This window comes from Blautia sp. aa_0143 (assembly GCF_004167315.1).
GTDB lineage: Bacteria > Bacillota > Clostridia > Lachnospirales > Lachnospiraceae > Blautia_A > Blautia_A fusiformis.
This window is the reverse complement of the sequence record NZ_RCXU01000002.1, coordinates 113,900-171,544: the sequence shown is the minus strand read 5'-3', so window position 1 is coordinate 171,544 and position 57,645 is coordinate 113,900. Positions and strand designations below refer to the sequence as shown.

Below are 57,645 nucleotides of genomic sequence, written 5' to 3'. Positions count from 1 at the left end.
CGGTACTTCGTACCGTTAAAAATGGAATAGCAGTTCCGCAGTAGCGGAACTGGCATTCCGTTTAAGCATAATTTGCAGAAACTGTATCTGAAAAAAGAAACGGCAGCAGACAATAAAGCGGTGATCGTGATTGTCCACGGACTCTGTGAGCACCAGGGCAGGTACGATTATTTTGCGGAAAAACTTCATGAGGCGGGAATAGGAACCTATCGTTTTGATCACAGAGGACATGGACGGTCTGAGGGTGAAGAGACTTTTTATTCAGATTTCAATGAGCTTCTGGACGACACCAACGTAGTTGTGGATATGGCAATTGAGGAAAATCCGGATGTCCCGGTATTTCTTCTGGGACACAGCATGGGCGGATTTACGGTTTCTCTGTACGGAGCCAAATATCCGGACAAAAAGCTCCGGGGGATCATTACCAGTGGTGCGCTGACCGCAGATAACGGCAATCTGATACGTGGTGTGCCGGGAGAAATGGATGTACATACGCGCCTTACCAATCAGCTGGGTTCAGGTGTATGCTCTGTACAGGAAGTGGTAGACTGGTACGGAAAAGATCCATACAATAAACAGTCCTTTACAGCGGGGTTATGCTATGCGATCTGCGACGGACTTGACTGGTTCAAAGAGAAAAAAGCAGAGTTCCATTATCCGGTCCTTATGACACACGGCGAGAAAGACGGTCTGGTAAGTGTACAGGATACCTATGATTTCTTTAAAGAAGCAGGATCAAAAGACAAGCAGATGAAGATCTACGGCGGACTTTTTCATGAGATCCTGAATGAGTATTGTAAAGATGAAGTGATCGGGGATATGATCCGGTGGATGGAAGTGAGGATCTGAATATAAACAAATTGTTTTACAAGTAGCAGCAAAGCCAGGTGGAAACATATAACACCTGGCTTTCTTTTGCAAAGAGATTCTGTTACAATAGCAGGATGAAAACAAGAAGACAGAACGGGAGAAAAATAACCATGTCAAATATCATAGAAATCACAGATTTCAACGCTTCGGAGCTGGATGTATATGCCAGGATCTCGGAGATACAGCTTTTGAACCGGGCAGAACCGGAGAAGGGGATCTTTATTGCGGAGAGCCCGAAGGTTATTGAGAGAGCTTTGGATTCCGGGTGCCAGCCGATTTCTTTTCTGGTGGAACATAAACATGTTGAGGGTGAGGCAAAAGAACTGATCCGTCGTTGTGGAGACATCCCGGTTTATACGGCAGAATTTGATGTGTTGACGCAACTGACCGGATTCAAGCTGACAAGAGGAATGCTCTGTGCAATGCGCCGGCCGGCGCTTCCTGATATAGTCGATGTATGCAAAAATGCCCGCAGGATCGCAGTTCTGGAAAATGTGGTAAATCCTACTAATATAGGCGCGATCTTTCGTTCTGCGGCGGCTCTTGGAATGGATGCGGTACTGCTGACACCGGGATGCAGCAATCCACTGTACCGCCGTGCGATCCGTGTCAGCATGGGAACTGTATTTCAGATACCATGGACTTTTTTTGATGAAAAAACAGAGTGGAAAACGGAAGGAATCCGGTCTCTGAAAGCGATGGGATTTAAGACGGCAGCCATGGCTCTTAGGGAGGATTCCTTTGATATTGATGATCCTCATCTGATGGCAGAAGAAAAACTGGCAGTAGTTCTTGGAACAGAGGGGGATGGCCTTGCTTCGGAGACCATTGCGGATTGTGATTATACAGTATGTATTCCAATGGCACACGGTGTGGATTCACTGAATGTGGCGGCAGCCAGTGCAGTTGCATTTTGGCAGCTGGGAAAACGCTAAATATTTAAGAGAGTTCCCGTTTTTTATGATCTTGCATTCCGGTTTTCTTCTTCCATATCCATCAGATGAAAAGAAAGCAACAGATACAGGATCTCGTTTCTGTCTGTAAGATCTGAATCCAGAAAAGCTTTGATCTTATCCAGACGATAAAGAAGAGTACTTCTGTGGATAAATAAAGCGCTGGCAGTATGAGAAATGTTCTGGTTGTGCTCCAGAAAACAACGCAGTGTTTCATAGAGATGAGATTGCTTTGCCTCATCCTTATATTTCATTGACAGAAGCTTTTCGTGACAGACCATGTAAGCAGGAAGCTTTCTGGTTGCCTGTTCCAGAATATAGGGCAGAGCGATGGAGTCAAAATAGTGGATACTTTCTGCGGGATTTTTGCGTTTTCCAACCTGCAGGGTAACAGAAGCCTGCGTGTATTGCCGGTGGAAATTGAAATGTCCAAGCATCTTCCGGCTGTATCCGGCGCTTAACATGCTGCTTTTGATAAAGCCCTCGATCTTATCGGAAATCTCATGGATAGTCAGAGTGCAGAGATCCAGATTGATAAAAAGCACAGCATTGCCCTTATGTTCCGTGGCACAGCTGGCGGGAATTGTGTTTTCCAGATAGTTGCAGATGGCATTAAGGGTCAGATTTTTCTGGTCGATCAGTCCGGTCTGGATCAGGATGCATTGATACATATGGGAAGAAAGCCATCCCACATTTGTCAGCTGCTGACTGATTTTTACATAATCAGCTCCGGGATCAGTCAGAATGGACATAAAAATCTGATGCAGAGGAAAAGCTTTATCCCGGCTGTGCATGATTCCTGTAGAAAGTGCATGGGATACCATCTGGGAAAGGTACTCCAGAACAAAACCAAACGTATCATCCAGGGGAACCTCACCTTCGGAAAACATCAGCCTGTATACTGCTTTATCATTATTGGAGATATTTACGCAAAGAGAAGGAGCAGTAAGGCCATTTCCCGGATAATAAAAATATCCGGTTTTATAAAAAGCCTCTTCGTAATGAGGATCCTGCTTCAGGCTGTCCACAATAGCCCAGGAATTTTCAGTGGAACCCAAAACAGAATTGGAAAGATCACTTAGATTCCAGTCTCTGGAGGCAATGATAGTAAAATCCATACCGATCAGCATCATTGGATTGGGAATAATGGAAGCTGTAAGATCCAGAAGCTCCTGGATAGATGCGTTCCGGAGACGGGAATCCATCAGGGACTGATTCCACTGATCATAGAGGATAAAAATATCCTGAATCCTGTTAAAGACAATATTGACTGGAATATCTTCAGGGATGATACACATGTTTGGCTGAGTTAATTCGTAGTTCTGATAGATTTTTCCAATCATCAGGAACAGAATATTTTTGGGATGATGAAAAGTGAGCTGAAAATCCGGATCTGTGATAAGGTAAACACGTCCATCCTGAAGAACGGTGTTCTTTTCAAAGCAGGAAGGGCAGGAAAGGGTGGGGGATGTATCCAGCCTGGATGTATGCATGGAAAATGATTTCTGCAGGTGATAGCATATGAGTTTTGCACTGAGTTTCAAGGAAAATCCTCCTTCCTATATTTTGTAGGAAAAAACAGGAATAATAGCCATATTATGTGGAATTGTGATTCTTTTGATTTACAGTATAATAGAATCATAAGGAAAAAACAAGTGCAGAAACAAGCCTTTTATGTTGGGGTGTGGCAAAACAAGTGCGGAAAAAAGGCTTTCCTGCATAATAACGTAGAGGAGGTGCGTTTATGTTAACAAAAAGACAAAATATGCTGGAAGTGATCCGCGGAGGAAATCCGGATCGTTTTGTAAAACAGTATGAGGGACTGACATTTGTTCTGAATACTCCATATCAGACGAAGTATCCTATGATGCCGGAAGGACCTGGTGCACCAACAGTAAAATGCGGATGGGGATATTATAATTCCTGGCCTGCAGGAACACCGGGAGCGTTTCCGCTCCATGATCCGGAGCATCTGGTATGTCCGGACGTCGCAGAGTGGAAAAAATATGTAAAGGCACCGGACATCAACTACACGGCAGAGGACTGGAAAGAATGCCAGGAGACAGTTGCCGGAATTGACCGGAATGAAACCATGGTTACTGCAATGGTTGCACCTGGAGTTTTTGAGATGTGCCATTATCTCTGTGAGATCCAGAATACCATGATCAATTTCTACGAAGAGCCGGAAGCCATGCATGAACTGATCGAATATATTACAGAGTGGGAACTGAAATGGGCAGAGCAGGTCTGCACCTATATGAAACCGGATGTTGTCTTCCATCATGATGACTGGGGAACACAGAAGTCTACATTTATCAGTGTGGATATGTTCCGTGAGTTCTTTATGGATTCTTACAAACGTATTTACGGATATTACCATGATCATGGTGTTGAACTGATCATCCACCATAATGACAGCTACAGTGCAACACTGGTTCCGACAATGATCGAGATGGGAATTGATGTATGGCAGGGCTGTATGTCTGTTAATGATCTTCCGAAGCTGATCAAAGAATATGGAAAAGATATCACATTTATGGGTGGTATCGATAACGGTAAAGTAGATCGCTTTGATTGGAATCAGGAAATGATCGAAGAGTCAACAGATCAGCTTTGCAGAGACTGTGGTAAGCTTTATTTTATTCCGTGCACCACTCATGGCCTGAATTTCTCATGTATCCCAGGTGTATATGAGGCAGTGGATAAGGAAATCGATAAAATGACAAAGGAAATGTTTTGATCGAAGCATAAGACTTATTAATAAGAATTAAATAGAATAACAAAGGTCGGAAAAGCCTGCAAAACCCAGCAGAAAAGTGCTTTTCCGGCCTTTTTTTGTGAAATTCAGGAAAAAATAAAATTGTAAAGCAAAAACCCTTGACAGGTGTGCCGGAATCGTGTATGATAGCCAAGGTGATTACAGATGGAGAAATTTGTAGAGCAGACATTTTTATTTGATTTTTATGGAGAGCTTCTGACAGAGAGGCAGCGGCAGGTGTACACCAGTGTGGTATTTGAGGATTATTCCTTAAGTGAGGTTGCTGAGGAACTTGGCATCAGCAGACAGGGTGTGCATGATATGATCAGACGGTGCAATCGGACGTTGGAAGAATATGAAGAGAAGCTTCATCTGGTCGAGAAATTCCTGAACATCCGCAGTCAGGTCATAAAGATCCATGAACTGGCTGACAAGTACCACGCCGAAGATATTGCGGCGATTTCCAATGTGATATTAGAGGAGTTATGATCAATGGCATTTGAGAGTTTAACAGATAAACTGCAGAATGTATTTAAGAAGCTGAAGGGCAAGGGCCGTCTCACAGAGGCTGATGTCAAGGTAGCACTGAAGGAAGTTAAGATGGCGCTTCTGGAAGCGGATGTTAACTTTAAGGTCGTTAAGCAGTTTACGAAATCCGTTCAGGAAAAGGCTATCGGACAGGATGTTATGAATGGTCTGAATCCGGGACAGATGGTGATCAAGATCGTAAATGATGAGCTGGTCAACCTGATGGGAAGTGAGACAACAGAGCTTCCGATCAAACCGGGAATGGATCTTACCGTTCTTATGATGGTCGGTCTTCAGGGTGCAGGTAAGACAACGACGGTTGCCAAGCTGGCAGGCAAACTGAAATCCAAGGGAAAGAAACCACTGCTTGTGGCCTGTGATGTTTACCGTCCGGCAGCGATCACACAGTTGCAGGTAAACGGTGAGAAACAGGGCGTCGAGGTCTTTTCCATGGGAGATAAGCAGAATCCCGTGGATATTGCAAAAGCAGCTATCGAGCATGCGAAATCCAATCAGCAGAATGTTGTGCTCATCGATACAGCAGGACGTCTTCACATTGATGAGGATATGATGCAGGAGCTTGAGGATATCAAAGCGAATGTGAATGTAGATGCTACAGTGCTTGTAGTTGATGCCATGACAGGACAGGATGCAGTAAATGTGGCGCAGAACTTTTCTGATAAAGTCGGCATTGATGGTGTGATCCTGACTAAGATGGACGGTGATACACGAGGCGGCGCTGCGCTTTCCATTAAAGCCGTGACCGGCAAACCGATCTTCTATGTTGGTATGGGAGAGAAGCTTTCAGATCTGGAACAGTTTTATCCAGAACGTATGGCTTCCAGGATCCTTGGAATGGGCGATGTAATGAGTCTGATCGAGAAGGTGGAAGCATCTGTGGATCAGGAACAGGCTCAGGAGATGCAAAAAAAGCTGAAGAAAATGGACTTCGACTTCAATGATTATCTTACCAGCATGGAGCAGATGAACAAGATGGGTGGTATTTCCAGTATCCTGAACATGCTTCCCGGAATGGGCGGTAAGATGAAGGATATCGAGGGTATGATCGATGAGAAGGCTATGGACCGTACCAAGTCCATCATTCTTTCCATGACACCTCAGGAGAGAAGTAACCCCAACATTTTGAACATCTCACGCAAGAACCGTATCGCCAGAGGCGCCGGAGTGGATATTACAGAAGTAAATCGTCTTGTGAAGCAGTTTGAGCAGAGCAAGAAGATGATGAAACAGATGCCGGGATTAACAGGCGGCAAGATGAACATGGGAAAAAGAGGCGGCTTTAAGCTTCCCTTTTAATAAATAACAATAAATTTTCAGAAAGATAATTGGAGGAAAACAAAAATGGCAGTTAAGATCAGATTAAGAAGAATGGGACAGAAGAAAGCACCTTTCTATAGAATCGTAGTAGCAGATTCTCGCTGCAAACGTGACGGAAGATGCATCGCAGAGATCGGAACATATGATCCGAACCTTGACCCAAGCGTATACAAAATTGATGAAGAGGCAGCAAAAAAATGGCTTGCAGCTGGTGCTCAGCCTACAGAGGTAGTTGCTAAGCTTCTTAAACTTGCCGGAATCGAGAAATAATACCTGACAGATTTGGATCTGTGGCCTCAATGAGGCAGGAGCAAGGAGGTATGTAATGAAACAACTTGTAGAAGTAATTGCAAAATCTCTTGTTGAAAATCCGGATGAAGTAGTCGTTACTGAGACTGAAAAAGACGACGCGATTGTTGTTGAACTGAAGGTCGGACCGGCCGATATGGGTAAGGTTATCGGAAGACAGGGCAGAATTGCCAAGGCAATCCGTACTGTTGTGAAAGCGGCTTCTTCAAAAAGCAGCAAAAAAGTGATTGTAGATATTCTGCAATGAAAAAGAGACAGGAGCTGTGGATTCCATGGCTCCTGTTTTTACTCTGAAAGGGAGCAAAAATGGAAGATTTATTAAAGGTAGGAGTTATTACAACGACCCATGGCGTCCGTGGTGAAGTAAAAGTTTTTCCGACAACGGATGACGCAGAGCGTTTTCTTGATATTGAATATGTGCTTCTGGATACAGGAAAAGAGCTTCGCAGACTGAATATTCAGAATGTAAAGTTTTTTAAAAATCTTGCGATCCTGAAGTTTGAAGGCATTGACAACATCAATGATATTGAAATGTATAAGGGCCGTGAGCTTTGGATCCCACGTGAAGAGGCACAGGAGCTTGGCGAGGACGAATATTATGTGGCGGATCTCATCGGAATGGAGGTACTTCTGGAGAATGGGGAGAAATTCGGAGTGCTCCGTGATGTGATGGAGACCGGCGCCAATGATGTTTATATTGTAGATCGTGTGGATGGCGAGGAAATCCTGCTTCCTGCGATCCATGACTGTGTTCTTGATGTGGATGTGGAAAAAAATACCATGACTGTACATTTGATGAAAGGGCTTGTTTAAATGAATTATCATGTACTTACATTATTTCCGGAAATGATCGAGAACGGAATGAACACAAGTATTACAGGCCGTGCCATTACAAAGGGACTGTTATCACTGGAAGCGATCAATATACGGGATTTTGCATTCAATAAGCACCAGAAGGTAGATGATTATCCTTATGGCGGCGGAGCCGGAATGCTGATGCAGGCGGAGCCGGTATATCTGTCTTATGAATCCATTGCAGAACGTATTGGAAGGAAACCCCGCGTGATCTTTCTGACTCCTCAGGGAAAAACCTTCAATCAGGATATGGCAAAAGAGTTTGCCCTGGAAGAAGACCTGGTTTTCCTCTGTGGTCATTATGAGGGAATTGATGAGCGTGTTCTGGAAGAAATCGTAACAGACTATGTTTCCATTGGTGATTATGTACTTACCGGTGGAGAACTTCCGGCTATGGTCATGATGGATTCTATTTCCAGAATGGTACCAGGTGTTCTGAATAATCAGGAATCCGGTGAGACGGAATCCTTTTCCGGGAATCTTCTGGAGTATCCCCAGTACAGCCGCCCGGAGGAATGGCATGGCAAAAAGGTTCCGGAGGTGCTGCTTTCCGGACACCATGCCAATGTGGATAAATGGAGAAGAGAGCAGTCTATCATCCGTACAGCCAAATGGAGGCCGGATCTTTTACCAAAAGCTGATCTGACCAACAAAGAGTGGAACGAGGTCCGCAGGCTTCGCAAACAGTGGAAAGAGGAAGTGGAAAAATAATTATGAAAACATCAGATTTTTATTATGATCTACCGCAGGAACTGATCGCTCAGGATCCGCTGGAGGACAGAAGTTCTTCCAGACTGATGCATCTGTCCCTGAAAGATGGAAGTATCGAACATCGTCATTTTACCGATATACTGGATTACCTGCATAAGGGAGACTGTCTTGTGATCAATGATACCAAGGTTATCCCGGCACGTCTTTATGGTCACAAGGAAGAAACAGGAGCGCTGATCGAGATCCTGCTTCTGAAACGCCGCGAAAATGATATCTGGGAGTGTCTTGTAAAGCCGGGAAAAAAAGCACGTCCCGGTGCAAAGATCACTTTTGGTGACGGTATCCTGAAGGGTGAGATCATTGATATTGTAGATGAGGGAAACCGTCTGATCCAGTTCCATTATGAGGGGATTTTCGAAGAGATCCTGGATCAGCTGGGAGAAATGCCGCTGCCGCCGTATATTACCCACAAGCTGAAGGATAAGAACCGTTATCAGACTGTATATGCAAAGAATGAGGGATCTGCTGCCGCACCTACCGCAGGACTTCACTTCACGCCGGAGCTTCTTGAGAAAGTAAAGGAGAAGGGTGTGAATATTGCACATGTAACTTTACATGTAGGTCTCGGAACCTTCCGCCCGGTAAAGGTGGATGATGTAGAAAAGCATCATATGCACTCGGAGTTTTATATTGTGGAAGAAGATCAGGCAAAATTGATCAATGATACAAAGAAAAATGGCGGAAGAGTGATTTCTGTGGGAACTACCAGTTGCCGTACCCTGGAGTCCGCAACTGGAGAGGACGGAATCGTGAAGGCCGGAAGCGGATGGACAGAGATCTTTATCTATCCTGGATATAAATTCAAAGCTATCGATGGACTGATCACCAATTTCCATTTGCCGGAGTCCACGCTTCTGATGTTAGTTTCAGCCCTTGCTGGAAAAGAACATATTATGGCTGCTTATGAAGAAGCTGTGAAGGAAAGATATCGTTTCTTCAGTTTCGGGGATGCCATGATGATCGAATAAGATTTAAAATTACTTTTTATATAAATAATATCCCAACGGATCGTAGCATGGAAACATGCAGCACAGGATCTGTTGGGATATTATTTTTTGTTATGCTATTTATTCTTCACTGTCAGAGCCTTCCGATGTAGCGGATGAAGAATCTGCGGCAGGAATCGCAGCACTGCATTCCTCTATCTTGGATTTGATCCTGGATGCCTCATCTCCGGATGCAGGAGTTGGCTGATAATTGTTGTAGCCATCTGCGGAAGAAATAGAACAGGGAATGATATTGGTCACGTTATCAGCCTGTACGCCTTCTGAGGTGACAGTGAAGGTCTGCTGGAAGATCATGGTGTCCATATCACTTGGAGAACTGTTTCCTCCAAAACAGAAATTGCCAAGACTGTAGACGATGTTTTTTCCTTTATAGGTTTCGATTCCCTGGAGTACATGCGGATGATGGCCACATACCAGATCTGCACCTTCATCGATAGCAAGACGGCCAAGGGTCATCTGATTGGTATCAGGAACTGTTTCGGTCTCATTGCCCCAGTGGAAGATCACAACTATAAGCTCTGCTCCATCTGCTTTGACCTTTGCGATATTATCTTTCAGCTGCTGTTCGCGTCCAAGATGATCCTTCAGTTCATAAATTCCGACAAGACCAACTTTGATTCCCTTGATGTCCATAACTGCAGTATCATCATAACCGAAGTGTGTAATGCCTGCATTATCCAGAGCAGTCAGAGTATCCGTGTAGCTCTGCTCTCCGTAATCATGGCTGTGATTGTTTGCAGTGTTTACGGCTTCAACGGAACCGCTGGTGAGTATCTGAGCATATTCGGCAGGTGCTTTAAATGCAAAGGTTTTATCTTCTCTGGCATCGGAATCGGTGAGGGTTCCTTCAAAATTGGCAATTGTCAGGTCATCTGCCTCAAAGATGCTTTTTACATTCTTAAAGAAATAATCTTTGCCGTTGTTATCGTAGCATGCGTTCAGACTTGTGTCATAATCAAAGGTCTCATCGGTACCCAACGTGCAGTCCCCGACTACGCTGAGCGTCAGTGAAACGGGATCTTTCACAGCAGCAGCTTCTTCTTTTGCCTTTTTTGCGGCCTCCTCTTCCTGGGCCTTCTGCAAAGCGGCGGCTTCTGCAGCTTTCCGGGAAGAAATGCATGCACGTGCGGAAAAAATGATCACAAGAACAAGTATGATCAGGATCCCGCCAGCTGCAAGAAACATTTTCTGACGGCGTACCTGGTAATATCTGGATTTTTTGCTGATGTCATTCCTGCGAGTCCCAGTGGAATGTGAACGGGAATTACGGGATGCAGAACCAGAATGCTTCCGCCGTGCTTCCTGTGCTCTGGCGGCTTCTCTGCGTGCCTGCTCCGGATCATGGCCATGAGGCGGCCGCCTTTGATTGTCGTTTGCCATTCTTTTTCTCCTTCATATGTAAAGATATCTTTATTATAGAAAGAATGGTAAGTATTGTAAAGAAAGAATCGCGGACTTTTCAGAAAAAGAAGTTTTTGATATAATAATTAGGCCAAAAGGCAGAAATATAAACTACAGGGAGATGTTGCTGATATGGTATTATATATCGGAAATCATACAAGTTCGTCCAAAGGCTATGCTGCCATGGGGCGTCAGATGCTGAAAAACGGCGGAAATACGTTCGCTTTTTTTACCCGCAACCCCAGAGGCGGCAAGGCAAAAGAGATCGATCCCGCAGATGTGGAAAGATTTCTGGAGCTTTCCGGGGAAAATCATTTTGGAAAGCTGGTGGCCCATGCACCGTATACTATGAATGCCTGTGCCGCAAAAGAAAATCTGCGAGATTTTGCAAGAGAGATTATGGCAGATGATCTGAAACGTATGGAATATACACCGGGAAATTATTATAATTTTCACCCGGGCAGTCATGTAGGACAGGGAACTGAGACGGGAATTGCCAAAATCGCGGAAATCCTCAATGATGTCCTTACAGAAGAACAGAGTACGACCGTCCTTCTGGAAACTATGTCTGGCAAGGGTTCAGAAGTAGGAGCAACGTTTCAGGAGCTTCGTGATATCATTGACAGGGTGGAAAAAAATAATAAACTGGGTGTCTGCCTGGATACCTGTCATGTATGGGATGGCGGTTATGATATTGTCCATGATCTGGATGGTGTTCTTGATGAGTTTGACCGGGTGATCGGCCTTTCCAGATTGAAGGCTGTTCATCTTAACGACAGTATAAACGGACTGGGCAGTCATAAGGATCGTCATGCAAAGATCGGCGAAGGTCAGATCGGCCTGGATGCACTTGTGAATGTGGTGTGCCATCCGGCTCTTGAGGGAATTCCCTTTATTCTGGAGACACCAAATGATGATGAAGGATGGAAAAGAGAAATTGCACTTTTACGAGAACGATATTCCATGAAAGGAGATTGATCCATGAAAAAGTTCAGATATTTTATCCTGGTGCTTGCCGGGGTGGCAGCGATGATGCTGGGAGGATGCAAAGATAAGGAAAAATACGACGAATCTGCTTTTCAGGATGACCTGGAACCTCTGAGTGAGGATGAAGTGGAGGCCATGGACCAGAATGGTGACGATGAGATGGCAGTAGCTGATGAAAGTGACCTGGAGCAGCTGCAGGATTCTGAAAATGCTGCAGGATCAGGAGACACAGATGGGTCCGCTTCATCGGATGCAGCAGACTCACAGAGCGAAAAGAAACTGGATGAAAATGGCACCTATACAGATAAAGATGAAGTGGCCCAGTACATTTATGAGTATGGCCATGTACCTTCCAATCTGACTGCTGCAGACTATGATAATGCAGACAGTATGCTTCCGGTAGAGGATGGCGTCACCTATCAGCAGTGCAGCCTTGATGATGCAGGGAAACAGAAGCTGATCTTCACTCAGGATGCAAAGCGCATTTATTACACAGACGATGACGGACAGTCTTTTGACGAGATCTATTAAAATCAAAAGAACAAAATAAGACCCCCGGATACAGATAAACGATCAGTATCCGGGGGATTTTGCATGTCAGGTCTGAGACTGATCAGTGGACCAGATTTTTCATTTCAGCTCCATCCATAAAAGTTTTTGCGTTTTCCAGGGTTGTCTCCGCAATATTGGTCAGTGCTTCTACCGTAAAGAATCCCTGATGTGAGGTCATGGTCACATTTGGGAAGGACAGAAGACGCTGGATCGTGGAAGTAGGAAGAATGCTGCTTGACATGTCTTCATATACATATGCGGATTCTTCTTCGTAAACATCCAGACCAACGGCGAAGAATTTGTGATCACGGATACCTGCGATCAAATCATCGGTTTTGATCAGTCCACCTCTGGAGGTATTTACAAGGATCACACCATCTTTCATTTTTGCAATCGTTTCGGAGTTGATCAGATGCTCTGTTTCCGGAGTCATCGGACAGTGCAGACTGATCAGATCACTGGTGGAAAGAAGTTCATCCAGTGAAACATACTCCAGAAAGTCAAGATTTTTATTAGGGAAAAGATCATAAGCAATTACCTTCATGCCAAAGCCGCGACAGATTTTTGCCATTGCCTGACCGATTTTTCCGGTGCCGATGATGCCGGCAGTTTTCTGATAAAAGTTAACGCCCATGAGACCGTTCAGTGCAAAGTTATTTTCACGGCATTTGATATATGCCTTGTGGGTGTGCCGGTTGGCGGTAAGTGCCAGTGCCATGGCGTGTTCGGCAACTGCTTCCGGAGAATAACCGGGAACACGTGCCACCTGGATCCCGCATTTTGCTGTAGTTTCCAGATCAACATTATTGTATCCGGCACAGCGCATCAGGATCAGTTTTACACCCTGGCGGTGAAGCTCTTCAATGACCGGTGCGCCAAGGTCTGCATTTACAAATGCACAGATGGCATCGTAGCCGTGGGCAAGAGCTGCGGTTTCTTCATGGATATTTGCTTCAATGAATTTAACTTCAATACCAGGATAGGACGGAAGCAGCTTCTCAAAAAATTCTCTATCGTAGCTCTTGGTGTCATAAAACAAAATTTTCATAATTGTTGCTCCTCTCTGGAAATAATTATTTTCCGAAAAAATAATACCATAATAGTAGGAATTTGGAAAGTGGGGAAAGCGATAAAATTTATCAAAAAAATGGTTTTGTTTTGGAATTATGATATCCATAATAAATAAAAATTATACGAAATACAAAAAAAAGAGAGCATTTTATGCACTGTCATCTGATGGAACAGATGTTGTGATACATGAAAATGCTCTCTGTCTGGATATGAGATAATTATTCAGCCAGACTATAAAGATCAGAATAGAATTCCGGATAGGAGATGTTGACACATTCTCCATTTTTGATGGAAAGTGTTCTTTCACAAAGCAGTCCTGCTACTGCAAAAGACATGGCTACACGGTGATCCAGATGAGAATCGATCTCTGCGCCATGAAGGGCTTTTCCACCATGAATGATCATGCCATCTTCGGTTTCCTGGATCTCTGCGCCCATTTTCCGAAGATTTTCCGTCATAACCTGGATGCGGTCGGACTCTTTGACACGAAGCTCCTGTGCATCCCGGATAACAGTGGTTCCTTCTGCAAAAGCTGCCATAACGGCGATCATCGGAAGTTCATCGATCAGAGTAGGAATGATCGCGCCTTCTATTGTGGTCCCGTGAAGCGCAGAGGAGCGGATCAGAAGATCGGCAGTAGGTTCGCCCTCTGTGGTTTCATTGAGAAGAGTGATATCTGCTCCCATGGCCCTGCATACACGGAGGATGCCGTCACGGGTCGGGTTGATCCCCACATTTTTCAGAAGGATCTCACTGTTGGGAACAAGAAGACCTGCTGCGATAAAATAAGCTGCAGAAGAGATATCTCCCGGAACCAGGATCTCACGTCCGTAAAGAGATGGGTCCGGTTTGATAGATGCTGTTGTTCCCTCTGCGGTTACATTGGCACCAAAGTAATTCAGCATGATCTCCGTGTGATTTCTGGAAAGGACCGGTTCTGTTACACGGGTAATGCCGTCAGAGTACATTCCGGCAAGAAGTACGCAGGATTTTACCTGGGCAGATGCTACCGGAGAATTGTAGTGGATGGCATGGAGCTTTTTTCCGGAGATCTTAAGCGGTGCACATCCGTTTCCGTTGAGACTTATGATATCGGCACCCATTTGGGAAAGCGGAGTCATGATCCGTTTCATAGGGCGTTTCTGGATGGAAGCATCGCCGGTAAGCTCTGATACAAAGTCCTGTCCTGCAAGGATCCCGGAGATGAGGCGGGTGGTGGTACCGCTGTTACCGACGTCAAGAGTCTCTGACGGAGCACTGAGACCATGGAGACCTTTTCCGTGGACCAGGATCTCTCCTTCTGTATTTTCAATGTTAATACCCATTTTCCGGAAACAGGAAATAGTGGAGAGACAGTCTGCACCCTCCAGAAAATTTGTGATTTTGGTAGTGCCTTCTGCAAGAGAGCCGAACATGACAGCTCTGTGAGAAATGGATTTATCTCCGGGAATGGCAAGAGAGCCGGATAATTTTTTTGCTTTTTTGATTTCCATATTAGTACCTGCCTGTATTGTTATTTTTGAAATACATGGCAGCAGATCGGATATCTGCTGCCGTTTATATATCAGCGTTCGCAGATCTTGTAATTACGTTTTGTAAGAAGCACTTTAGCCTGCTCCAGAGCTGCGTCTGTATAAAATTCGATCTTCAGAACGCCATCTTCAAATTCTCGGTTGTGGATAATACCGATATTTTTGATGCTGACCTTTTCTGTTGCAAGGATGGTTGCGATGGTTGCAATGGCACCGGCCTCATCTGCCACATCGATATAAAGGACATAGGAGCGGGGGATCAGGCTGTTGTCTACAATGTCAATGGAGTCACGGTAATCCTTGGAGCTTGCAAACATGTCAAAGATGTTGTCAGCTTCTTTGTTGTCAATGGAACAGCGGATCTGGATCAGCATACGGATAAATTCATCCAGAACCGTGGAAATGTTTTTCTGATTTTCCAGACAGATCTGTTCCCACATAACCGGTGAAGAAGAGGCAATACGTGTGATATCACGGAAACCGCCGGCTGCGATCATTTTCATATACTGGGCGTCGTTATCCAGAAGATTTACAAGATTTACAAGAGCGGAGGCTACGATATGAGGAAGGTGGCTGACTCCTGCCGTGATGAAATCATGTTCTTCTGCAGTGATAACAAGGGGGATCGCACCAAGAGAGGAGATCAGTTCTGTGAAATCAGAAATCTTTTCCAAAGCAACTTCTCCTCCCGGAGTGATGATATAATAAGCATTTTCCAGAAGATGATCACTGGAATTGGAAAAACCGCTGCGTTCGGAGCCTGCCATAGGATGACCGCCGATGAAGCGTCCTTCAAGTCCGAGCTCGGTTACTTTTTCGTGGATAACACTTTTTACACTGCCTACATCTGTGAGGATACAGTTCTTTCCAAGAGAATCTTTGATCTTTTCCATGTATTCCACATTAAATTCTACAGGTGCACAGAGAAAAAGATAATCACAGTTATATAACTGCTCATCGTCAATATCACAGATCCCGTTGATCACGTTTAAACTGACTGCCTCTGCCAGAGCACTTCTGTCTTTGTCAAAGGCAAGCAGGCGATAATCCGGGTGAAATTTTCGGATGGTTCTGGCAATGGAGCCGCCGATCAGTCCAAGGCCGATAAAACCTATGGTTTTCATAGTACTTCAGAGTCCTTTCAGGTTACTTTTTACTTTTATTCTTTAATAGTGTAAATCACGACTATATTGTAAAAGAAAGTGTGAAAAATGTCAACAAATGTTAGCGGAAACAGGAAGGCCATTTTTGTAGCTGTTTACCGGTAATGTTTTGCGAACAGGGAAGAGTAATAGAAAGTTACTGTTCATTGGTAATATTCCGCGAGGTGTTTTTTGTGAGCGAAGGTCACGGAAAACCCGAGACATACCGCGCGAATTTATGTGATCAGCATAAATTCTGTGCATCGCGAAGCGTGTTGCTGAGAACGGAGTGAACAGTAACAATAGAAAAAGGCTTGAGAAATCGGAGATTTCGGACGTATAATATAATAAGAAAAAAACAATATAAGATACAGAGGAGAATTTATCATGAAATATCAGTCAGTTATGGATCTTCACACACATACCGTAGCCAGCGGACATGCATACTGCACACTTCGCGAGATGGCCAGGGCTGCTTCCGATAAAGGTCTTGAACTCCTGGGAATCACAGAGCATGCACCGAAAATGCCCGGAACCTGTCATAAGTTTTATTTCCAGAATATAAAGGTAGTACCCCGTGAAATGTACGGGATCCAGCTGCTTCTGGGTTCGGAGGTAAATATCCTGGATGCGGCGGGAACGGTAGATCTTGAGCAGAAAACCCTGGAGAAGCTGGACGTGGTCATTGCAAGTCTTCATGTTCCATGCATCAGACCAGGCAGCAGACAGGAGAATACGGAGGCCTATCTTAATGCTATGAAGAATCCGTGTGTCAATATCATCGGACATCCGGATGACGGAAGATACGAGGTTGACTATGAGGCGCTTGTACAGGGCGCCAGAGAATACGGTAAAGTCCTGGAGCTGAACAATCACTCCATGGACCCTGACTGTAACCGTGAGAATGCAGTAGAGAATGATACCATCATGCTGGAATACTGCAAAAAATATCGGGTACCTGTGGTTATGGACAGTGATGCCCATTTTGATCTTCTGATCGGGGAATTTGATCTTGCCAGAGACCTTCTGACTAAACTGGATTTTCCGGAAGAGCTGGTACTGAACCGTTCTGTGGATGCCGTGAAAAAGTATGTAAACCGGAAATTCTGAAAGATAGACGACTGTTCTGTATTAATTGACGGTAATACGAAAAACTTTCTGAAAAAAAGTTGTCAAAATTGAATAAAATACTTGAAATTTGCATGGAAATTTAGTAAAATGTGAACATATTAAGTAAGACAAACAGGGAGGTATTACATATGGACGTTTTCAGAACAGACCGAATCAGAAATGTAGTCCTATTAGGTCATGGTGGCGCAGGCAAAACAACGCTGGCTGAGGCAATGGCTTATCTGGCAGGTATGACAAGCAGACTCGGACGTGTTGAGGATGGCAATACTGTCAGCGATTATGACAAGGAAGAAATAAAGAGACATTTTTCCATCACAACTTCTCTGATCCCGGTACCATGGGATAAGATGAAGGTAAATGTACTGGATACTCCCGGATACTTCGATTTTGTGGGAGAAGTTGAGGAGGCAGTCAGTGCCGCAGATGCAGCGATCATCGTTGTTTCCGGTAAGGCCGGTGTTCAGGTTGGAACACAGAAGGCATGGAATCTCTGCGAGAAATATAAACTTCCGCGAATGATCTTTGTTACAGATATGGACGTGGATGATGTCAGCTATCGTGAGGTCGTGGAAGAGCTGACAGAGCTGTACGGCAAGAGGATCGCTCCCCTTCATTTCCCGATCCGTGAGGATGGTAAGTTTGTAGGTTATGTCAATGTTGTGAAGCAGGCAGGAAGAAGATATATTGATAAGGCCGGCAAGGAAGAATGCCCGGTTCCGGATTATCTGACAGAATATCTTGAGAAATATCATGAAACTCTGATGGAGTCTGTTGCAGAGACAAGCGAAGAATTTATGGACCGTTATTTCGAGGGAGATACCTTCTCCGTAGCGGAGGTTTCCGCCGCTATTGCAACCAATGTACAGGATGGAAGTATTGTTCCGGTATGCATGGGATCACCGGTGAACCTTCGCGGTGTATCTAACCTTCTGGATGATATCTGCGGTTACTTCCCAAGCCCAAGCGGACGTTCCTGCAATGGTATCGCACAGAAGACTAACGAGATCTTTGAGGCCAATTATGACTTTGCCAAGGCAAAATCCGCCTATGTATTTAAGACTATCGCGGATCCGTTCCTTGGTAAATATTCTCTGATCAAGGTATGCTCCGGTGTGCTGAAATCCGATGATACACTTCTTAATGTAGAGAAAGGAACAGAGGAGCGTGTAAACAAGCTTTATGTCATGGAAGGTTCCAAACCGATCGAAGTTCCGGAGCTTTTTGCAGGGGATATCGGTGCCATTGCCAAGCTTGGCAGTGTACAGACCGGTGACAGCCTTGCAACCAAGGCGAATCCAATCCTTTATCCAAAGGCTATACTTTCCACACCATATACATATAAGAGATTTAAGGCAGTGAAAAAGGGCGACGAGGATAAGATCGCACAGTCCCTTGCCAAGATGATGACAGAGGACAGAACACTGAAGGTTGTCAATGACAGTGCAAACCGTCAGAGCCTGATCTACGGTATGGGTGATCAGCATCTTGATATCGTTGTCAGCAAGCTGAAGGAGCGCTATAAAGTGGATGTGGAGCTTTCCAAACCGAAGGTTCCGTTCCGTGAAACACTCCGTAAGAATTCAGATGTAGAAGGCAAACATAAGAAACAGTCCGGCGGACACGGACAGTATGGCCACGTTAAGATGCGCTTTGAGCCATCTGGCGATCTGGAGACACCTTATGTATTTGAGCAGGTAGTTGTAGGTGGTGCAGTTCCGAAGAACTACTTCCCGGCTGTTGAGAAGGGACTTCAGGAATGTGTTCTCAAGGGACCTCTGGCTGCATATCCGGTTGTTGGTGTGAAGGCAACCCTTTACGATGGATCTTATCATCCGGTAGATTCTTCTGAGATGGCATTTAAGATGGCAACTATCCTTGCCTTCAAGAAGGGCTTTATGGAAGCGTCTCCTGTACTTCTTGAGCCGATCATCTCCATGAAGGTTACAGTTCCGGATAAATATACCGGTGATGTTATGGGAGATCTGAACAAGAGACGTGGTCGTGTTCTCGGAATGAATCCGGACCACGAAGGAAATACCATCATTGAGGCAGATGTTCCGCTTCTTGAAATCTATGGTTATTCCACTGTCCTTCGTTCCATGACCGGTGGAAGCGGAGATTTCTCCTATGAATTTGCACGCTATGAGCAGGCTCCTAATGATATCCAGGAGAAAGAGATCGCGGCACGCGCAAGCAAGGTTGACAGTGCTGACGAATAAACAGAGATATTTTTTGAGGGCAGAATAAAGAGTTGACAGGCTGCAGCATTTGCTGTAGCCTGTTTTTAGATGCGTTCGTGAATAAGCAGTCAGAAAAACGAATTGCGCTCATACAGGTTATTGAAGTATGAGCAAAAAAGAAAAGAGAGAGGACAAAAAATGTTAGTATGTGATTATATCGTGGAACAGATTGACGGAGATTATGCACATTTGAAGCGTGTGGATCAGCCGGAGGAGGAACTGAAAGTAGTTGCCAGAGCATTACTTCCGGCAGAAATCTATGAGGGCTGTGAGCTTCATTATGAGCTGATGCAGTATTCAATGAAATGATAAGGCTGCAGGATATCGCGGATATGGCAGGTGTCAGTCGTACAACCGTATCCAATGTGATCAATGGAAATACAAAACGGGTTTCACAGAGCACCATTGACCGGATCACGGCGATTCTGAAGGAGCAGAATTATGTTCCCCACATGGGATCTGTGATGCTATCCGGACACGGCTCAAGGATCATTGGAGTGGTTCTTGGTTTTTCCTTCATTCATGGTATGCAGTCTCTGCAGGATTCTTTTGTGGGAGAGATCACCGGAACGCTGCAGGTCGAAGCAGAAAACAGAGGCTATTATATTATGCTCATTGGCGGTGAACGGATCGATAATGTGGTAGATATGGCATCCCGTTGGAATGTAGAGGGTCTTATCATTATAGGGTATAATGAAGAACAGTATCATCAGCTTTCCAGAAAGCTGAATAAAAAAATGGTATTGATCGATGCCTATCCGAAGGGTGGATATAGCTTTCAGAATGTAGGAGTGGATGATTATTCCGGCGGATATCAGATTGGGGAATATCTGCATTCCTGTGGATACCACCGGGCACTTTTTGTTGCGGAAACAGAGCAGGACAGTGATTATGCCAGATGGCTTGGATTCAAACAGGCTATGGAAAAAAATGGCGGCTTCTGCAGCCGCTCCCGCTATGTGGTGGTTCCCCAGGAACCCCGGCGCAGACTGAAAAAATATGAAGAGCTGCTGCCTCATTTTCTGGAGACAAAGGCTCTGGCATTTTCTTCGGATTACACAGCTGTGGAGGCCATCAATTTTTTTACAGACAGGGGAATTCGGATTCCGGATCAGATTTCCATTACCGGCTTTGATGATAATTTTTATGCGCAGATCGTCAGGCCAAAGCTGACCACCATTCATCAGGATGTTCATCAGAAAGCAGTTCTGGCCTTGCGGAAGCTGCTTCTTATGGCAGAGGGAAAGGAACCTGCCGAAAAAAATGTAAAAAGCCCTGTCTGGCTTGTAAAGAGAGATTCTGTAAAAGAGTAGCAGGATCTCTTTTTTTATGTTGTGATGACTTTTCCTGGCACATCATCGAAATACGGTTGGAAATTATTTTTAGAGGCCAGTAGTGCTTTATTGTTAAAACTGCATAAAAAAAACAGAAAAGTTTGGCAGTAATTTAAGTTTCACGAGAAACTTATTGATTTTAAAGGTGGGATAGGATATGCTGATTTCAGAATCAACAGAAAAAGGAGGCAATTTACCATGAAAAAAAACTGGTGGAAAGAAAGCGTGGTATATCAGATCTACCCGAGAAGTTTTAAGGACAGCAACGGAGACGGAATTGGTGATATTCCCGGGATCATAGAAAAACTGGACTATCTGAAAGAACTGGGAGTAAATGTTCTCTGGATCTCACCCATGCTGGAATCTCCGCAGGATGACAATGGCTATGATATTTCCGATTACCGCAGGATCTATAAAGAATATGGAACCATGGAGGATTATGAAAAGCTTCTTGAAGAAGCGCATAAACGGGGCATTAAGATCCTCATGGATCTGGTCGTAAACCATACTTCCGATGAACACAACTGGTTTATTGAAAGCAGGAAATCCAAAGATAATCCTTACAGGGATTACTATATCTGGAGAGAGCCGGTGAATGGAAAAGAACCGAATAACTGGGGAAGTGCGTTCGGAGGACCTGCATGGGAGTATGATCCTCAGACAGAGATGTATTATCTTCACCTGTTTTCAAGAAAACAGCCGGATCTGAACTGGGAAAATGAAAAGGTTCGTCAGGAAGTTTACGATATGATGAATTTCTGGTGTGAAAAAGGAATCGACGGTTTCCGAATGGACGTGATCAGCATGATCTCCAAGGATCAGTCATATCCGGATGGAGAAATGAATGGAGGATTATACGGTGATTTTGGTCCTTACTGCGTCCATGGCCCGAGGATCCATGAGTTTCTTCAGGAAATGAACAGAGAGGTTTTATCCCGATACGATGTGATGACAGTTGGAGAAACCTCCGGTGTGACTATCGAAGAGGCACAGAAATATGCAGGTGAGGACAGAAATGAGCTGAACATGGTGTTTCAGTTTGAGCATGTAGAGGGCCAGGGATCAGACCATGGTAAATGGACTACCGAGAAATACGATTTCCAGGAATTTAAAAAGGTTATGATCAAATGGCAGGAAGAGCTTGCGGGAAAAGCATGGAACAGTCTGTTTCTTGGAAATCATGACCAGCCAAGAAGTGTTTCCAGATTTGGAAATGATAATCCGGCATACAGGGAAACTTCAGCCAAGATGCTGGCAACCTGTCTTCATATGATGCAGGGAACTCCTTATGTTTATCAGGGAGAAGAGCTTGGAATGACCAATGCTTATTTTACAGAGCTTAAGGATTATCGTGATATCGAGAGTATTCAGTATTTCCATGAATATACAGAAGCAGGTATTTATACACCGGAATATATGATGAAGTGCCTGATGCTGAGAGGACGTGACAATGCCAGAACACCAATGCAGTGGGAGGATTCTCATCAGGCCGGCTTTACGGAGGGAACGCCATGGATCAGGGTAAACTCTAATTATAAGGAGATCAATGCGAAGCAGCAGCTTTCAGATCCGAATTCTATTTTCCATTATTATCAGAAGCTGATCCGTTTAAGAAAAGAAAAACCAGTGATCGTTTACGGTGTTTTTGAGGCACTTTACAGAGATCATGATCAGATTTTTGCATATACCAGAACTCTTGAGGGAGAGAAGCTTCTCACAGTCTGCAATTTCAGTGAGCATGTGGCAGAAATGGAAATTCCGGAAGAATTTCAGAAAAATGCAGAATGTCTGATCACAAATCTTGGAAGAAAGGATTTTGGAAAGAAAGTGGTCCTGAAACCTTATGAGGCATTTGTTCTTTACAGAAATCTGTAACAGGAGAGGGAAAAATGATAAAAAAATATGTATATGGAGAGCCCTTTGAGACTGAGGCACTGACAGAAAACATTGAGACAGCAGAAGGAAAGCCAGGATATGGAGAAATCTGTGCAGAAGATGGATTTTCTTTTACTTATATCATGGATGAAGAGGATATCGTCTACGGATTGGGAGAATCCAACCGCGGTATCAACAAGAGAGGATTCATTTACACCAGTAACTGTACCGATGATCCGGAGCATACAGAGGATAAACATTCCCTGTACGGTGCACATAATCTTATCATTGTGTCCGGAAAAGAAACCTTTGGAATGTTTTTTGACTATCCGGCAGCGATCACCTTTGACATTGGCTATGCCAGAATGGATACCATGAAGGTAACCTGCGAAAATGCAGACCTGAAGCTTTATGTGATTGAAGGGGAGAGTCCCTATGATATTGTAAAGCAGTTCCGTCATGTGATCGGAAGAAGCTATATCCCGCCGAAATTTGCCTTTGGATTTGGCCAGAGCAGATGGGGCTATACTACAAAAGAGGATTTCCGGAAGGTTGCAGCTGGATATCGTGAAAATCATATTCCTATTGATATGATCTATATGGATATTGATTATATGCAGTCTTATAAGGACTTTACATTAAGTGAAGAGAATTTTCAGGATTTTCCGGAATTTGTAAAGGAACTGAAGGATCAGGATATCCGTCTGATCCCGATCATCGATGCCGGCGTCAAGGTAGAGCCGGGATACGATGTTTATGAGGAGGGTGTTAAAAACCGCTACTTCTGCCAGAGAGAGGACGGCAGTGATTTTGTAGCTGCTGTATGGCCGGGGGATACTCATTTTCCGGATGTATTGAACAAAGATGCCAGAAAATGGTTCGGTGACAAATACCGTTTCCTGATCGAGAAGGGAATCGACGGTTTCTGGAACGATATGAATGAGCCAGCGATCTTCTATTCCACAGAGGGAATGAAAGAGGTCAAAGAGCTTGCAGGAGAATTTGCAAAAGATACGGAAGGAAAGATCCATATCTGGAAGATGCAGAGTGCACTTCGCAATGTTGCAAACAATCCGGAAGATTATCGGAGATTTTACCATAATGTGGATGGCAGAAAGATCCGCCATGACAAAGTCCATAACCTGTTTGGCTACAATATGACCAGAGCAGCAGGGGAGGCTTTTGAACGGATCGATCCGGAAAAACGTTTTCTGATGTTCTCCAGATCATCCTATATTGGTATGCATCGTTATGGTGGGATCTGGACCGGCGATAATAAATCCTGGTGGGCTCATATCCTTTTGAACCTGAAGATGATGCCATCTCTGAATATGTGTGGTTTCCTGTATGCAGGAGCAGATCTGGGTGGATTTGGCGCTGATACAACAAGAGAACTGCTGCTTCGTTTCCTGGCACTTGGAGTATTCACACCGCTGATGCGTGATCATACAGCGATCGGTACCAGAGAGCAGGAATGCTACCAGTTTGAAAATGTGGAAGATTTCCGTCATGTGATCGGTGTAAGATATCGTCTTATTCCATATCTTTACAGTGAATATATGAAGGCGGCTCTGAACGATGATATGTATTTCCGGCCGTTGGGCTTTGTTTATCCGGAGGATAAGATTGCTGTACATGTGGAAGACCAGCTGCTTCTTGGAAATGAGATCATGATCGCTCCGGTTTATGAACAGAACGCAAGAGGCCGTTATGTATATCTTCCGGAGGAGATGAAGTTTGTGAAATTCCTTCCGGATGGAACCATTGCAGAGGAGATCCTTGAAAAGGGTGTTCATTATGTAGAGGTGGCACTGAATGAGATTCCGTTGTTTATCCGGAAGGGAAAATGTATTCCGGTTGCAGAAGCAGCGGAATGTGTGGCAGCTCTGGATACAAAAAATATGCAGCTTCTCGGATATGAAGGTGCGGAGTATACCTTATATGAGGACGATGGGGTCCATAAGGATTACGACAGAGAAGAAAATTACCGTGTTCTGAAAAAATAAAGTCAGCAAAATGAAATATAAATTTCTGTGTTACATCATTTACGTTAAACAGTATAAAGAATACAGGATGTGAACAGTTGATAAACAGAAAAGCCGTAAGTATATGTGAAAGTTTCTTAAACATATATCTTACGGCTTTTGCTATTGCTGCTTTACATAAAATATTTTATGTAAAGTAATTCGCATTCTGTTTAAATAACACTTTAGAAAGATTTGTTTATGCTTCTTCCTCAATCTGGATAACATTTTTCAGTACAGAGCAGCATGCCATGTCACCGATAACATTGACACAGGTGGCGCCCATATCACAGAGGGTATTGATACTGATATAAACACCAAGAACTCCGGCAGGAAGTCCGGCCATAGTTGCCAGTGCTGCGAAAGATGCGATAGCACCACCGGGAACACCTGGAGTACCAACGGAAAGCAGTACGTTTGCAAGAAGGATAATGATCATAAGAGGAATACTTACATGGATCCCGCAGGCGTTTGCAAAGAACATGATCATAAAGGACATCAGGATAGATACAGCATCCATATTAACGGTAGCACCAAGAGGAATGGCGATGCTGGTGATCTGGTTGGATACGCCCATTTCTTCCTCCATACACTGCTTGCTTAATGGAATGGTTGCGGAGCTTGAGCAGGTTCCGAAGGCATTCAGTGCTGCTGGCAGGATCGCTTTCAGGAATTTCAGCGGACTCTGTTTGCCGATCAGCTTTACAGAGAGACCGTACACTACAATAGCGAAGCCAAAGAATGCCACATACAGAATGACAAGCTGTGTTGCAAGGGAAATGATCGTTTCAGTTCCGTTGGCTTCCACAACCGGTACGATGGTACAGAAAACACCGATGGGTGTAAAGTACATGATGGTTGTGATGATCTTCAGGCATACTTCATTGATGGAATCAATCAGATTCAGGAATGGAGTTCCTTTTTCACCGACTGCGATCAGTGTGAAACCGATGATCAGGGCAAACACCAGAACCTGGAGCATGTTTCCGTCAGCAAATGCGGCGATTGGGTTGGAAGGGATCAGGTTTTTCAGGGTGTCAAGGATACTGCTCATTTCTGTAGCCTGGATATCGGCTGTTGCCATCTCAAATTTGACTCCCTTTCCGAGATGGATCAGTCTCGGGATATCAGTCCGCACAGGCTGGCAAGTGCCGTTGTGCAGAGAAAATAGATCATGGATGCTGCAGTGATCTTGCCGGTAGTACGTGCGTTTCCGATGGAACAGATTCCAATGACAATGGAACAGAAGACCATGGGAAAGATCATCATGTTCAGGGCGTTCATGTAGATACTTCCGATCAGACTGGTCACAGTGAGGACAGGTTCAAACCGTCCGGCCAGGAAAAGTCCTGTGAGGATACCCAGGATCAGTCCTGTAAAGATCGCACCGGTAATATGCTTCCGGTACCAGGAATAAAAAGATTTCATTTATGTGTTCCCTCCTAAGATAAATATGTATGGTATGTATAATATAGGAAAATACATGCAGGAAATTATATCATGTGAAAAAAGAAGCGTCAACTAAACCAGGCTAGGATTGCAGGTTCATGTATATTTTGATGGAAAAGGGCTGTTTTTGGATTTTTGTTTGACAAATACATCATAAGTAGTTAAAATTAATAGCAGTGTGTGAAAGCATTAAAGTATTAATACTGAGTAATTTGTCAGGAGGAATAAAAAAATGGCTGCACCTTATAACCATAGAGCCATCGAAGCGAAATGGCGCACAAACTGGGAGAAAAAGCCGGTAAATGTCAATGATGGCAAGAAACCGAAATACTACTGTCTGGATATGTTCCCGTATCCGTCCGGAAACGGTCTTCATGTAGGACACTGGAGAGGCTATGTGATCTCTGATGTATGGAGCCGCTATAAAATGCTTCAGGGTTATTACCTGATTCATCCGATGGGATGGGACGCTTTTGGTCTCCCGGCTGAGAACTATGCCATCAAGATGGGTGTTCATCCGGCAGTATCTACAGCAGCAAACATCAAAAATATCAAACGTCAGATCAACGATATCGCAGCGATCTATGACTGGGATATGGAGGTTAACACAACAGATCCGGAATTCTATAAATGGACACAGTGGATCTTTGTAAAAATGTTCAAAGAGGGGCTTGCATATGAGAAGGAGTTCCCGATCAACTGGTGCCCTTCCTGTAAGACAGGTCTTGCAAATGAAGAGGTTGTAAACGGATGCTGCGAGCGTTGTGGCACTCCGGTTACCAAAAAGAACCTCCGTCAGTGGATGCTCCGCATCACAAAATATGCAGACAGACTTTTAAGTGATCTGGATAAACTGGACTGGCCGGAGAAGGTTAAAAAGATGCAGACAGACTGGATCGGCAAATCCTACGGCGCAGAGGTCGATTTCCCGGTTGAGGGAAGAGAAGAGAAGATCACGGTCTATACAACAAGACCGGATACTCTTCATGGAGCAACATTCATGGTACTTGCACCGGAGCATGCTCTTGCAAAATCTCTTGCAACAGACGAGACAAGAGAGGCTGTAGAGAAATATATCTTTGACGCTTCCATGAAATCCAATGTAGACCGTCTTCAGGATAAAGAGAAGACCGGTGTGTTCACAGGTACTTATGCGATCAATCCGCTGAACGGTGAGAAGCTTCCAATCTGGCTTTCTGACTATGTACTTGCTGATTATGGTACAGGTGCTATCATGTGTGTACCTGCTCATGATGACCGTGACTTTGAGTTCGCAAAGAAATTCGATATTCCGATCATCCAGGTTATCGCAAAAGATGGTAAAGAAATTCAGAATATGACAGAAGCTTACACAGAGGCTTCCGGAACCATGATCAACTCCGGTGAGTGGAACGGAATGGAATCTTCCGTACTGAAGAAGGAAGCACCGCATATCATCGAGAAGCTGGGTATCGGACGTAAGACTGTCAACTACAAACTGAGAGACTGGGTATTTTCCCGTCAGCGTTACTGGGGTGAGCCGATCCCGATCGTACACTGCCCGAAATGCGGTGCGGTACCGGTACCGGAGGATCAGCTTCCGTTAAGACTTCCGGAGGTAGAAAGCTACCAGCCGACAGGAACCGGAGAGTCACCGCTTGCAGCTATTGACGAGTGGGTAAATACCACATGCCCATGCTGTGGTGCTCCTGCAAAACGTGAGACAAACACCATGCCTCAGTGGGCAGGATCTTCCTGGTATTTCCTCCGTTATGTAGATAATAAGAATAATAAAGAACTGGTTTCCAAAGAGAAAGCTGATAAATATCTGCCGGTAGATATGTATATCGGTGGTGTAGAGCATGCTGTTCTTCATCTTCTGTACTCCAGATTCTACACCAAGTTCCTGTATGATATCGGAGCTATTGATTTCGATGAGCCGTTTGTCAAGCTGTTCAATCAGGGTATGATCACAGGTAAAAACGGAATCAAGATGAGTAAATCCAAAGGAAATGTTATTTCACCGGATGATCTTGTAAATGATTACGGATGTGATTCCTTACGTATGTATGAGCTGTTCGTAGGACCGCCGGAACTGGATGCAGAATGGGATGACAGAGGAATCGATGGTGTATCCAGATTCCTGAAACGTTTCTGGAATTTGGCTCTTGACAGCATTGAGAAAGATATCCCGGCTACCAAAGAGATGGAGAAGACCCGTCATAAGATGGTATACGATATCACCAGCAGACTTGAGGCCTTCAGCTTGAATACCGTAGTGTCCGGATTTATGGAATACACAAACAAGCTGATCGCTATCGCAAAGCAGAACGACGGCGCTGTTGACAAAGAAACCATCGAGACAGTTACCATTCTTCTTGCGCCATTTGTTCCTCATATTGCAGAGGAGATCTGGGAGAAGCTTGGTCATGAGGATTCCATTTTCCATGCACAGTGGCCGGCTCACGATGAGGAGCTTATGAAGGATGATGAGATCGAGGTTCCGGTTCAGATCAACGGCAAGACCAAGGCTGTTATCAGTATTCCGGCAGAAATCTCCAAAGAAGATGCGATTGCCGAAGGAAAGAAGGCAGTTGCAGATAAGATTTCCGGAAATATCATCAAAGAGATTTACGTACCGAAGAAGATCATCAATATCGTAGTAAAGTAATAAGATAAATCAAAAACACCCGAAGCAGGGCGGAAGATATTTCTGCCTTTGCCAGGGTGTTTTTATATGGATAAACATCGTGAAGTAAGTATGCACAAAAATAACTAATGTTATTTAGAATAAATGCCAATAATATTTAGGCATTTTAACAGATTTGCCTAGTTTTTGGTCATGCCAATTATATTGTCTATTGTTATTCAAATGGAAAAAACGTACAGTAACACCATGAGTCAGGCAAAGATAGTAAGAAAGCTTTGGTACTCGAAATGCAGTGTGACGGAATGAAGATGTCCGTTTAGCTAGATTGCATATTTACATTGAGAGAAATAAGGAGAGATAGTATGAGCGCAATGAACACACTTAAGAAATTCGGACTTGAACAGGCATTCAATTATGTTTATAAAGATCCGGATAAGAATTTTATCAAGATCATGGACTGGGCAGATAAATTTTCCGGTGGTGGATTTCCTACACAGAGAGCAATGATCCGCGCAGCCATTTCTAATCCGGAACATCCGTATTATCCGTTTATTCATAGATTGGTAACTGATATTGATCCGCATGTTATGAAAACTCTGGTTGCAAACTTCTTTATCAATGCAAATCTTGCAGGCTGGAAGAAACAGGATGAATGCCGTGAGAAATATGGCTGTAATATCCCGTGGGCAATCCTTCTTGACCCAACAAGTGCATGTAACCTGCACTGTACAGGATGCTGGGCAGCAGAGTATGGAAACAAGCTGAACCTCACCTACGATGAGATCGATGACATCATCCGCCAGGGTAAGGAGCTTGGCGTTTATATGTATATTTACACAGGCGGAGAGCCACTTGTAAGAAAAAAGGATCTGATCCGTCTTTGCGAGAAACATAATGACTGTATCTTCCTTTCCTTCACAAATGCAACACTGATCGATGAGGATTTTGCAAATGATATGCTTCGGGTAGGAAACTTTGTTCCTGCGATTTCACTGGAAGGATTTGAGACTGCAACAGATGGCAGAAGAGGAAATGGTGTATACCAGAAGGTTATCAAGGCCATCAATCTTCTCAGAGAGAAGAAGCTTGTATTTGGTATCTCTGCATGTTATACGAGTGCAAATTTCGAGTCTATCACATCAGAGGCATTTTACGACAGCCTGATCGATCTTGGAGCGTACTTTATCTGGTATTTCCATTATATGCCGGTTGGAAATGATGCAGCACCGGAGCTGCTTCCTACTCCTGCACAGAGAAGAGAAACCTATGAGCGTATCCGTAAATACCGTGCAACAAAGCCGTTGTTTGCCATGGATTTCCAGAATGATGCAGAGTTTGTGGGAGGATGTATTGCAGGCGGCCGTCGCTATCTGCATATCAATGCAAACGGCGATATCGATCCATGTGTGTTTATCCATTATTCTGATTCCAATATCCGCGAGAAAACACTTCTGGAAGCACTGCAGTCTCCGATGATGATGGCATATCATGACGGACAGCCGTTTAATGACAATATGTACCGTCCATGCCCGATGCTTGAAAATCCGCAGAAGCTGAGAGAAATGGTAGAAAAATCCGGAGCACATTCCACAGATCTTCAGTCACCGGAGAGTGCAGAGCATCTCTGTGCGAAATGTGACCAGTATGCTGAAAACTGGAAGCCGGTAGCAGAGGAAATGTGGAAGGAAGACCAGGAGAGAAAGGCAGCGAAGAAAGGCTGCTGATCCTGAAACTTAAAAAAGCAGAACTTATGAAAGAGCACGGTACCGGAAACAGGTGCCGGTGCTCTTTTTTTGAAAACGGAGGGATCAGACCATGAAAAAAATGATTGATAACATCAGAAAATATCTGCCGGCGGTGCTCCTTCTTGTGCTTCTCCTTTTCTGTATCCGTTATAGAGAGGATCTGTCTGTGGAAAAGATTCTGCGCTATACGCCGAAGGAACCTGTTAAGGCTGCATTGCTTATGCTTGTGTTTTATGCCGTGAAAAGTGTTTCCTTTGTATTCCCCATTGCGATCCTGCAGCTTGCTGTAGGGCATCTGTTTTCTACAGGAACAGCACTTCTGGTGAACTTTCTGGGAAGAGCAGTCACATTGGCACTTCCTTACTGGATGGGACGTTTTTCCGGCTCTTCCATGGTGGAGAATCTTACTTCCAAATATCCGAAGCTGAAAACAGTGGTGGACTATCAGAACGGAAATCCGCTGTATATCTCTTTTTTTATGAGAACGCTGAATTTTTTGCCCGGGGATGCAGTGAGCCTGTTTCTGGGCGCGGTGAAGATCCCGTTTGAAGTATATATGCTGGGCGGGATGCTGGGAACATTTCCGGGAGTTATCCTAGCCACGATATTTGGAGCAAATATCAAGAATCCCGGATCACCGGCATTCTGGCTCTCCGCAGTGCTTCTTGTGATGATCAGTGTATTCTCGATCCTGATACACAGGCATATTTCACGGAAGAAAAAATAACAGGGCTTTCTCTTCCTGCTTTTACTGAGAGGAAAAATGTAGTATAATTAGTATAATGCAGACAGTAAAGAAAAGAAGGGAAGGAACATGGGGATCGATCATAACAAAAGATTAAAGGAACATTTATATTATTACAGTGCAAGAATCAGCCGGGATATCTCAAATCTGATCAAGTGGCTGGTTCTTGCTGTCATTACAGGATGTATCGTAGGTGCTGCCAGCACACTGTTTTCTTTTACGTTGAAGGCAGTGACCAGTTACCGGAAGGCGCATGAATGGATTTTTCTTTTGCTGCCATTATCCGGACTTGTCATTGTATTTTTGTATGAGAAGCTTGGAAAAGAGGATGGAGGGACCAATCAGGTTCTTTCTACCGTGCGTTCCAGAGATGATGTGCCGATCCTTTCTGCGCCTCTGATCTTTATCACAACGGCGCTGACTCATTTTACCGGTGGTTCTGCGGGACGTGAGGGAGCAGCGATCCAGCTTGGAGGAAGTATTGCCAACCAGCTTGGAAGATGGATCCATCTGGACGAGGAGGACCGTCATGTAATTGTCATGTGCGGCATGAGCGCGGCGTTTTCCGCGCTGTTTGGAACACCGATGGCAGCGGCAGTTTTTGCGCTGGAAGTGGTCAGTGTGGGCGTGATGTATTATGCAGCACTGATGCCGTGTATGATCGCGTCATTGATCGCTTCCGGATTTGCAGCCGGAATGGGAGTCACGCCGGAAAGTTTTCATGTGACGGATATTCCGGCACTGACTGTGGAAACTGGCCTGAAAATGGGAGTGATCGCTCTGGGCTGTGCAATTGTCAGCATTATGTTCTGTATTGCGCTGAATGGTGCAGTAGGACTTTATGGCAGATGGTTTAAGAATAAATATGTCAGGGTTGCAGTGGGCGCCTGCCTGGTCATTGTTGTCACCTTTATTCTGAGAACAGATGAATATATGGGCGCTGGTGCGGAGCTTATTGAAAAAGCGGTGGAAAACGGACAGGCGGATACTTTCGCCTTTTTCTGGAAAATGGTGCTTACAGCACTGACTATGCGCGCAGGATTCCGCGGGGGAGAGATCGTACCTTCTTTCTGTATTGGAGCTACCTTTGGCTGTGTGATGGGTAATCTTATGGGAATTTCTCCGTCGATCTGTGCAGCCTGCGGAATGGCAGCAGTTTTCTGCGGTGTGACCAATTGTCCGATCACTTCGATCCTGATCGCTTTTGAAATGTTTGGATTTAAGGGAGTATCCTTCTATCTGATCGCAGTATCTATCAGCTATGCAGCATCGGGATATTATGGCCTTTACAAGGATCAGACCATTGTGTACTCCAAATATAAAGCAAAATATGTGAACCGACATACCAGATTCTGATATAGAACGAAATGTGAAGGGGTGTGTATACTGGCACAATATCTTATGGAATACCGCATGGACATGGCTGGAAAATATCTGGACATCTGCGGAAATCTGATGTAATATATTAAACGTTAGTATTTACAGAAAGGCAGATTTTAAGGTATGGAAGAGAAGATTCTTGATTTTATCATGGAGTATGCACAGGAGAATGAGGGAGTCCCGTTTCAGGTGATCGAGGAGAATTTTAATATCGTTATGGATGATAAGCTGAAAGATATCATCAGTGATGCGATCTGGGACAGGGATAATGTTTCCGATGTGATCACAGAAAGTGAGCTTTATGTGATCACCTGCTTTGAAGATTAATACAGGGCTATCTGTGACCGTTATGGTAATGGAATTAAGAAATCTGATATGAGGAGAATGCATATAGGGCATTCTCCTTTTTTCGTCAATCTGTCAAAAGAATCCAAAGGAATTGAAGTCCCCAAAAAAGAATGGTATCCTAAAGAAAAAAGTAGATGGGGTGGTTGAAATGAACAGCAAATATGAGATCAACACAAAAGAAAACCGGGAATTCCTGAAAGCATCCTGTGAGGAGCTTTTGAATTTCGGACATCGATTTCCTTCACCGAATGGAGGTTCCTATTATCTGGGGGACGACGGAACACCATGGAAGGACAGAAACCGGGAAACCTGGATCACCTGTCGTATGGCTCATGTATATAGTCTGGGTCTGATGCTTGGCCATGAGGGAAGCGGAGAGCTTGCGGATGCGGCATTGAAAGGTCTGAAGGGAGAGCTTCACGATGAAAAAAACGGTGGCTGGTATGCAGGTGTAACACCGGAAGGAGATATTGTGCCCAATAAACAGTGTTATGCCCATGCATTTGTGATCCTGGCTGCATCTTCCGCACTGACAGCCGGAAGGCCCGGGGCGAAAGAGCTCCTTGAAGAGGCATTGGCTGTTTATGACCGACATTTCTGGAATGAAGAGGAGGGGCTGGCCTGCGATACCTGGAATACGGAATTTACCGTGCTGGATGATTACCGGGGATTAAATGCCAATATGCATACGGTAGAGGCTTTTCTGGCAGCAGGAGATGTCACCGGGGATAAAAAATATCACATTCGTGCAGGCAGGATCATTGATCATGTGATCCAGTGGGCAGAAGATAACTCCTGGAGGATCCCGGAACATTTCACGAAGGAATGGGTGGCAGATCTTGACTGCAACCGTGACCGTCCGGATGATCCGTTCAAGCCATACGGCGCAACACCGGGACATGGAATCGAATGGGCAAGGCTGATCACACAGTGGACGCTTGCAAACTGTGGAGAAGAGAAAGAAAAACTGGAAAAACATCTTCAGGCAGCAGAAAACCTTTACACAACAGCAATAAAAGATGGCTGGAACGCAGATGGTGCACCGGGAATTGTATACACGACAGATTGGAATGGCAAACCGGTGGTACATGACCGTATGCACTGGACTCTTGCGGAAGCGATCAATACCTCTGCAGTTCTTTATCAGGTGACCGGTAAGGAGAAATATGCGAAAGATTATGCTGCGTTTATGAAGTACTTGGATGAAATGGTCATGGATCACGAAAACGGCTCCTGGTTTCATCAGCTAGATGAGCAGAATCATCTGAAAGGAACCGTATGGCCCGGAAAATCTGATCTGTACCATGCACTGCAGTCTACACTGATCCCATATCATAAAGCAGATACGTCTATTGCACCGGCAGTGAAGAAAAAACTGGAGATCTGAACAAAATCGTTTTGCGATTTTTGTTCGTGAGCATGTAACGAAGCGGAGTGCGAATGTTCAATAAAAAAACTTCCTGTGTTTACAGAAAAATTTCTCAGGACAGATACTTGCAGAGATACAGGTATCCGGTCTTGAAGAAATACGAGAACACAGGAAGGTTTTTTGTTGAATAGTTATTACTCCGTAACCTCTTTCAGATCCGAAATATCCGGAGAGGCCATCAGAGAATAGTTGGTGTAATAAACAACGAAACCGGGTTTCGCACCGGCAGGTTTTTTCACATGCTTTTTCTGGATATAATCGATCTCTACCTTGGGAGCAGAGTGTCCTTTGGAGTACCAGGCGGCCAGGCGGCCTGCTTCTTCGAAGGTACGGTCCGGAAGTTCACCGTCTTTTGTGCGGACGATCACATGGGAACCAGCCATTTTCTTTGCATGGAACCACCAGTCATTTCCGGTTGCGAACTTGAAAGTCAGCTCATCATTCTGGAAATTGTTTTTTCCCACATAGATATCAAAACCGTCACTGGATATGTAGTGGAGCGGTTTGGATTTCGGCTGGGCTTTCTGGCCTTTTTTGTTTGTGTAGTGACGTTTGATATAGCCGTACTCAGTGAGCTCTTCCTTGATCTGGGAAAGGTCACTTTCAGATCTGGCGATATCCAGAGCATTGGAGATAGATTCCAGATGAGAGATCTCACTTTCCGTATCTGTGATCTGTTCTGTGACGGCTTCCTCTGTACGCTTTAGCTTTCCGTATTTATCAAAATATTTCTTGGAATTCTGTGCCGGAGTCAGTGTCGGGTCAAGAGGGATAGTGATCTCCTCGTTGGTGTAATAGTTCAGTGCCTTAAAGGATCTGCAGCCTTCCTCAAGCCCGTATCCGTAAGTGTTGATCAGTTCACCGTAGACCTTGAATTTATCTTTTTTTGCAGTATCATTCAGCTGCTTTTTCTGGATGTTGTATTTTTTTCGGTTACGTTCCAGAGCGGTTTGTACTACACGGCGAAGATCGGAGGATTTCTGGTGGATACGTGTCAGCAGACTTTTGGTAGCATAATAGGTCTCCAGCATAACAGAGACACTGTCAAAGATTTCGCTGCGGTATTCACTGCCAAACTGCTGATAAGGAAAGACACCGTATTCCACAGGTTCCTCTCCGCGGTAGACAATATTTGGGGTGAACTCTCTGTTCCGGATCTGTTCCATAAGGCGGAGAAAGGTATGATAAAGATGGGTGCAGGCTGCCTCATCCAGGGACTGCGATGCATCGCTTCCGTCAATGGATGCACGGTAGCAGATCTCCTCAGCCATTACCGGGCTCATACCTGTGAGTGAAGTGTAAAGCGCCTTGGAAATATTCACAGGCTTTTTACAGATGTGCTGTGTGAACTCCTCCTCGGAAACAGTCAGCGGATTTTCTTTATCCCTGGTATTGGGAATGAAATATTCTCTTCCGGGAAGAACCTCACGGACAGAGCTCATATGGGAAGAGACATGCTTGATGCTGTCCAGGATCATGCCTTTTTCGTCACAGAAGATGATGTTGCTGTGCTTGCCCATCAGTTCCATGATCAGACGCTTTCTGCAGGGATCCCCCAGCTCATTAAGATGCTCCAGCTCAAATTCCACCACGCGCTCCATTCCAGGCTGCTTCACATCAAGGATACGGGCGCTTCCGATGTGCTTTCTGAGAAGCATGCAGAAGTTCGGTGCGGTTAAAGGACTGATACGGTTCTTATCTGTAAAATAGATCAGAGGAAGGGATGCGCTTGCACTTAAGAGAAGACGTTTCTGTCCATTTGCACCCTTTCCTGTGATCAAAAGTTCATCGTTTTCCGGCTGGGCGATCTTGTTGATACGTCCGCCTTTTAAATTATCATCGATCTCTGCCACGAGAGCAGAAACTGTAATTCCGTCAAATGCCATGATTTTACCTCCATTTCAACATCAATCATTATAACAGTAAAAAAAGAGTTTGACTAGGGTTTTGGAATGAACTATAATAAATCCGTATGCAATCAGTTACTGTATTTATCAGTAGCTGATAAACTTAAGAGGCAGTATTGGAGGATAACATGATAAAAAGTATGACCGGCTTTGGCAGGGCAGAAGCAGTTTCCAGAGAGCGTAAGGTTTCTGTTGAACTGAAATCCGTCAATCACAGATATCTGGATCTGAACATCAAAATGCCGAAAAGACTCAGCTATTTTGAGGGAGAGATCCGAAATGTGATGAAGACTTATATCCGCCGCGGCAAAGTCGATGTGTTCATCACCTATGAAGACTATACAATGGGCGGAATGGCTCTGAAATACAATGCAGAGCTGGCAAAGGAATATCTGGGCTATCTGAACCAGATGAGTGAGGAACTGGGGATCGAGAATGATATCCGTGTTTCCACACTTTCCAGATATCCGGATGTGTTTACAATGGAAGAGCAGGCTCCGGATGAGGAAGAGCTCTGGAATTTTCTGGAAGGTCCGCTTCATGAGGCCTGCCGGAAATTTGTGGAGACCCGCCAGCGTGAGGGTGCTAATCTGAAACAGGACCTTCTTGGGAAGCTGGACGGACTGGAAGCAAAGGTCGATATAGTGGAAAAACGTTCTCCGGAAGTAGTGAAGGCTTATCGGGAGAAACTGGAAGCCAAGATGCACGAGCTACTTGAAGATAACCAGATCGATGATTCCAGGATCGCCGCAGAGGTGATACTTTTTTCAGATAAGATCTGCAATGATGAGGAGACGGTACGTCTTCGAAGCCACATCCACGGAATGAGAAAGATCCTGGATGAGAACGAGGGCGTGGGACGTAAGATGGATTTCATGGCACAGGAGATGAACCGTGAGGCGAACACTATCCTGTCTAAATCCAATGATCTTATTGTATCCAACGCGGCCATCGATCTGAAGACAGAGATCGAGAAGATCCGTGAGCAGATCCAGAATATCGAGTAACCGGACAGGAAACAGGCTGTACACAGACAGAAAGGGAGAGCGTAAATGGCGAAACTTATTAATGTAGGCTTTGGAAATGTTGTCAATTCACGCAAGATCGTGGCTGTGGTAAGTCCGGATGCCGCTCCTGTAAAGCGCATGATACAGAGTGTCAAGGGGACCCGAACTCTGATCGATGCCACACAGGGAAGAAAAACAAAAGCAGTGATTGTTACTTCCGATGATTATCTTGTCCTTTCCGCTCTGCAGCCGGAAACTATTGCCAGGAGATTTTCGGAAGCGTATGGAGAGGAAATGAGGGAGGAAGGAAATGAGTAAGGGAATTTTAGTTGTTGTTTCGGGCTTTTCCGGTTCCGGAAAAGGTACTGTCATGAAACGGCTGATGGAAAAATATGACAATTATGCATTATCTGTTTCTGTTACTACCAGAAATCCAAGACCAGGCGAGAAGGACGGAGAGGCTTATTTCTTCCGCACAAAAGAAGAATTTGAACAGCTGATCCGGGAAGACGGACTGATCGAGTATGCACAGTATGTGGAGAATTATTATGGCACACCCCGCAAATATGTAGAGGAGCAGCTTTCCGCAGGGAAAGATGTGATCCTTGAGATCGAGATCCAGGGTGCCATGAAGATCCGTGAGAAGTTTCCGGATACACTGCTGGTATTTGTATGTCCGCCGTCTATGGAGGAGCTTAAGAACCGTCTGGTAGGTCGCGGAACAGAGACTCTGGATGTGATCAACGGGCGTCTCAGAAGAGCGGTTGAAGAATCCAGAGGAATGGATAAATATGATTATCTCCTGATCAATGATGATCTGGAGGAATGTGTTGATACACTTCATGAGACCATCCGGTGTGAGCGCATGCGTACATCCAGGAATCATGATTTTGTATCCAGGATCCAGAAAGAAGCGGAAGCTTTTTTATAAATACCAATTAACAAGTTAAATACGGCCCTGCCGTTACAGAAGGGAGAAAAGATATGATACATCCATCTTATTCAGAATTAATTGAGGCTATCAACACAAACAACGAGGACGACGATGAGGCTCTCGTGCTGAACAGCCGTTATTCTCTTGTACTTGCAGCAAGCAAACGTGCCCGCCAGCTGATCGCAGGAGCAGAGCCGCTTGTACCGGGTGCAGCAGGAAAGAAACCGCTTTCCGTTGCCATTGATGAGCTTTACAAGGGCAAAGTAAAGATCCTTCCCGGACAGGAGGAAGAGGAAGAGCTGGAGGCTCTTGAGGCTGAGAAGGAGGCTCTTGAGGCAGCAGAGGGCGAGACCGCAGAAGGCACTGAGACTGCAGAAGCAGCTCAGACAGAAGCGGAGTAATTTTATGAAAATATTATTCATCTCTCTTGGCTGTGACAAGAACCTGGCGGATTCTGAGGAAATGCTGGGACTTCTTACAGCCGGAGGTCATGAGATCACAGACGATGAAACACAGGCAGATGCAATCGTGATCAATACCTGCTGTTTTATCAAGGATGCCAAGGAAGAGAGTGTGGAAACCATTCTTGAAATGGCAGAGTACAAAAAAACAGGAAGCTGCCATGCACTAATCGTTACCGGCTGTATGGCACAGCGATACCAGAAAGAGATCATTGAGGAGGTTCCAGAGGTCGATGCTGTTCTTGGAACTACATCCTACGGCGACATCGTAAAGGCTCTGGAGGAAGCAGTAGCCGGAAATCATTTCGAAGAATTCCGTGATATTGATTATCTGCCGGATACAGGAAGCAAACGTGTCCTTACAACAGGTGGACATTTCGGCTACCTGAAGATCGCGGAAGGCTGCGACAAGCACTGTACCTACTGCATTATCCCGAAGCTCAGAGGTAAATTTCGAAGCGTTCCTATGGAGCGCCTCATCGCCCAGGCAGAGGATATGGCTGAACAGGGAGTGAAAGAACTGATCCTGGTAGCACAGGAGACCACCGTTTACGGAAAAGATCTTTACGGCAAAAAATCTCTTCACATTCTTTTAAAGAAGCTCTGTGAGATCAGAGGTATCCGTTGGATCCGCATCCTTTACTGTTATCCGGAGGAGATTTACGATGAACTGATCGAAACTATTCGTGATGAGAAGAAGATCTGTCATTATCTGGATATTCCGATCCAGCACGCATCGGACCGAATTCTTAAGAGAATGGGCCGCCGTACTTCCAAACAGGAACTGATCGATATTGTCGGAAAGCTCCGTAAGGAGATTCCGGATATCGTACTGCGTACAACTCTGATCACCGGATTTCCGGGTGAGACGGAGGAAGACCATGAAGAACTGAAGGAGTTCGTAGATGAGATGGAATTTGACCGTCTCGGTGTCTTCACTTACTCTCCGGAGGAGAATACCCCGGCAGCAGAGATGGCAGACCAGGTTCCGGAAGAAGTGAAGGAAGAACGCAGAGATGAGCTGATGGAGCTTCAGCAGGAGATTTCTTATGACAGAGGCCAGGACCGTATCGGACAGGAACTTCTTGTTATGATCGAAGGAAAAGTTGCAGATGAAAGTGCCTATATCGGACGTACCTACGGGGATGCACCGAAGGTTGACGGATACATTTTCGTTCAGACAGGCGAACTGCTTATGACAGGTGATTTTGCAAAGGTACGTGTGACAGGTGCGCTTGAGTATGATTTGATAGGAGTGCTGAGCGATGAATACACCGAATAAACTTACAGTTGCAAGAATGATACTTGTACCATTTCTTGTAGTTTTCTTACTGACAGGCTGGGGAGGAGAAGCAAACCGCTGGATCTGTCTTGCGATTTTTGTCGCAGCAAGTGTGACAGACTGGTTTGACGGTCATCTTGCCAGAAAATATAACCTGATAACTAATTTTGGAAAATTTATGGATCCGCTGGCAGACAAGCTTCTGGTATGCTCTGCCATGATCTGCATGATCGAGGTTGACAAGCTTCCGGCATGGGTTGTGATCATTATCATCGGACGGGAATTTATCATCAGCGGTTTCCGTCTGATCGCAGCGGAGAACGGAATTGTCATTGCCGCAAACTACTGGGGAAAATTCAAAACCGTTTCCCAGATGATCATGATCATACTTCTGATGCTGGATTTCGGAGGTGTTTTTGCAGTGCTGACACAGATATTTATCTGGCTGTCCGTTGCACTGACCATTATCTCCCTGCTGACTTATATCATGCAGAACAGAAAGGTCCTTTCCATGCAGGAGTAGGGATCAGAGTATACGAAAGGAGTTTCTTTTCATGATCACAGAACTGATATCCGTAGGAACCGAGATCCTTCTAGGAAATATCGTAAATACCAACAGCGCCTATCTTTCTGAAAAATGCGCCCTGCTTGGGTTAAGTGTTTACTATCAGGATGTAGTAGGTGATAATGAAGGCCGTATGCGTGACGTGATCCGTACTGCACTGGATCGTTCCGATGTTGTGATCCTCACCGGAGGTCTTGGACCAACAGAGGATGATATCACCAAGGAAGTAACTGCGGATCTGATGGGAATGCCTCTTAAGGAAGATTCCCACTCAAGGAAACTGATCGATAAATATCTGAAGGAATATGAGAAAAACAATCCTCAGAGACGTATCACGAAGAACAACTATAAACAGGCCATGGTTCCTGATGGAGCCATTGTTCTTGACAATCATAACGGAACTGCTCCGGGACTGATCCTTGAGAAAAAAGGAAAAACCGCGATCCTTCTTCCTGGACCTCCCAATGAGCTGAAGCCCATGTTCGAGGAGTACGTGGTCCCATATCTGCAGAAAAACCAGCCGGAGATCATTGTGTCCCAGATGGTAAAGATCAGCGGGATCGGTGAGAGTCAGGTAGCAGAGGAAATCCAGGATCTGATCGAAAGCCAGACCAATCCTACCATTGCACCTTATGCAAAAACCGGTGAAGTGCATCTTCGTGTGACAGCAAGCGCAGAGAATGAAAAGGCCTGCAGAAAGCTGATCAAACCGGTTGTCAAGGAGCTAAAGAAGCGTTTTGGAGAGAATGTTTTCGCCACAGATGAGAGCAAGACACTGGAGGAAGCAGTGATCAATCTTCTGAAAGAGAAAGATCTGAAGCTTTCCCTGGCGGAATCGCTTACCGGCGGTATGATCGCCCAGCGCATTGTCAATGTATCCGGTGCGTCTGAGGTGTTTGGCTATGGCTTTGTGACTTATAGTAACAAGGCCAAGCATAAATGTCTGGGAGTGAAGAAGCGTACTCTGAAAGAGCAGGGGGCAGTTTCCGCCAAATGTGCCAGAGAAATGGCAAAGGGCGCCTGCAAAGCATCCGGAGCAGACATCAGTATTTCCGTGACGGGTCTGGCAGGACCGGGAGGCGGAACAAAGGAAACTCCGGTTGGTACTGTATTTATGGGCTGCTGCTATAAGGGCAAGGCTATTGCCAAAGAGTTCCACTTTACAGGAAACCGCATGCGGATCCGCGAGCAGACTACAGCGCATGCACTGGCGATGTTACGTGACTGTATCATTATGAGCAGATAGCGAATGCCTTGATCTGCCTGCTATTACGGATCAACCATGATATTTTTTATATAACAGGACTGATTTTTAAACAGATGAAACTTTTGATTTCAAGTATCTGTATCAAAAATCAGTCCTGTTTTATTTTTGTTTCCTGACAATAAGCCCCGGTATGGGCGATGAAAGAATATAAACGATCATATTTACAAGGATACTATCATAAGTGCTAGTGTTTTTATAAGGGATTTCCTCTAAAATATGATTAAAGCAATATATGACGTAAATATACGTTTTACCGGAAAGGGGGAAATCAGAATGAAAAAGAAAAAAAATCTGTTGTGTTTTGTGTTGCTGATCAGCCTTATTTTTACGATGGCATTTGGAAGTGTGACGGTCAGCGCCGCACCAAAACTGAACAGAACAAAAGTAACTCTTTTAAAAGGTGAGAAGACAACACTTAAGGTTACCGGGACCAAGCAGAAGGTTGCCTGGAGATCTTCCAAAAAGAGCGTTGCGACCGTAAACAGCAAAGGCCAGGTGGTTGCAAAAAATAAAGGTTCCGCAACGATCTATGCAAAGGTAAGCAAAAAAACATATAAATGTGTTGTAAAGGTAGAAACACCGAAGCTCAGCAGGACATCGCTAACATTAACAGAAAAGAAATCCAGTGCCATTAAATTGACAGGAACAACTGTGAAGGTGAAATATTCTTCTTCCAATCCGAAGATCGCACGTGTGGATTCCAAAGGAAAGATCACCGCAGTGAAAAAAGGAACAGCAGTGATCACAGCGAAGGCAAATACGAAGAAATTCAACTGTAAGGTTACAGTAAAAGCAGCGCAGAAACCGAAGCCGACACCTACACCGGTGCCGAAACCATCTTTAAGTGCCACCACCTTAAATATGAATAAAGGTGATGTGAGACAGCTTCAGGTAAAGAATTATAAAGAGATTCTTGTATGGACCAGTGATGATACATCTGTTGCAACTGTAGACAGTAAAGGCAAAGTAACGGCAGTGAATGTGGGAACAACAAAGATCCAGGTCCGGGATAAGAGTACCTGGCGAGGTAGCTGTACTGTCCACGTGACACAGACAGTAAAGAAACAGGTGGAGCCGGTTCTTACAAAAGGAACTAAATCTGCAAAAAAAGAGATCACCAATGATAAAGGACAGAAGGAAGTCATTAATGTAACGATAAATACCTATACTTACACCTTTACCACGATCCCGACCAATGCAGAGGAGCTGAAACAGTATGATATCACAACGGCAGACGGACGCTATAAGACCATGGCTCTTCTGATCCTTGCATATCGTACCTGGACACCGACCAATCCGACGGACTGCGAGGAGATGATTTCTTATCTCAACAATAAAGAGATGACTCAGTATTACAAAAACTTTTTGAGAGATCGTATGAAAGCGGATAACGGATATAAATATCTTGGTAATTCTTACCTGAACGGAGCAACTCCAGCCAACAATTATACTCCGTCTAAACCGATTTCCATTACGTTAAGACAGGACACACTTCCGGGTAAGGGAAATTCCATCAGTGAAGATATCCCGTATTTTGAACCGACCCAGACCACTCCTGCGATCTACAGATCATTTACTGATTTTGCAGGTAGCGACAGTTCCAGATGGATCTGTACATATAAGCACTCCAAAACCGGAAAATGGTATATCTGGGATCAGTCCTGGCATGATCTTCTTACCAGGATCAAACAGCCGGCAGGAAACTATGAATATTGATCGAATGTGAATGTACCGCTATTCAATCCCATTCTAAAAAAGGAACCGACAGCGTAAAAACTGTCGGTTCCTTTTTGGCATACATAATAGAATATCTCATCGGTGCAGCGCAAACTTTTCAATGGCGCGTGCTACACCGTCTTCGTCATTGGAAGCAGTAATATAATCGGCTGCTTCTTTTACCTGGGGCTGTGCATTGGCCATGGCTACGCCAAAACCGACTTCCCGGAGAAGATGGACATCGTTGTCACCGTCTCCGCATGCCATAATGGATTCCCTTGGGATTCCCAGCATTTTGCCAAGAGCAACAAGAGCGGTTCCTTTGTTGACACCGGCGGCGTTGATCTCAATATTGTAGCTTAAGGAGCCTACAAGCTCCAGCTCCTTAAGTTCACTTAATTCCTTCCAGGCGGAGGCACGTTCCTCCATGTCTGCAAAAAGCGCCTGGACTTTATCCATGCTTCTGTTTTCTTTTGTAATGACATCCTGGATGTCCGGAACCGCGATACGGGTAGTACGGACATAATTCCACATATTAGGGTCGTGATGGTATTTTCCTACATTATCAAGCTTGGCAGCGTCTGCATATCCCTGGCCGTCAAAATAGATCTCACTTAAAGTATCATATTTTTCAAAGATACGGAGAGCTTTTTTTGCACTTTCCATGGGAAGAAGCTGCTCGATAAGAAGTTTATTATGGTCTGTATCAAGGACTCTGGCTCCGTTGGAGGTGAGAGCATAGTGAATTCCCGGAAAATTTCTCAGTTCCGCGGGAATGCCGGTATATGGCCGGCCGGTAGCCATCAGAATAAGGATACCTGCATCAATAGCTTCCCTGAGAACGCGCCTGGTATTTTCTGTGAGTTCTTTTTTTGTATTCAGAAGAGTTCCGTCCAGATCAAGACCGATCATTTTTATCTGCTGCATATTTAAGATTTCCTTTCCCGGTTAAGGTCACATATACAGAAAAACCGTCCCGAAAAAACATTTTCCGGGACGGTACCTATCTGTTTATCAGATATCAAGAAGATCACTGTAAACTTTCAGTGCTCCGTCTGTATCATGAGCGAGAACACGTTTTGCAAGAACCTTACCAAGCTGTACACCCTCCTGGTCAAAGCTGTTCAGGTTCCATACAAAGCCCTGGAACATGATCTTGTTCTCAAAGTGTGCAAGAAGCGCACCCAGAGACTTCGGTGTAAGTTCCTCACCAACAATGATACTGGAAGGACGTCCGCCCTTGAAGTTTTTGTTCAGGTTCTCATCTTCTTTTCCACATGCAAAAGCAACGATCTGTGCTGCAACGTTTGCACAGAGCTTCTGCTGGCTTGTGCTGTTCTCGATATCAACATCAACACCAAGCTGGCTCTTCTTAAAGCCGATGAACTGAAGCGGAACAATATTGGTTCCCTGATGCAGAAGCTGGTAGAAGGAGTGCTGTCCGTTGGTTCCTGGCTCACCAAAGATCACCGGTCCGGTCACATAATCCACCGGCTCACCAAAGCGGTTTACAGATTTACCGTTAGACTCCATATCACACTGCTGAAGATGAGCAGGGAAGCGGCTTAATGCCTGTGAGTATGGTAAAACTGCAGTAGAAGGATATCCCTGTACATTTCTCTCATAAACGCCGATCAGGGCATCCAGCATATCCGGGTTCTCAAGAATGTTCTTATTTGTTGCAAGCTTATCCTCCTCGGCAGCTCCGTCAAGGATGTCTGCGAATACTTCCGGTCCGAATGCAAGGGAAAGGATCGCTCCGCCTACGCCGGAAACGGAAGAGTAACGTCCGCCGATATAATCATCCATGAAAATAGCGGTAAGGTAGTCATCGCTCTTTGCAAGAGGAGAGGTCTCACTGGTTACAGCAAGCATATGTCTGGATGGGTTCAGGCCCGCTTTTGTAAGTGCGTCTTTTACGAATGCCTCATTTGTCAGAGTTTCAAGTGTTGTACCGGATTTGGATACAACGATGAAAAGAGAGTGAGCAAGATCTACAGATGCAAGAACAGCAGCTGCATCATCCGGGTCAACGTTGCTGATGAATTTTGCTTCCATCTTGAAGGTGTTGTTTGCCTTTGCCCAGTTCTCAAGTGCGATATATAATGCACGCGGTCCCAGGTCACTTCCGCCGATACCGATCTGTACAACCGTAGTGAATTTCTCACCGGCTTCATTTGTGATCTCGCCTGCATGTACTTTGTTTGCAAAATCTGCAGCTTTCTTCTGCTGAGCTACATAGAATTCTCGCTTGTCCACACCGTCAACAACAACAGGCTCGCCAAGCTGTGTACGTGCAAGATGATGAAGGACCATACGTTTCTCGCCTGTGTTGATCACTGCGCCGTTATATAATTCCTGGAATTTTTCGATCAGTTCTGCCTCATCAGCCAGTTTGGAAAGTGCGTCAAGAACGGTCTCGTCCACTTCCTTAGCTGCGTAATTGTAAGCCAGACCTGCGGCCATCGGTACGCTGTACTTCTTTACACGTTCTGCACCCTGCTCGCCGGACATTGCCTCTGCAATGTTCACGTGATCTTTCAGACTGTTAAGTTTGCTGTAAGAAGCAAGAGTGTCCAGATTTTTCCATGTTGCCATAATCATATTCCTCCTTTAATGACTGTGATCAGAGATATCAACATAAATCCCTCGGATATCTTTTTCACAATTGTCTACAGCCAATTATACTGAAAAAAGCTCTGGATTTCAACGGAAGGAACGATTTAATTGGTGAAAATCTTGTTAAATAAGGTAAAAAATATCAGAGATAACAGGATCGTGACGGAAATATGAAGAAGTTTCCGTCAGCAGCAGGACAGGAATGGGGAAATATGATATGATAGAAAACAGATCACCCGGAGAAAAAAGCCGGGAATATAATAAGTGATGAAGGGAATTGTTTTATGGAGGAAATGAAGAAAAAAGGAAATGTGATCGCACTGCTGCCTATCGGTGTTTTTCTGGTCCTGTATCTGGGACTGGGGATTTTGTTTGAGTATGTGATGAAGATCCCTATGGGATTTTATAATGTACCGATCGTTGTGGCTTTTCTGTCTGCGATCCTGGTGGCATGTGTTCAGAACAGAACGATCAGCTTTGACAGAAAGCTGGAGCTTATGGCAAAAGGAGTAGGAGATAAAAATATCATCACCATGCTTCTGATCTTTCTGACCGCAGGCTCTTTTGTGGGTGTTGTGGGGCGCAGCAGTGCAGAAAGTGTGGCCTACTGTATGCTTTCTCTGATACCGGCACGTTTTTCTGTTGCGGTATTGTTTGTAGTTGCCTGCTTCGTATCTGTGGCTATGGGAACTTCCGTTGGGACGATCACGCTTCTTACCCCTATTGCGGTAGCGGTTTCCAAAGCTTCCGGTTTTGATATGGCATTTTGTGTGGCATCGGTGATGGGAGGAGCCATGTTTGGTGACAACCTTTCTTTTATTTCTGATACCACGATCGCAGCCTGCAACGGTCAGGGCTGTCAGATGAAAGATAAATTCCGGGAAAACTTCTGGATTGCATTTCCGGCAGCTGTTGTTACACTGCTCCTGATCCTTATCCTGTCTTTTCAGACAGAGATTCAGGGAAGAGTGGTACAGGATTATCATCTTGTGCAGATCCTTCCGTATGTTCTGGTGCTGATTGGCGGGATTATCGGCATCAATGTATTTGTGGTACTTCTGATCGGAATTGTCTCCGGAGCATTTATTATGCTTCTTGGAGGACATATCACGCCGGTGGAGCTTCTGACAAATATTGGCTCCGGTGTTTCCGGGATGTTTGAGACATGTATGGTGGCTATCCTTGTAGCAGCCATGTGTGCGCTGATCCGGGAGCATGGAGGCTTTGAAGCGCTGCTTTCCGGAATACAGAGAGTTTTTAAAGGGAAAAAAGGCGGACTTCTTGGTATGGGACTTCTGGTTGGAGCCATGGATATCGCAACAGCCAATAATACGGTAGCTATTGTTATGGCCAACCCCATTGCAAAGGAAATGGCGCTGGAATATAAGATCACTTCCAGAAAGACAGCTTCTATCCTGGATACATTTTCCTGTATTTTCCAGGGGGTGATCCCATATGGAGCCCAGATGCTGGTTGCCATTTCTGCGGCAAAGGAACTGGGATTTGAGCTTTCTGCTTTTCAGATCATGCCGAAACTGTTTTACCCCATGCTTCTGCTTGTGAGTTCTCTGATCGCGATCTTTGGTATAAAAGGCGGGGATGATAAATGAATCAGGAAGAGATGATCCGGGATGTCCGGAAAAGACTGTTTGAAATGCAGGATACAGGATATCGGGATTTTCATGTAAGGCTGGTTCCGACTGTGGAGAAAGAAAAGATCATCGGTATCCGGACACCGATACTCCGGAAATTTGCAAAAGAATTTGGAAAAACAGAAAGATCCGAAATGTTCCTGAAGGTTCTTCCTCATCAGTATTATGAGGAAAATAATCTCCATGGCCTGCTGATCGAGCAGATCAGAGATTATGATAAATGTCTGAAAGAACTGGAGCGTTTTCTTCCGTATATTGATAACTGGGCGACCTGTGATCTGCTGGCGCTCCATATGATGAAAAAATACCGTGATATATTTATCCGGGAGATTTATCGCTGGATGGAGTCGGATAAGCCTTATACCATCCGGTTCGGGATCAGTATGCTGATGCGTCATTATCTGGATGAAGAATTTAAACCGGAATATGCTGAGAAAGTGGCAGCGATCCGCTCGGAAGAATATTATGTAAATATGATGCGAGCCTGGTATTTTGCTACAGCGCTGGCAAAACAGTATGAGAAGATCCTTCCATTCCTGGAAGAGCAGAGAATGGATATCTGGACTCATAACAAGACGATCCAGAAATCCATTGAAAGCTACCGGATCACACAAGAGCAGAAGGATCATCTCAGGACACTGCGGATAAAGAAATAAACAGCAGGTAAGGGTTGGAATATGAAGGCAATATCGATCTATGCACTTACAAGAAATCAGAATATGGAATGTGTCCAGAAGCTGGAACGCCAGCTTTCCGGCAGAGATTTTTTTCTCAGGATCAAAGAGTGGGAACTGGAAAGTATGAAAGCACTGGTGAAGCAACTGGAACTGCATATGGAGGAAGTGTATAAGCTGCGCTTTTTCTATTCGTTTCAGATCCCGAAGCTTGGAAAGGAGTTCGATCTTCTTCAGATCAAAGATGACCAGATCGTGAATATTGAACTGAAAAGCGGCATTGTGTCGGACGAGGCTATCCGGAGACAGCTGATCCAGAACCGGTATTATCTGTCTGTTTTTGGAAAACCGATCCTGTCGTATACCTATATCAGCAGTGAAGATCATCTGGTGAGACTGACCAATCATGATCACATTGTGGAGGGGGACTGGAAACAGCTATGTATTGCATTGGGGAAAGAAAGCCCGGACTATGAGGGAGATATCGCGGATCTGTTTCAGGCAGAGCTTTATCTGATCTCTCCGCTGACAGAACCGGAGCGTTTTCTCAAAAAAGAGTATTTCCTTACTTCCCAGCAGAGAGATATTGAACGGCAGATTCTGAAGAGAATACGTGGAGAAAGAGGAGGATATTTCTGGTTCAGCGGACTTCCAGGAACCGGAAAAACATTGTTGCTTTATGATATTGCGATGAAGTTGTCCGTGCGCCAGAGAGTCTGTATCATTCACTGTGGAGAGGCGGGAAAAGAATGGAAGATTCTTCATGAACGTCTGCGGCGGATAGATTTTCTGGCAGATACTCAGCTGGACGGAACGACGGATCTTGGCTGTTACAGCAGCATTCTGGTAGATGAAGCACATCTTCTGTCCCTGGAAAAATTATCGGTTCTGCTTACATGGAGTGAGCACAGGCCGGTGATCTTTTCCAGTGATTCCGAGGATGTGATCTCACCGGAAGAGATGGATCGTAGCATTGTGGAAAGCCTGGGAAATCTGCCGGAGATCCAGAAATTCCATCTGACAAACCGGATCCGTACCAATGCGGAACTTTCCTCTTTTATCCAGAACATGATGCACCTGCCGGAAAAAAGAAGCCCCAGATGGTATCCGCATATTGCAGTGGTGTATGCCAATAATGACCGCGAGGTGGAAAATTTTCTGAATGATTTTGCGGGACAGGGATATCAGCAGCGGATACCAGAGGGTTCTGGACAGCTTGGTATCCAGGCAGTGAGAGATGCGGAGAAGATCGTTGTATTGCTGGATGAACAGTATTATTACGACGAAAAAGGATATTTAAGATCCAGGTGCTCCGCGGAAAAATATTCCAGTGTACGAAAACTTTTTCATCTTTTGAATCAGGCGAAAGAGAGCCTGGCTCTGGTGGTGAGAGAGAATATGGCGGTATATGAAGTGATGATGGAGATTTTGCAGATGCACAGAAACAGATAAAAACAAAAGATTAAAGACAATGGAGAGGAAGACAGAGAGATGGAAGTTTTGGAGATTGTTTTGCCTGTACTGGCGATGATCATTCTTGGAATCCTGTGCAGAAAATGGAAACTTTTAGATCAGAGTGGTGTCAATAACATGAAAACACTGGTAACAAATATTATGCTTCCTGTGGCAATTTTTCATGCACTGGCAACAGCAGAGTACAGTGGAAAGATCGGAATTCTGGTTCTGATCATGTTTGTGATGCTCTTGATTTCATTTGGGGCAGGATTCTGGATGAAAAGATTTATGGACGAGCCATATAAGAAATATCTTCCGTTTCTGATCTGTATCTATGAAGGTGGAATGATGGCTTACCCGTTGTATACAAGTCTTTGTGGCAGCGAAAATCTTTCACAGATTGCAGTGCTGGATATTGCGGGACTTCTTTTTGGATTCAGTGTGTATATGGGAATGCTGGGACAGACGGAAAACGGGGAAAAGATCAATGCAAAAAGCCTGTTTTACAGTGCATTGCGAACCCCTGCTTTTATAGGAACGGTTCTTGGAATTATTGTGGGACTGACACGAATGATCACCCGGCTTCTGGACAGTCCTTTTGGCAATTGTTATCTCAGTGTGGAGAATATTCTGACAACGGCCATTACGCCGATTATTCTTATTGTAGTTGGGTACAGTATGGAACTTGCGCCGGAACTTATCAGCCCCTGCCTCAAAACCATATTGCTGAGAGTCCTTTTGCAGGCAGTGATGATTGCGGGAGTTCTCATGGCAGTAAAATATTTGGTAGGAGGTTCCAGGCTTCTGAACCTGGCGGTTATTACATATATGTCCTCGCCTGCTACATTCAGTATGCAGACTTTTCTGAGAAAGAAAGAGAGCAGTGCTTATGCATCCACAACAAATTCTCTGTATTGTGTGGTCTCAATCCTGGTTTATATCACACTGGCAGTGGCAGGATGATGGAACTGAAAGAAGGGATCAAATGACGACAACGACATTATGTTATATAGAAAACGATGATAAATTCCTGATGCTTCACAGAGTAAAAAAACAGGATGATATGAATGAGGGCAAATGGATCGGCGTTGGCGGGCATGTGGAAAGTCAGGAAACTCCGGAAGAATGCCTTGTTCGTGAGGTGAAAGAGGAAACAGGGCTGACACTTACCTCCTATAAGTTCCGTGGCCTGGTGACATTTATAAACAGTGAATGCGAATCAGAACTTATGTGTGTGTTCACGGCCGATGAATATACAGGAGAACTGATTGAATGTGATGAGGGAGAACTTTGCTGGGTTGACAAAGCCATGGTGCCGAATCTTCCGGCATGGGAGGGGGATCAGGTATTTCTTGATCTGCTCCTTTCAGGAGAAAAACGCTTTTTTTCTGTAAAATTGCAGTATGAAGGTGACAGACTTGTAGAGAAGAAAATTCATTTGTATTAATAGTAGATTGTTTCATAGCTGGAGGGGAAATCATGTTTAATAAAATGATTGCACAGCAAACCGCAAAAAAAGAAAAACTTCTTGATAATTTTCTGAAAAAACATGAAGCGGAATATCCGTTTCCGGAAGATGTGGAACTCATTTGTGACATTGACTATATGGGAGATGGAAAGCCCTGTCATTTCATGGATATTTACCGTCCCCGAAATTATGAAGGAAAACTTCCAGTCATGTTTAACCTGCACGGAGGCGGTTTTCTCCTTGGAAAAAAAGAAGAGGGATTTTTCTTCCCTCCTATATTTACGGGAAACACTGGAAAAAGAGTTCGTTTTATCCATATATAAATGAGGCGTGCTCTGATGCAGACAACCGAATTATTAAGACAAAAGATGCTCTCTGTTTTTCCGGTTCCGGTCAGTTCTTATTGCATTATTGATAGTTTTCCGCTTGCAGTTTGCAAATTCGGACGTGCACGATACTGCAAAACATTTCGCAGCCAGGGTGCTGATTACGGAAAGTGCCCTTCTAAAAAGGAAACTTACTTCGGCTATAAAGTGCATGCCCTGGTCACGTTAGAAGGTTACATTACTGCATTTGAGATTACGCCGGCATCCACAGATGACCGTGAAGGATTACGAGATCTGGTGGATAATTGTTCAAATATTACAATTTTAGCAGATAAAGGATATGTTGGCGAAAAACTCATGCAGGAAATGCAGGAACAAACGATCTGTCTTTTTGCACTCAAGCGTTCCAACAGTAAAGAAAACTGGCCAAAATCGGTGCGTCAACTGATCTTCAAATTGAGAAGACGGGTAGAAACTGTCTTTTCACAGTTAAGCGGTCAGTTAAATGCAGAAAGAGTACTTGCCAAAAGCTTTCAGGGCTTATGCACCCGTTTGGTTAATAAAGTATTAGCATACAACCTCTGCATTGCATTAAACAGTATTTTCGGTGAAACCTGCGAACTTGGAAAAATCAAAGAACTGATATTCTAAAAAATTTGTTTATCAAAAAACAGGGATTTTTTGCGGCTTTTACAAGTTTTTAAACATTTTATTTGAAATAGCACAATAGGTTAAATTATAATATCTGAAATACTGGTTGGTCTGTATTGTAAAAAACAGATAGATATTTGTGTATAATGAAATAAATATGGAAGATGGGCAGGTCTGCTTTTGGGCTTACCTATTTATAAAATACAAATTCCAAATGTCAAGATCAACGCTGTTGAAGCATATATATGAAGTTCTGAATCCAAAGGCAATTATCAAACAGGCTTCCATATTAGGAAAGCTTTATACAGATTCTCAAAGGCACGATTTGATGGAAAACGTTCATGATATCCGAACACCAATGAATGCGCTTCTGGGATATAATGAGCTGATGAAAAAGATCGTAAATCTTGGAGATACCGATAAATTTTCTCTTCCTCAGTTGCTTGAGTTGTGAAGTCTGAATGAGAAAGCGGAAATGAAGTCTAAAAAGACTCCGCCTAACAGAGCTAAGAATGATAACGCTACTGTTTTTACTTCAGTGTAGAGAGTTGGAACACTTTCATTGCTATTTGTGCCGTCTGCCGAAGGCGGCGGAATGGAGATTAAAATGAATTTAAATGAATTTTTGAAAGAAGAAGCCTTTTCAAAATATAATGTTGGAATAGAAAAAATTAAAGATGATTTTATTGAATCCGGATATGAAAAATTTTTGTGGAGGCAAACACTGAAAGAGTGGGATGATGCAAAAAAGACAATATTAGAAGAGAATTCGTATAAATATGTTGTTAATAAATATGTACAGAGCTTTTTAGAGCAGTTTAATAATATTGATGATTCAGATGTTGCTTTTATTTATCCAGAGTCATATACACCTAATTATTTTATGATACAAGCATTAATAAAAAAAGAAGCTAAAAAGGATTATGTAATAGAAAATTTATTACCGGATGATGATACAATTAATCATTTGGCTATTTTTTGTCGCGATAAAAAAGAAACAATAGAATTAATGAATCACTTAGTTTATTCAGCAGTATTGGGAGAGAACTTCGGTGGATATAAATTGCTGGGAGTTCATTTATGCTATTATTTGGAATGCTGTGGAAATGATTCTTACGCATATACTATGAGAGTTCCTAATAGTTTAATGCATTATCAGGGTTATGTTACAAGAAAGGACACAAATCCATATATAATATATGCTACTCGAAAGAATATAGAAGGATTAGTGCAAAAGGGCTTTTTTAGATCAGAATTTGAATTGTATTTGAATTTAAAAAATACATTAATGCCTTTTTTACAAGCTATGTATCTTAAGGCACAGAATGCAGGGGATAAGAATTATGACTGGAAAACAGCAAAGAGCATTTTAAAGGGAGAATTAATTGAAAATGGAATCATAATATCTAAATGGAAACATGAACAATCTCTTTTTTTATTAGTAAAGAAAACTTATTCAGATGCTATATTTCAATATAGACCGGAATGGCTTTCTCCCCAAAGTTTGGATATTTATATTCCCAAATTAAATGTTGGAATAGAATATCAGGGAATACAACATTATACGGATGTAGATTTTTTTGGAGGAAAGAAAGCATTGGAGCATAGAAAAGTTCTCGATGAGAAAAAACGCAAAATATGTCAAGATAAGGGGGTCATTTTGGTTGAATGGAAATACAACTTTAACATTACAAACAAAAATTTACAGACTTTATTGCGGGATGCCTTGAGATCAGTATAAAAATGTATGAGTCTAATGTATTGACCGAAGCCGCAGAATAAAGCAATACATGATATTATAGAGTAGAATAAAGAAGATATCTATTCCAAGTAGCCTTTATAACAATTATAAAGAGAGTTCCTTGTAACTATCAGGAAATCTGATAGTTAGTTCTTCAGCAGAAAGTATATGTTTAATAATAGTACCGGAGTTACAGCCAGATTTGATTTGCGTTTGTTGGCAACTTTTTACGATAAGAAAGAATAACAATTACTTAATTAAGTACAACGATTAGAAATCAACAGTGTAACCTATGATAAAAACATTAGTGGTTGATGATGCAGGACTTAAAGAAAATATATTTTTTGATAATAAAATAAAAGGCAGGAAAAAGTATGATTACAGGAAGTTTTATAATGATATCAGAGGGCGAAATTAAAGAGCGTCGAAAAAAGAGAGAAACTGAATTGCGAAAGATGGTCTATGAAGAATATGAAAATTTTAAGATATATATTAGCTTTTACGAATTGCCGGAAATTAAAAAAATAACTTTTATGAATATGCGTGGATGTGATGCGGCAGTATCTCCAATTTTCAGTAGTGAACTTGAAATAAGGATTAATGAAAAATATTTAAAGGCCAAATGTCCTATGGAGTATTTAAAAGTTATTTTATTTCATGAATTCACGCATATTTGGGATCGAATAGTAAAATATGCAGATTTACGAGCAGCGAAACTGACAGAGTATCATGCAGTGCAAGTTGCATTTGCAAAAAATCTCAACCAAAAGCGTATTGATAAATGGGATAAGTTTTCTGAGAATCAATTTGTTTCGTATAATGATAAACGTGTATCTGCAAAAGAATATCTGCAAGTTTGGTGTGACCATTATTCCTATGACATGGAGTACCATTATTATAATGAATCAGATGACCGTACAAACCAGTTTATGTATGATTTGTGTCAATGGATGGGGTATAGTATTATATTTGAAAAATATTGTATTGAATGGAATGGAACACGTAAAATTAAAGGATTTATCCCAAAAGATATGGAAGATTTAATCGAGCAATTTTATATAAGCCTTAGAGATGATTTTGGAAAGGAACAAATCGTTAGTAACTATAATCAAATAAAGAACAAATTTAATGAACTGAATCATATTCAGTTTATTGGAAATGAAAATTACTTTCTGATAGAAAGAACTAAGGGGATAAGTGCGGAGAAAAGTTTCAAAGAACATTGCATAGCGATAGAAAAAATATATAATGATATGAAAAAAAAGCATTCCCCACAATTTTTAACAAACCAACCATATTTAAATAAAAGTTTTGTTTTGCAATATTTTAGAAAAATGTATCAAGATATGCTTTCTGTTATTGATACGCCGTTTCTTTTCAAAAAATATATGGAGCATTATTCTTTGATATGCCTGGATGATATTACAAAAATGAAAAGTTTCTTGGAATCAGAAATCAGACCAATATTTGAATCAAAAAGTTATTTTGAGATTGTTATAAAAAAAATAGAATTGCTGAATGAAGTTGAGATATGTACAGCCCCAAATGGGAAATCCTACTATAGGATTTTTAATGTTCAGAATTTTATTGAAAGCATAGGATTTACGCCGGCGTTTCTGGCAGCGTTACTTATGGGAATTGCTGATGCAGGATATGAAATAAAATTTTCAAATGTAATGATAATTTCTAAAGTTGTTTAAAAATTATACGCAAAAATAATAGAATAAGGGTATGGGGCATATCAATAAGTTCTCTACTCTTTTATTGTATTTAGAGAACATTAACACAAAAGCACTTGTTTGTATATCGTTTGCTTGGCTTGTTTACAATTGATAAGAATTGAGTGAATTCCAAGCCCAGAGCCGCTTTGTGGGGAGTAAGTCGGCTTTGCATTTGTGAGATTTCTTGTATTCTACATAATTGCCAATCATTTTCCTAATAGTTGGATAGTATGGACTTGCTGACCGGAATATTCATTCATCTATTCTTATCGAGGTAGAACTACTGGCAACGTATTACAGAATCATACGAAAGAAATGACTACTGAGGAGTTAGATATGGATTGCAAAAGATACATGATCTGTTTATGGTAAAATGTAAAATATCTTTACGATAAGGAAATAACACACAAAGGAAAAAACAAGAAATGCAAGAACACACAAGAACTCCCGTATTTCAGGAAAAAAATGGCACCTGGAGACATCTCACTAAAACTGTGAATTCCCTCATCTGCACTATTGAATATGGCAGCAGTGCCGGTTTTTCATCAAAGGAAGACGCCCTAGAGAGTTACCAGCAGTCCATGGATGCTTACCAGGATCAAATATCCAGGTTAAAAAAATCCCGGAACATGCCGTTTACTTTTTCGGAATACCTGAATTACTGGCTCAGAGATGTCTATACACCGATTTTTAACAGTTCCAGTGCCCAGTTGCGTAATCGATGGGTGATAGAACTGATCATACTGCCGCATCTTCACAAAGATATCCTCCTTGACTGCATCAGTACCGGTTATATTAATAAAGTTCTGGGAGACTGTCAAAAAGTCTGTACCAATGGAGGATATTACGCTTACCGGCTTCTTCATATGGCTCTGCGTTTCGCTTACTATAATTCCTATATTCCGGATATTAACTTTCAGGAGATCAGACATTATCCGGAGCCTGTGAGAAATGTAACGTTTTATTCCAACGAACAGCTTCGCAGATTTCTGGACGTAGCTTCACATTCCAGCAGTTATCTGGAGATTCAGCTGGCACTTTTCTGTGGCTTGAAAAAAGGAGAAATTCTTGGGCTTAGATATTCAGATTTCCATAAAAAAGAATGTACAGTAAAAATACAGCGTATATATACCATACAGCGTAATACAGAAGATGGCTATCAGTTCAAAAAGCTTTCCGGAACCAGACAAAACCGTACCTTAAAAATCCCTTCTTTTATTTTCCAGGAACTTGCCATACGCAGAAAAAAGAACCTTTCTATCCTGGAAAAATATCCATCCGAAACCAAATATAAATCCAGCATCTGTCTTGGCCCGGCTGCAAAGACAAAATCCGACAACACACTTGGGGTTTCTTTAAAACAGATCGCAATAGAAGCCGGCCTCCCTGTAGTCTGTATGGGTGACCTCCGCTATATGTTTGCCCGTTTTCTTATGGAACAGGGATTCTCCCTGGAGACAATTTCTGCCATTCTCGGTCATACAAAACTAAATACGACTTTGGCATTTTGTAGTATATTCCCATGTGAGGAACCCGAAATAGGCATAGTCATCGGAAACACCTTGGATCCTGTTTTTGAATCCGGAACAGAGCGGTGAGAAGGAGAAATCTATTTATGCAAAAGAAAAAATATCCATTGTTTCCAGCCGTAAAAGAACCCTTTTTCTATGGAAATATTATTTCTGGACGATCACTGGGAGATGTGGTTTACCTGGCATCCAGGAAAAAATACTGTTTCCGTCTTCAACTGGTTTTTGAATCCGGTGATGTTAGGACGGTACAGAGAACCTCATCTG

52 protein-coding genes and 2 pseudogenes (1 of these 54 running past the window's edge) are annotated in these 57,645 nt (G+C 43.6%); 44 read left to right on the top strand and 10 right to left on the bottom strand.

Annotated elements, in window-relative coordinates; all coding sequences use genetic code 11:
- Window positions 1-72 precede the first annotated feature (72 nt).
- Entirely contained in the window at window positions 73-849 is a 777-nt protein-coding gene (locus tag EAI83_RS01775) for an alpha/beta hydrolase (protein WP_192926457.1), read from the top strand.
- A 131-nt stretch (window positions 850-980) separates the two neighbouring features.
- Window positions 981-1,805 carry a TrmH family RNA methyltransferase gene (locus EAI83_RS01770; RefSeq protein ID WP_114002543.1) on the top strand — a complete coding sequence of 275 codons (825 nt, stop codon included), beginning with the start codon at window positions 981-983 and terminating at the stop codon, window positions 1,803-1,805.
- A gap of 23 nt (window positions 1,806-1,828) precedes the next feature.
- On the opposite strand, the gene EAI83_RS01765 is transcribed toward EAI83_RS01770, so the two are convergent.
- A complete protein-coding gene (locus EAI83_RS01765; RefSeq protein WP_129974523.1) occupies window positions 1,829-3,367 on the bottom strand; it encodes a PucR family transcriptional regulator in 1,539 nt (512 codons plus the stop codon).
- Window positions 3,368-3,567: 200 nt separating this feature from the next.
- On the opposite strand from EAI83_RS01765, the gene EAI83_RS01760 reads away from it, so the two are divergent.
- The 8 genes from EAI83_RS01760 to queA all read left to right on the top strand — a co-directional run bounded on the left by EAI83_RS01760 (window position 3,568) and on the right by queA (window position 9,350).
- Entirely contained in the window at window positions 3,568-4,563 is a 996-nt protein-coding gene (locus tag EAI83_RS01760; RefSeq protein ID WP_021652564.1) for a uroporphyrinogen decarboxylase family protein, read from the top strand.
- Window positions 4,564-4,746: 183 nt separating this feature from the next.
- Window positions 4,747-5,070, top strand: coding sequence for a YlxM family DNA-binding protein (ylxM, locus tag EAI83_RS01755; protein WP_015525222.1), 324 nt, complete (start codon window positions 4,747-4,749; stop codon window positions 5,068-5,070).
- Window positions 5,071-5,073: 3 nt separating this feature from the next.
- On the top strand, window positions 5,074-6,426 hold the full coding sequence (gene ffh, locus EAI83_RS01750) for a signal recognition particle protein (RefSeq protein ID WP_021652565.1): 1,353 nt from the start codon (window positions 5,074-5,076) through the stop codon (window positions 6,424-6,426).
- A 45-nt stretch (window positions 6,427-6,471) separates the two neighbouring features.
- Window positions 6,472-6,717, top strand: coding sequence for a 30S ribosomal protein S16 (gene rpsP, locus EAI83_RS01745; protein ID WP_015525220.1), 246 nt, complete (start codon window positions 6,472-6,474; stop codon window positions 6,715-6,717).
- A gap of 55 nt (window positions 6,718-6,772) precedes the next feature.
- Window positions 6,773-7,003, top strand: a complete 231-nt coding sequence (locus EAI83_RS01740) for a KH domain-containing protein (protein WP_015525219.1) — start codon at window positions 6,773-6,775, stop codon at window positions 7,001-7,003.
- A gap of 59 nt (window positions 7,004-7,062) precedes the next feature.
- Window positions 7,063-7,569, top strand: coding sequence for a ribosome maturation factor RimM (gene rimM, locus EAI83_RS01735; RefSeq protein ID WP_059085894.1), 507 nt, complete (start codon window positions 7,063-7,065; stop codon window positions 7,567-7,569).
- Window positions 7,570-8,322, top strand: a complete 753-nt coding sequence (trmD, locus tag EAI83_RS01730) for a tRNA (guanosine(37)-N1)-methyltransferase TrmD (RefSeq protein WP_015525216.1) — start codon at window positions 7,570-7,572, stop codon at window positions 8,320-8,322.
- A 2-nt stretch (window positions 8,323-8,324) separates the two neighbouring features.
- Complete coding sequence (queA, locus tag EAI83_RS01725; RefSeq protein WP_129974522.1) at window positions 8,325-9,350, top strand: tRNA preQ1(34) S-adenosylmethionine ribosyltransferase-isomerase QueA; 1,026 nt, start codon at window positions 8,325-8,327, stop codon at window positions 9,348-9,350.
- Between the two features lie 99 nt (window positions 9,351-9,449).
- On the opposite strand, the gene EAI83_RS01720 is transcribed toward queA, so the two are convergent.
- A complete protein-coding gene (locus EAI83_RS01720; protein ID WP_021652645.1) occupies window positions 9,450-10,574 on the bottom strand; it encodes a CapA family protein in 1,125 nt (374 codons plus the stop codon).
- A 348-nt stretch (window positions 10,575-10,922) separates the two neighbouring features.
- Here EAI83_RS01720 and EAI83_RS01715 point away from each other — a divergent pair, with 348 nt between their 5' ends.
- Together EAI83_RS01715 and EAI83_RS01710 are read left to right on the top strand one after the other, a co-directional pair.
- The gene (locus tag EAI83_RS01715) at window positions 10,923-11,768 is read left to right on the top strand and encodes a deoxyribonuclease IV (protein WP_129974520.1); all 846 of its coding nucleotides are present in this window, start codon (window positions 10,923-10,925) and stop codon (window positions 11,766-11,768) included.
- Window positions 11,769-11,771: 3 nt separating this feature from the next.
- Window positions 11,772-12,308: a ribonuclease domain-containing protein gene (locus EAI83_RS01710; RefSeq protein WP_022426502.1), complete on the top strand. Its 537-nt coding sequence runs from the start codon at window positions 11,772-11,774 to the stop codon at window positions 12,306-12,308.
- Window positions 12,309-12,390: 82 nt separating this feature from the next.
- Here EAI83_RS01710 and EAI83_RS01705 read toward each other — a convergent pair whose 3' ends face one another.
- The 3 genes from EAI83_RS01705 to EAI83_RS01695 form a co-directional block, all read right to left on the bottom strand.
- Window positions 12,391-13,377, bottom strand: a complete 987-nt coding sequence (locus EAI83_RS01705) for a 2-hydroxyacid dehydrogenase (protein ID WP_022426501.1) — start codon at window positions 13,375-13,377, stop codon at window positions 12,391-12,393.
- A gap of 241 nt (window positions 13,378-13,618) precedes the next feature.
- A complete protein-coding gene (gene aroA, locus EAI83_RS01700) occupies window positions 13,619-14,893 on the bottom strand; it encodes a 3-phosphoshikimate 1-carboxyvinyltransferase (RefSeq protein WP_022426500.1) in 1,275 nt (424 codons plus the stop codon).
- 71 nt (window positions 14,894-14,964) lie between these two features.
- A complete protein-coding gene (locus EAI83_RS01695; protein WP_015525209.1) occupies window positions 14,965-16,056 on the bottom strand; it encodes a prephenate dehydrogenase in 1,092 nt (363 codons plus the stop codon).
- Between the two features lie 405 nt (window positions 16,057-16,461).
- Here EAI83_RS01695 and EAI83_RS01690 point away from each other — a divergent pair, with 405 nt between their 5' ends.
- The 6 genes from EAI83_RS01690 to EAI83_RS01665 all read left to right on the top strand — a co-directional run bounded on the left by EAI83_RS01690 (window position 16,462) and on the right by EAI83_RS01665 (window position 24,660).
- Window positions 16,462-17,184, top strand: coding sequence for a phosphatase (locus EAI83_RS01690; protein WP_015525208.1), 723 nt, complete (start codon window positions 16,462-16,464; stop codon window positions 17,182-17,184).
- Window positions 17,185-17,333: 149 nt separating this feature from the next.
- Window positions 17,334-19,424 (top strand): elongation factor G, encoded by a 2,091-nt coding sequence (locus tag EAI83_RS01685; RefSeq protein ID WP_022426499.1) that lies wholly within the window; start codon window positions 17,334-17,336, stop codon window positions 19,422-19,424.
- Window positions 19,425-19,583: 159 nt separating this feature from the next.
- Window positions 19,584-19,754: a hypothetical protein gene (locus EAI83_RS01680; RefSeq protein WP_015525206.1), complete on the top strand. Its 171-nt coding sequence runs from the start codon at window positions 19,584-19,586 to the stop codon at window positions 19,752-19,754.
- Window positions 19,751-20,758, top strand: coding sequence for a LacI family DNA-binding transcriptional regulator (locus EAI83_RS01675; protein ID WP_021652638.1), 1,008 nt, complete (start codon window positions 19,751-19,753; stop codon window positions 20,756-20,758). The genes EAI83_RS01680 and EAI83_RS01675 overlap by 4 nt, the downstream gene beginning before the upstream one ends.
- A gap of 219 nt (window positions 20,759-20,977) precedes the next feature.
- The gene (locus EAI83_RS01670; protein WP_022426497.1) at window positions 20,978-22,654 is read left to right on the top strand and encodes a glycoside hydrolase family 13 protein; all 1,677 of its coding nucleotides are present in this window, start codon (window positions 20,978-20,980) and stop codon (window positions 22,652-22,654) included.
- Window positions 22,655-22,668: 14 nt separating this feature from the next.
- The gene (locus EAI83_RS01665) at window positions 22,669-24,660 is read left to right on the top strand and encodes a glycoside hydrolase family 31 protein (RefSeq protein WP_129974519.1); all 1,992 of its coding nucleotides are present in this window, start codon (window positions 22,669-22,671) and stop codon (window positions 24,658-24,660) included.
- Between the two features lie 217 nt (window positions 24,661-24,877).
- Here the strand turns inward: EAI83_RS01665 and EAI83_RS01660 are convergent, their stop codons facing one another.
- A complete protein-coding gene (locus tag EAI83_RS01660) occupies window positions 24,878-25,762 on the bottom strand; it encodes a dicarboxylate/amino acid:cation symporter (protein WP_330547748.1) in 885 nt (294 codons plus the stop codon).
- 29 nt (window positions 25,763-25,791) lie between these two features.
- Window positions 25,792-26,106: a cation:dicarboxylate symporter family transporter gene (locus tag EAI83_RS17735; protein ID WP_330547747.1), complete on the bottom strand. Its 315-nt coding sequence runs from the start codon at window positions 26,104-26,106 to the stop codon at window positions 25,792-25,794.
- A gap of 253 nt (window positions 26,107-26,359) precedes the next feature.
- Here EAI83_RS17735 and leuS point away from each other — a divergent pair, with 253 nt between their 5' ends.
- The 6 genes from leuS to EAI83_RS01630 all read left to right on the top strand — a co-directional run bounded on the left by leuS (window position 26,360) and on the right by EAI83_RS01630 (window position 34,361).
- Window positions 26,360-28,777 carry a leucine--tRNA ligase gene (gene leuS, locus EAI83_RS01655; protein ID WP_021652634.1) on the top strand — a complete coding sequence of 806 codons (2,418 nt, stop codon included), beginning with the start codon at window positions 26,360-26,362 and terminating at the stop codon, window positions 28,775-28,777.
- A 341-nt stretch (window positions 28,778-29,118) separates the two neighbouring features.
- Window positions 29,119-30,480: a radical SAM protein gene (locus EAI83_RS01650; RefSeq protein WP_129974518.1), complete on the top strand. Its 1,362-nt coding sequence runs from the start codon at window positions 29,119-29,121 to the stop codon at window positions 30,478-30,480.
- Window positions 30,481-30,571: 91 nt separating this feature from the next.
- Window positions 30,572-31,228: a TVP38/TMEM64 family protein gene (locus tag EAI83_RS01645; protein ID WP_022426494.1), complete on the top strand. Its 657-nt coding sequence runs from the start codon at window positions 30,572-30,574 to the stop codon at window positions 31,226-31,228.
- An 87-nt stretch (window positions 31,229-31,315) separates the two neighbouring features.
- Window positions 31,316-32,602 (top strand): chloride channel protein, encoded by a 1,287-nt coding sequence (locus tag EAI83_RS01640; RefSeq protein WP_129974517.1) that lies wholly within the window; start codon window positions 31,316-31,318, stop codon window positions 32,600-32,602.
- 147 nt (window positions 32,603-32,749) lie between these two features.
- Window positions 32,750-32,953 carry a hypothetical protein gene (locus tag EAI83_RS01635; RefSeq protein ID WP_129974516.1) on the top strand — a complete coding sequence of 68 codons (204 nt, stop codon included), beginning with the start codon at window positions 32,750-32,752 and terminating at the stop codon, window positions 32,951-32,953.
- 169 nt (window positions 32,954-33,122) lie between these two features.
- Complete coding sequence (locus EAI83_RS01630; protein WP_129974515.1) at window positions 33,123-34,361, top strand: AGE family epimerase/isomerase; 1,239 nt, start codon at window positions 33,123-33,125, stop codon at window positions 34,359-34,361.
- 176 nt (window positions 34,362-34,537) lie between these two features.
- Here the strand turns inward: EAI83_RS01630 and EAI83_RS01625 are convergent, their stop codons facing one another.
- Window positions 34,538-36,289 (bottom strand): Rqc2 family fibronectin-binding protein, encoded by a 1,752-nt coding sequence (locus EAI83_RS01625; protein WP_021652628.1) that lies wholly within the window; start codon window positions 36,287-36,289, stop codon window positions 34,538-34,540.
- A 149-nt stretch (window positions 36,290-36,438) separates the two neighbouring features.
- On the opposite strand from EAI83_RS01625, the gene EAI83_RS01620 reads away from it, so the two are divergent.
- The 8 genes and pseudogenes from EAI83_RS01620 (at window position 36,439) to EAI83_RS01585 (ending at window position 43,542) form a co-directional block, all read left to right on the top strand.
- Window positions 36,439-37,317: a YicC/YloC family endoribonuclease gene (locus EAI83_RS01620; RefSeq protein ID WP_129974514.1), complete on the top strand. Its 879-nt coding sequence runs from the start codon at window positions 36,439-36,441 to the stop codon at window positions 37,315-37,317.
- Window positions 37,318-37,362: 45 nt separating this feature from the next.
- Complete coding sequence (locus tag EAI83_RS01615; protein WP_015525189.1) at window positions 37,363-37,635, top strand: DUF370 domain-containing protein; 273 nt, start codon at window positions 37,363-37,365, stop codon at window positions 37,633-37,635.
- Window positions 37,628-38,248, top strand: a complete 621-nt coding sequence (gene gmk, locus EAI83_RS01610; RefSeq protein ID WP_015525188.1) for a guanylate kinase — start codon at window positions 37,628-37,630, stop codon at window positions 38,246-38,248. The genes EAI83_RS01615 and gmk overlap by 8 nt, the downstream gene beginning before the upstream one ends.
- Before the next feature lie 53 nt (window positions 38,249-38,301).
- Window positions 38,302-38,556 (top strand): annotated as a pseudogene (gene rpoZ / locus EAI83_RS01605) (DNA-directed RNA polymerase subunit omega); the annotation flags it as partial.
- A 100-nt stretch (window positions 38,557-38,656) separates the two neighbouring features.
- A complete protein-coding gene (gene rimO / locus EAI83_RS01600) occupies window positions 38,657-39,994 on the top strand; it encodes a 30S ribosomal protein S12 methylthiotransferase RimO (protein WP_021978070.1) in 1,338 nt (445 codons plus the stop codon).
- A complete protein-coding gene (pgsA, locus tag EAI83_RS01595) occupies window positions 39,978-40,517 on the top strand; it encodes a CDP-diacylglycerol--glycerol-3-phosphate 3-phosphatidyltransferase (RefSeq protein ID WP_015525184.1) in 540 nt (179 codons plus the stop codon). The genes rimO and pgsA overlap by 17 nt, the downstream gene beginning before the upstream one ends.
- A gap of 31 nt (window positions 40,518-40,548) precedes the next feature.
- Window positions 40,549-41,805, top strand: coding sequence for a competence/damage-inducible protein A (locus EAI83_RS01590; RefSeq protein WP_129974513.1), 1,257 nt, complete (start codon window positions 40,549-40,551; stop codon window positions 41,803-41,805).
- 294 nt (window positions 41,806-42,099) lie between these two features.
- Window positions 42,100-43,542: a DUF6935 domain-containing protein gene (locus EAI83_RS01585; RefSeq protein WP_161206333.1), complete on the top strand. Its 1,443-nt coding sequence runs from the start codon at window positions 42,100-42,102 to the stop codon at window positions 43,540-43,542.
- Window positions 43,543-43,638: 96 nt separating this feature from the next.
- On the opposite strand, the gene EAI83_RS01580 is transcribed toward EAI83_RS01585, so the two are convergent.
- Window positions 43,639-44,469, bottom strand: a complete 831-nt coding sequence (locus EAI83_RS01580; RefSeq protein ID WP_129974511.1) for a Cof-type HAD-IIB family hydrolase — start codon at window positions 44,467-44,469, stop codon at window positions 43,639-43,641.
- An 87-nt stretch (window positions 44,470-44,556) separates the two neighbouring features.
- A complete protein-coding gene (locus EAI83_RS01575; protein WP_129974510.1) occupies window positions 44,557-46,140 on the bottom strand; it encodes a glucose-6-phosphate isomerase in 1,584 nt (527 codons plus the stop codon).
- A 314-nt stretch (window positions 46,141-46,454) separates the two neighbouring features.
- On the opposite strand from EAI83_RS01575, the gene EAI83_RS01570 reads away from it, so the two are divergent.
- From EAI83_RS01570 to EAI83_RS01520, 12 genes and pseudogenes are all read left to right on the top strand, one after another.
- Window positions 46,455-47,771 (top strand): Na+/H+ antiporter NhaC family protein, encoded by a 1,317-nt coding sequence (locus EAI83_RS01570; protein ID WP_243113433.1) that lies wholly within the window; start codon window positions 46,455-46,457, stop codon window positions 47,769-47,771.
- On the top strand, window positions 47,768-48,469 hold the full coding sequence (locus tag EAI83_RS01565; RefSeq protein ID WP_129974508.1) for a DNA alkylation repair protein: 702 nt from the start codon (window positions 47,768-47,770) through the stop codon (window positions 48,467-48,469). The genes EAI83_RS01570 and EAI83_RS01565 overlap by 4 nt, the downstream gene beginning before the upstream one ends.
- A gap of 21 nt (window positions 48,470-48,490) precedes the next feature.
- On the top strand, window positions 48,491-49,939 hold the full coding sequence (locus tag EAI83_RS01560; protein ID WP_129974507.1) for an ATP-binding protein: 1,449 nt from the start codon (window positions 48,491-48,493) through the stop codon (window positions 49,937-49,939).
- A gap of 39 nt (window positions 49,940-49,978) precedes the next feature.
- Window positions 49,979-50,905, top strand: coding sequence for an AEC family transporter (locus tag EAI83_RS01555; protein WP_022427259.1), 927 nt, complete (start codon window positions 49,979-49,981; stop codon window positions 50,903-50,905).
- Between the two features lie 22 nt (window positions 50,906-50,927).
- The gene (locus tag EAI83_RS01550; RefSeq protein WP_022427260.1) at window positions 50,928-51,389 is read left to right on the top strand and encodes an NUDIX hydrolase; all 462 of its coding nucleotides are present in this window, start codon (window positions 50,928-50,930) and stop codon (window positions 51,387-51,389) included.
- A 32-nt stretch (window positions 51,390-51,421) separates the two neighbouring features.
- Window positions 51,422-51,733: a carboxylesterase family protein gene (locus EAI83_RS01545; protein WP_021652615.1), complete on the top strand. Its 312-nt coding sequence runs from the start codon at window positions 51,422-51,424 to the stop codon at window positions 51,731-51,733.
- A 3-nt stretch (window positions 51,734-51,736) separates the two neighbouring features.
- A pseudogene (locus tag EAI83_RS01540) lies at window positions 51,737-52,387 on the top strand (IS982 family transposase); the annotation flags it as partial.
- 328 nt (window positions 52,388-52,715) lie between these two features.
- Window positions 52,716-52,841: a hypothetical protein gene (locus EAI83_RS17680; protein ID WP_256380166.1), complete on the top strand. Its 126-nt coding sequence runs from the start codon at window positions 52,716-52,718 to the stop codon at window positions 52,839-52,841.
- Window positions 52,842-52,994: 153 nt separating this feature from the next.
- A complete protein-coding gene (locus tag EAI83_RS01535; protein ID WP_118752692.1) occupies window positions 52,995-54,128 on the top strand; it encodes a hypothetical protein in 1,134 nt (377 codons plus the stop codon).
- A gap of 374 nt (window positions 54,129-54,502) precedes the next feature.
- Window positions 54,503-55,828: a hypothetical protein gene (locus tag EAI83_RS01530; protein ID WP_129974506.1), complete on the top strand. Its 1,326-nt coding sequence runs from the start codon at window positions 54,503-54,505 to the stop codon at window positions 55,826-55,828.
- A gap of 446 nt (window positions 55,829-56,274) precedes the next feature.
- The gene (locus EAI83_RS01525) at window positions 56,275-57,447 is read left to right on the top strand and encodes a site-specific integrase (RefSeq protein WP_021652077.1); all 1,173 of its coding nucleotides are present in this window, start codon (window positions 56,275-56,277) and stop codon (window positions 57,445-57,447) included.
- A gap of 17 nt (window positions 57,448-57,464) precedes the next feature.
- Window positions 57,465-57,645 carry the 5' portion of a site-specific integrase gene (locus EAI83_RS01520; RefSeq protein ID WP_129974505.1) on the top strand. 584 nt of this gene lie beyond the right edge of the window, so 181 of the gene's 765 nt are visible here — the first part of the coding sequence; it begins with the start codon at window positions 57,465-57,467; the stop codon falls past the right edge of the window.

What these genes read in the sequence shown, in the direction of transcription:
- EAI83_RS01770 (WP_114002543.1), top strand. Translation starts at nt 981, where the DNA reads ATGTCAAATATCATAGAAATCACAGATTTCAACGCTTCGGAGCTGGAT.
- EAI83_RS01760 (WP_021652564.1), top strand. Translation starts at nt 3,568, where the DNA reads ATGTTAACAAAAAGACAAAATATGCTGGAAGTGATCCGCGGAGGAAAT.
- ylxM (WP_015525222.1), top strand. Translation starts at nt 4,747, where the DNA reads ATGGAGAAATTTGTAGAGCAGACATTTTTATTTGATTTTTATGGAGAG.
- ffh (WP_021652565.1), top strand. Translation starts at nt 5,074, where the DNA reads ATGGCATTTGAGAGTTTAACAGATAAACTGCAGAATGTATTTAAGAAG.
- rpsP (WP_015525220.1), top strand. Translation starts at nt 6,472, where the DNA reads ATGGCAGTTAAGATCAGATTAAGAAGAATGGGACAGAAGAAAGCACCT.
- EAI83_RS01740 (WP_015525219.1), top strand. Translation starts at nt 6,773, where the DNA reads ATGAAACAACTTGTAGAAGTAATTGCAAAATCTCTTGTTGAAAATCCG.
- rimM (WP_059085894.1), top strand. Translation starts at nt 7,063, where the DNA reads ATGGAAGATTTATTAAAGGTAGGAGTTATTACAACGACCCATGGCGTC.
- trmD (WP_015525216.1), top strand. Translation starts at nt 7,570, where the DNA reads ATGAATTATCATGTACTTACATTATTTCCGGAAATGATCGAGAACGGA.
- queA (WP_129974522.1), top strand. Translation starts at nt 8,325, where the DNA reads ATGAAAACATCAGATTTTTATTATGATCTACCGCAGGAACTGATCGCT.
- EAI83_RS01720 (WP_021652645.1), bottom strand. Translation starts at nt 10,574, where the DNA reads ATGTTTCTTGCAGCTGGCGGGATCCTGATCATACTTGTTCTTGTGATC.
- EAI83_RS01715 (WP_129974520.1), top strand. Translation starts at nt 10,923, where the DNA reads ATGGTATTATATATCGGAAATCATACAAGTTCGTCCAAAGGCTATGCT.
- EAI83_RS01710 (WP_022426502.1), top strand. Translation starts at nt 11,772, where the DNA reads ATGAAAAAGTTCAGATATTTTATCCTGGTGCTTGCCGGGGTGGCAGCG.
- EAI83_RS01705 (WP_022426501.1), bottom strand. Translation starts at nt 13,377, where the DNA reads ATGAAAATTTTGTTTTATGACACCAAGAGCTACGATAGAGAATTTTTT.
- aroA (WP_022426500.1), bottom strand. Translation starts at nt 14,893, where the DNA reads ATGGAAATCAAAAAAGCAAAAAAATTATCCGGCTCTCTTGCCATTCCC.
- EAI83_RS01695 (WP_015525209.1), bottom strand. Translation starts at nt 16,056, where the DNA reads ATGAAAACCATAGGTTTTATCGGCCTTGGACTGATCGGCGGCTCCATT.
- EAI83_RS01690 (WP_015525208.1), top strand. Translation starts at nt 16,462, where the DNA reads ATGAAATATCAGTCAGTTATGGATCTTCACACACATACCGTAGCCAGC.
- EAI83_RS01685 (WP_022426499.1), top strand. Translation starts at nt 17,334, where the DNA reads ATGGACGTTTTCAGAACAGACCGAATCAGAAATGTAGTCCTATTAGGT.
- EAI83_RS01680 (WP_015525206.1), top strand. Translation starts at nt 19,584, where the DNA reads ATGTTAGTATGTGATTATATCGTGGAACAGATTGACGGAGATTATGCA.
- EAI83_RS01675 (WP_021652638.1), top strand. Translation starts at nt 19,751, where the DNA reads ATGATAAGGCTGCAGGATATCGCGGATATGGCAGGTGTCAGTCGTACA.
- EAI83_RS01670 (WP_022426497.1), top strand. Translation starts at nt 20,978, where the DNA reads ATGAAAAAAAACTGGTGGAAAGAAAGCGTGGTATATCAGATCTACCCG.
- EAI83_RS01665 (WP_129974519.1), top strand. Translation starts at nt 22,669, where the DNA reads ATGATAAAAAAATATGTATATGGAGAGCCCTTTGAGACTGAGGCACTG.
- EAI83_RS01660 (WP_330547748.1), bottom strand. Translation starts at nt 25,762, where the DNA reads ATGGCAACAGCCGATATCCAGGCTACAGAAATGAGCAGTATCCTTGAC.
- EAI83_RS17735 (WP_330547747.1), bottom strand. Translation starts at nt 26,106, where the DNA reads ATGAAATCTTTTTATTCCTGGTACCGGAAGCATATTACCGGTGCGATC.
- leuS (WP_021652634.1), top strand. Translation starts at nt 26,360, where the DNA reads ATGGCTGCACCTTATAACCATAGAGCCATCGAAGCGAAATGGCGCACA.
- EAI83_RS01650 (WP_129974518.1), top strand. Translation starts at nt 29,119, where the DNA reads ATGAGCGCAATGAACACACTTAAGAAATTCGGACTTGAACAGGCATTC.
- EAI83_RS01645 (WP_022426494.1), top strand. Translation starts at nt 30,572, where the DNA reads ATGAAAAAAATGATTGATAACATCAGAAAATATCTGCCGGCGGTGCTC.
- EAI83_RS01640 (WP_129974517.1), top strand. Translation starts at nt 31,316, where the DNA reads ATGGGGATCGATCATAACAAAAGATTAAAGGAACATTTATATTATTAC.
- EAI83_RS01635 (WP_129974516.1), top strand. Translation starts at nt 32,750, where the DNA reads ATGGAAGAGAAGATTCTTGATTTTATCATGGAGTATGCACAGGAGAAT.
- EAI83_RS01630 (WP_129974515.1), top strand. Translation starts at nt 33,123, where the DNA reads ATGAACAGCAAATATGAGATCAACACAAAAGAAAACCGGGAATTCCTG.
- EAI83_RS01625 (WP_021652628.1), bottom strand. Translation starts at nt 36,289, where the DNA reads ATGGCATTTGACGGAATTACAGTTTCTGCTCTCGTGGCAGAGATCGAT.
- EAI83_RS01620 (WP_129974514.1), top strand. Translation starts at nt 36,439, where the DNA reads ATGATAAAAAGTATGACCGGCTTTGGCAGGGCAGAAGCAGTTTCCAGA.
- EAI83_RS01615 (WP_015525189.1), top strand. Translation starts at nt 37,363, where the DNA reads ATGGCGAAACTTATTAATGTAGGCTTTGGAAATGTTGTCAATTCACGC.
- gmk (WP_015525188.1), top strand. Translation starts at nt 37,628, where the DNA reads ATGAGTAAGGGAATTTTAGTTGTTGTTTCGGGCTTTTCCGGTTCCGGA.
- rimO (WP_021978070.1), top strand. Translation starts at nt 38,657, where the DNA reads ATGAAAATATTATTCATCTCTCTTGGCTGTGACAAGAACCTGGCGGAT.
- pgsA (WP_015525184.1), top strand. Translation starts at nt 39,978, where the DNA reads ATGAATACACCGAATAAACTTACAGTTGCAAGAATGATACTTGTACCA.
- EAI83_RS01590 (WP_129974513.1), top strand. Translation starts at nt 40,549, where the DNA reads ATGATCACAGAACTGATATCCGTAGGAACCGAGATCCTTCTAGGAAAT.
- EAI83_RS01585 (WP_161206333.1), top strand. Translation starts at nt 42,100, where the DNA reads ATGAAAAAGAAAAAAAATCTGTTGTGTTTTGTGTTGCTGATCAGCCTT.
- EAI83_RS01580 (WP_129974511.1), bottom strand. Translation starts at nt 44,469, where the DNA reads ATGCAGCAGATAAAAATGATCGGTCTTGATCTGGACGGAACTCTTCTG.
- EAI83_RS01575 (WP_129974510.1), bottom strand. Translation starts at nt 46,140, where the DNA reads ATGGCAACATGGAAAAATCTGGACACTCTTGCTTCTTACAGCAAACTT.
- EAI83_RS01570 (WP_243113433.1), top strand. Translation starts at nt 46,455, where the DNA reads ATGAAGAAAAAAGGAAATGTGATCGCACTGCTGCCTATCGGTGTTTTT.
- EAI83_RS01565 (WP_129974508.1), top strand. Translation starts at nt 47,768, where the DNA reads ATGAATCAGGAAGAGATGATCCGGGATGTCCGGAAAAGACTGTTTGAA.
- EAI83_RS01560 (WP_129974507.1), top strand. Translation starts at nt 48,491, where the DNA reads ATGAAGGCAATATCGATCTATGCACTTACAAGAAATCAGAATATGGAA.
- EAI83_RS01555 (WP_022427259.1), top strand. Translation starts at nt 49,979, where the DNA reads ATGGAAGTTTTGGAGATTGTTTTGCCTGTACTGGCGATGATCATTCTT.
- EAI83_RS01550 (WP_022427260.1), top strand. Translation starts at nt 50,928, where the DNA reads ATGACGACAACGACATTATGTTATATAGAAAACGATGATAAATTCCTG.
- EAI83_RS01545 (WP_021652615.1), top strand. Translation starts at nt 51,422, where the DNA reads ATGTTTAATAAAATGATTGCACAGCAAACCGCAAAAAAAGAAAAACTT.
- EAI83_RS17680 (WP_256380166.1), top strand. Translation starts at nt 52,716, where the DNA reads ATGGAAAACGTTCATGATATCCGAACACCAATGAATGCGCTTCTGGGA.
- EAI83_RS01535 (WP_118752692.1), top strand. Translation starts at nt 52,995, where the DNA reads ATGAATTTAAATGAATTTTTGAAAGAAGAAGCCTTTTCAAAATATAAT.
- EAI83_RS01530 (WP_129974506.1), top strand. Translation starts at nt 54,503, where the DNA reads ATGATTACAGGAAGTTTTATAATGATATCAGAGGGCGAAATTAAAGAG.
- EAI83_RS01525 (WP_021652077.1), top strand. Translation starts at nt 56,275, where the DNA reads ATGCAAGAACACACAAGAACTCCCGTATTTCAGGAAAAAAATGGCACC.